We start from the raw sequence: 57,671 nt of genomic DNA on the forward strand, positions 1-57,671 counted from the left end.
AATAGAATGAAGACTAGGCTTCACTTCATTGTTCTCAATTCGTTGAATTGTTCTTAGCGTTAATCTTGTTTTTTCTGAAAGTTCTTTTTGTGAGATATTCAAACAGGTTCTAATCTCTTTTAATCTTGTACCAAATTCCATAATGCAAATATAATTCTCCTTATTTAAAATAAGTTTGACAACTTACCGACATTTAGACGTCATTTTAACACAAAAATAAAAAACAAATATGATAATTTGTTGAAAAGTCATTTCTTATTGAAAAAACAAAAAAACCCGACACTTTCGTATCGGGTTTTGTTTTGCTCCCTCTCTTGGGCTCGAACCAAGGACCCTCTGATTAACAGTCAGATGCTCTAACCAACTGAGCTAAGAAGGAAGTTGCTTCTTTATTTAAGCGATTGCAAATATAATTGAATTTTTATTTTAAAAAAATAATTTACTGTTTTTTTGAATTAAAAACCATCTTTAAAGTTAATAGGTACAAGCCGCATTATAAATTTACAAATGAAATAACAAGTCAGAAACCATTTCTGTTTCCAGGAAACTTATTTTTATTCAGAATAAATGAAACGCTGCTCATTGTTCGAGATTTTCTGTAAAATATAATGCTTTTCCAACTTTTTAGAAAATAATATGTAAACAAGATTATCCATACTTTATTGTATAAAAAAAGTCCAACATAAATGTTGGACTTTTGCTCCCTCTCTTGGGCTCGAACCAAGGACCCTCTGATTAACAGTCAGATGCTCTAACCAACTGAGCTAAGAAGGAAGTTGCTTGTATATTTAAGCGAGTGCAAATATAATTGAATTTTTATTTTATCAAAAATATTTAAACACTTTTTTATTTTAATTTGCTAATTTGTCTAAAATCAACTGATATATGTCTTTTCCAAACGTTAATGCCATTAAAGAAAGTAGGAAAATCATTCCTCCTGTTTGCACGTAACCTGCTGCTTTGTCTGATAATTTTTTACCTGTAACCATTTCTACAATCGTAAATAATGCGTGTCCGCCATCTAAACCTGGAATAGGTAATAAGTTCATAAAAGCCAAGCCAATTGAAAATAAGGCTGTGAAATTCCAAATAAATTCCCAATCCCAAGAATCAGGTAATTGACGTGCAATACCGATAGGGCTTTTTACTTGTTTGTATGCGCCAGTTGCTGGTTTTAGTATTAATTTAAACTGTTTAACGTTATAAACTAATAGTTGATACGATTCTTTTACTGCTGCAGAAACTGCCTCACCGAATGAAAGCTTATTTATAATTTGAAAATCAAATTTATCTTTGGTTTTTGGAATAAATCCTAATTTGCCTTCTGGGTTTACTTTGGCTCTTAGATTTACTAACTTAGAATTTCTTTCAACAACTATATTAATTGAGTCGTTTTTTAATTTTTTTAAGTCTTCAGCAAAAACATCAAAATAACTAAATTGATTGCCGTTTACTGATTTAATTATATCTCCTTTTACTAATTTCGCTTTCGCCGCTTCCGATTTTGGCGTTACCGAATCAATATAAATACTTGAAATTCTTGGTTGTATGAAGTTTTTTCCTTCACTTCCTAAAATTTCACCTTTTTGTTCATCTGTTAAATTTAATTTTACTTCGGTTCCGCTTCTATCAATAATCACTTCATTACTCAGTAAAACATCAATTACCGCCCAATTAAACTTAGGTTGCAAAGCGCCATCAATTGAAACAATTTTATCGCCATTTTTAAAACCTACACTTTGCCCAACTTCGCCAAATGCCAATCCGTTTTTTTGAATTTTTTCAGTAGAAATGTATTTTTGGCCTACAGTAGAAAACATCATTGTGTAAATAAACCAAGCTAATAAAATATTAACTATAATTCCGCCTAACATTACAATTAATCGTTGCCAAGCTGGTTTGGAACGAAATTCCCAAGGTTGTGGTTCTTGTTTCATTTGGTCTTCATCCATACTTTCGTCAATCATCCCTGAAATTTTCACATAACCACCTAATGGCAACCAGCCAATTCCCCATTCGGTTTCGCCGATTTTTTTCTTCAATAATGAAAAACCAACATCCATAAACAAGTAGAATTTTTCTACTCGCATTTTAAACATTTTTGCTGTTATATAGTGTCCAAATTCGTGAAGAATTACTAAAACCGATAATATAAAAAGTATTTGTGCAACTTGAATCATTGTAATTTTGATTTGTATTTAAAAAGCAAAAGTAAGGTTTTCACCTTACTTTTTAATATTATTTTATGGTTACCCTATTTTTTTATGAAATTTTTGTGAAATACCCCTTCTGAAGTTTCAATTTTTAAAAAATGAACACCACTTGAAAGTTCAGAAATATCAAGCATATTTTTGAAATCTGTTTTTAAAAGTTGCCCTAAATTATTATAAATTTCCACTTTGTATAAAGTTACATTACTCGGGAATTGGATAGTTAATTCGTTTTCTGAAGGAACTGGATAAACAGAAATCGCCGAATTCATATCAAAATTTTCAGTGCCTAATGTAGCTGTATTATTTTTAGAAATAATATGTTTATTTGGGTCAAAAGCAACTCCCGTTACCACAAAAGGAACCGAAACAATAAATTCCTGAGCGTTAGTTGTGTTGTTTACTACAACATCTAAAACTTGTGAGCCACTTCCTGTTAATCTTATTTCTAAAGGCATTTCAAAAAAAGAAACACTGGAGTGAGATTGCGTTTGATTTACACTAATTTTTGCTTGTCCAGCGCCCCAATTTTGAGCCGTAATAGTATAAGTAGGATATCCTTGATTGTACAACCAATCGTTGAAAAATTCCGTTAAACTGTTGCCGTTATCCGCAGCTTCTAAATGCGATTTCAAATTCGCAGAAACGGCGTATCCATAGGCTAAAGTAGGATCGGCTAAATAACTTTTTAACCCTTGAAAAAATTTCACATCTCCCAATTTCCAACGCAACATGTGCGTAATCATCGAGCCTTTATTATAGGTCAATCTTGAGCTAAAAATTGTATTTACATTTAATGCGCCAGCATCAGATAAATAAGTAGCGCCTCCAAGTTGTGAAGTAATATTATTAATTTTTCCGTTTTTCCAAATTACAAAATTACTTGCCCCATCTTGTTCATGAACTAAACCAGACATGTATTCTGTCAATCCTTCATTTAACCAAATATCTTTCCAAGTACCACAAGTGATTTTATTACCAAACCAATGGTGAGCTAACTCGTGCGAAATTAAATCTCTTCCAAAGCTTCCCATTGATGAAACTGTCGTATGTTCCATGCCACCACCCCAACCAAACTGCGCATGACCATATTTTTCATTTCTAAAAGGATAAGGTTCTAACAAACTTTCAAATAAATTCATAATCCCTGGAGTTACGCCCAACTGATTTTGAATGGTAGTTGTATTAGATTCTGGATATAAATAATTAATAATTGGGAAGAAAGGTGAAGCTAGCGTTCCTAGACCAGCTTGTTGATTATACACCACATAATTGGTTATGTTTAATACAATCAAATAGGCCGGAATTGGGTATAAATGTTTAAAATGTGTTGTGGCATTTGATCCTGTTACAACTCTACTTTGCTGTAACCCGTTCGATACGCTATTAAAAGTAGCAGGTGCCGTAATATACATATCAAAACTATTGATTTTGTCATTTAAATCTTGCTTACAAGGCCACCAATCTCTAGCGCCAAAAGGTTCAGAAAGGGTATATATTACAGGTGTTCCTGCGTGAGTTCCTCTTGTAAAAGCCCCTTCGGCAGTTGGAGGAATTCCAGCATATGTAATTATAACTGAAGTGCTTGTTCCAGTGGTAATTGTACTTGGAAAATTAATGTTTAACTCGTAATTACTTTGGGAATAAAATAAATTCACACTATTCATAGTAACGGAACTCACTACTAACTGAGTAGCCATGTCAAAAGTGATAGAATTCATATTTGCTAAAGCCGTAAAAGTGGTTTTTACAATACCGCTAATAGCAGCAGGTGTATTGTTCGGGTTTACTGTAAAACGTAACTCATGATAAGTAATATCATAATTTTGTGTGTTCGGATTTACTTGAACATTCATTGTGGATGCGGCCGATTTTGATTCGGATTCCACCATTTTTTCAAATTCTAATTCTGTAGTTTGAGAAAAACAAAAAGTAACAGATAAAACGAAAAAGAAATAAATAATTTTTTTCATTATTGTAAATTAAAACACGAAACTAAGTAAATATTTTCAATTTTTAAACATTCTACACATTTGTATGCGGACTTTTCTAAAAAATTTACAACAATTCCTTACATTTGCTTTCCAAAAATAAAGAAATATGTTACAAATCCAATTTATTAGAGAAAACAAAGAAGAAGTAATCACGCGATTGGCGAAAAAAAACTTCGATGCCACTGCCGTTGTTGAACTCGTTGTAGAATTAGACGAAAAACGTAGAAATACGCAAGTAGAATTAGACAATTTGTTAGCTGAATCTAATAAATTATCCAAAGATATTGGCGAAATGATGAAAAATGGTGAAAAAGCCAAAGCCGAAATCTTAAAGGAAAAAACCACTCAAATTAGAGAAAATTCTAAACTTTTAAACGAAAGTTTGAATGCAATTACGAATCAATTGCAAGACGAATTATATAAATTACCAAATTTACCAGCCGAAATTGTTCCTTTTGGAAAAACACCTGAAGAAAACATAAACGTTTTTGAAGAGGGAGACATTCCTAAATTACACGAGGGAGCTTTACCTCATTGGGAATTAGCTAAAAAATATGACATTATTGATTTTGAATTAGGTGTAAAAATCGCTGGTGCGGGTTTTCCTGTTTACATAGGGAAAGGCGCCAAATTACAACGAGCACTAATTTCATATTTCTTAGATAAAAATACCGATGCAGGTTATAAAGAATACCAAGTACCACATTTAGTAAACGAAGCATCCGCTTATGCAACGGGACAATTACCCGACAAAGACGGACAAATGTATCACGATGCTACAGATAATTTATACTTAATTCCAACTGCAGAAGTACCCGTAACAAATATTTTTAGAGACGATTTAGTTTCAGAAAACGATTTACCTATTTTGTGTACAGGTTACACGCCGTGTTTCCGAAGAGAAGCAGGTTCATATGGTGCGCACGTTCGTGGATTAAATCGTTTACATCAATTTGATAAAGTTGAGATTGTTCGTATAGAAAAACCTGAAAATTCTTATGCCGCTTTAGACGGAATGGTAGAACACGTAAAAGAAATATTACAAGAATTAAAATTACCTTACCGTATATTACGTTTATGTGGTGGTGATATGAGTTTTGCATCGGCGTTAACCTATGATTTTGAAGTGTTTTCAACTGCACAAGATCGTTGGTTAGAAATTTCTTCTGTTTCTAATTTTGAAACCTTTCAAGCAAACCGATTAAAATTAAGATACAAAGATGCGAATGGCAAAAACCAATTGGTACACACCTTAAACGGAAGTTCATTAGCCTTACCTCGTGTTTTAGCAGGGATTTTAGAAAATTATCAAACGCCGGAAGGCATCGTAATTCCTGAAGTTTTAAGAAAATATACTGGGTTTGATATTATAAACTAATCTTAAATCTTTATTAATAATGCACTGAGCTAACCATTTTTTGTTACTTTAGTGCATTCTTTTTATGAAAAAAATTTATACCATCATATTGTCTTTTTTCTCGCTGCTTGTAGTTTCTCAAAACGAACAATTGGCACAAAATTACTTTGACAAAGGTGAATTTGATAAAGCGGCTTCTTTGTATGAAGAAATGGAAAAAAAACAACCTAATAATTTCTATTTTACTCAAAAATTAGTGGCTTGTTTTCAAGGTTTAAAACAATTCGATAAAGCAGAAAAAGTACTATTAAACAAAAAAGAAGCAAACAATCAGCCAATTATTTTTGTTGAATTAGGATACAATGCGCAATTAGAAAAAGACCAAAACAAAGCCGATTTGTATTACAAAAAAGCCCTTGATGTTGTAGCAAAACAACCCAATTACGCCTATCAAATCGGGCAAGCTTATGAGCAAAAATCGTTATTACTTCAGGCATATTCCACGTACGAAATAGCTCAAAAAACAAATTCAAGTATGAATTTCGATTACCAAATGGCATTGCTTCAAGGTCAAATGGGAAATTTAGATGTGATGGTGGTGAAATTATTAGATTACTCATATGCCAACATAAATTCGACGTTAAGTGTACAAAATCAATTGGTGTTTTTTATGCAAGATGATGCTGAGAATGTGTTTGCCAATTCGCTAAAAAAAGAACTTTTACTTCGCACCCAAAAAACACAAGACATATATTGGAATCAGTTTTTAAGTTGGCTTTACATAAATCTGAAAGAATACAACAAGGCTTTTATTCAAGAAAAATCGATTTATAAACGAAATCCAGAATCGTTTGACGACATCATTCAACTGGCGCAAATTTGTGTAAACGAAAAAGAAAACGAAACCGCACAAGCTATTTTTCAATTTATTTTACAAAACACAACGGACGAATCAACCATCTTAAATGCGCAATATTTTCTGCTAAAAAACGAAATTGAAACTGCAAAACCAGAAACATATTCAATGATTCAAACAAAATTTGAGACGCTATTAAGCCAGTATGGAAATTCGCCTTATGCCATAGATTTACGAATTTTAGCAGCCCATTTCAAAGCCTTTTATTTGAATGATTTTGAAAAAGCAAAAGCACTTTTAGATGCAACTATGGAAATGCCAATAAATATTCGGCAGAAAGCAAAAGTAAAAATGGAATTGGCAGATGTTTTTGTATTTAACGAAAAGTTCAATCAAGCGATTATTTATTACGCGCAAATTCAAAACGATTTACCAAATGATGAATTTTCGCACGAAGCTAGTATGCGAATGGCAAAAACCAGCTTCTTTAAAAAAGATTTCAATTGGGCAAAAAAACAAGCAGGCGAATTGAAACAAGCTTCTACCCAGTTAATTGCGAATGACGCCGTAGAATTGTTTTTGTTAATTAGCGATAATTCTGCAGAAGATTCACTTCAAGTGGCGTTACAAGATTTTTCAAAAGCCGATTTATTAGAATATCAAAACAAACCAAAAGACGCATTAGAAGCATTTTTACAAATTTTAGAAAAACACAAAGGGCAATCAATTGAAGCCGGAACGTTATATAAAGTAGGAAAAAATTACGAAAAATTAGGTAATTTTGCCAAAGCAATTGGTTATTATCAAACCATTTTAGACAATCACAAAGACGGAATTTATATTGATGAAGCCTTATTTTATTCAGCTGAAATTTATAAAAACCAGCTGAACGATTTAGAAAAATCTAAAAATTTATACGAAAAAGTAGTTCTCGAACATCCCGATAGTATTTATTTTACCGAAGCCAGAAAACAATATAGGGCTTTGCGGGGCGACAAACAACAAGGAATATAATAGTTAAAAAATATAAAAATGAAATTCAACACCAAAGTAATTCACGGCAATCAACATCACGATCCAAGTACTGGAGCGGTGATGCCACCAGTATATCAAACCTCAACATTTGTACAAACAAGTCCAGGTGTGCCTTTAGCAGAAGGATACGAATATAGTAGATTTGCCAATCCCACTCGTACCGCTTTAGAACAAGCGTTAGCCAGTATTGAAAATGGGGTGAGAGGTTTAGCTTTCGCTTCTGGTTTAGCAGCAACAGATTCTGTAATGAAATTATTAAAACCTGGCGATGAAGTCATTGCGATGGACGATTTATATGGTGGAACGTACCGAATGTTTGCGCGCATCTATCAAGAATTTGGGATAAAATTTCATTTTATTGATATGACGAATTTTGAAAAATTTCAGTCGTTAATTAATGAAAATACGAAATTGGTTTGGGTAGAAACGCCAACCAATCCATTAATGAAATTAGCGGATATTGCCGAAATTGCGAAAATTACTAAAAAACACAACTTGCTTTTTGCAGTAGATAATACCTTTGCCACGCCTTATTTACAAAAACCTTTAGATTTAGGTGCAGATATCGTAATGCATTCCGCAACTAAATATTTAGGAGGTCATAGTGATGTAATTGCTGGTGCCTTAATCGTAAAAGATGAAGCATTAGGCGAAAAACTTCACTTTGCTCAATTTGCAACAGGTGGAACTTTAGGTCCAATGGATAGTTATTTAGTATTACGAGGCATCAAAACATTACACTTACGCGTGCAAAGACATTGTGAAAACGGAGCAAAAGTGGCGGAATATTTAGTAAATCATCCAAAAGTAGCTACTGTTTATTATCCAGGATTAGAAAGTCATCCAAATCACGAAATTGCCAAGAAACAAATGATTGGTGGTTTTGGCGGTATGGTTTCTTTTACCTTTAAATCGGGTGCGAAAGCCGATGCGATTAAAATGTTAGAAAAAGTAAAAGTATTCACGTTAGCCGAATCTTTAGGTGGTGTGGAATCGTTAGCAAATCATCCTGCATTAATGACACACGCATCAATTCCTGAGGAAAAAAGAAAAGAAATTGGTATTACAGACGATTTAGTTCGTTTAAGCGTAGGTGTAGAAGATATTTCAGACTTACTTGCCGATTTGGAACAGGCATTTCAATAAATAAAATAAAAAAGCGAGAAATACTTCTCGCTTTTTTTATTGTTCTGGTGCTATTTCTATTTCCAAGCCCTCTAAGTCTTCCGAAATATGTATTTGACACCCTAATCGACTATTATCTTTCACGTGATAGGCGTCAGCTAACATTGCTTCTTCATCGTCGTTTCTTTCAGTTTTTAAAACATCGTTAAGTAAATAACATTGACACGAAGCACACATAGCCATTCCGCCACAAATTCCAACAGTTCCTTCTTCTGCTAATTCATAAGAACGGATGAGTTCCATCACATTCATATTCATATCCGTTGGGGCCAACACTTCGTGTTTCACTCCGTTTCTATCCGTAATAAATAAGGTTACGTCTTGACTCATATTAATCTATTGCTTTTACAACCGCTTTTTCTGCTTCTTTTCTTGTTCCGTCAAATCCGTCTACGCCAGAAACAGTGGTATATTTTAGTACATAACGCTTCCCCGGATGAATTCGATTATACACGCTTTGACACATTAGTGTGGCTTCGTGAAATCCGCATAAAATTAGCTTCAACTTTCCAGGATAGGTGTTTACATCGCCAATAGCATAAATTCCATCAATATTGGTTTGATAATCTAAGGCATTGTTTACTTTGATGGCGTTTTTTTCAATCTCTAATCCCCAATTAGCAATAGCACCTAATTTTGGTGTTAAACCAAAAAGCGGTATAAAATAATCGGTAGGTACATTCATTTGCTCGCCATTTGTGTCAATGGTAATCGATTCAATTCTTTCCGTACCGTTTAAACTCGAAACTTCTGCTGGAGTGATTAATTTTATTTTACCTGAAGATTTTAATTCCTGAACTTTTTCTACTGAATCCAATGCCCCACGAAACTCATTTCTTCGATGAATTAACGTAACCGAAGCTGCTACGTTTGCTAAAAAAATACTCCAATCTAACGCAGAATCGCCACCGCCTGCAATTACAATATTTTTGTTTCGATATTTTTCTGGATCTTTTACAAAATAATCGACACCTCGGTCTTCATTTTCGTAAAATTCTATGTCTTTTAAAACAGGTTTTCTGGGTTCAAAAGTTCCTAAACCGCCCGCAATTGCAATCGCTTTTGCTTTGTGTTTTGTACCTTTATTAGTAGTAACAATAAATGTACCGTCTTCTAATTTTTCTATAGTTTCAGCCGTTTCAGCTAAAGTAAAACCCGGTTGAAATTGCTTAATTTGTTCCATTAAATTGGTAACCAAATCGCCAGCTAAAACTTCTGGATAACCTGGAATATCAAAAATGGGTTTTTTTGGATATAATTCTGCTAACTGCCCTCCTGGTTGAGGAAGTGCATCTATAATATGACATTTTAATTGTAATAAACCGGCTTCAAAAACAGTAAAAAGTCCTGTAGGACCTGCTCCAATTATTAATATATCTGTTTCAATCATTTTATTTAAGTCTTAATGTAAAAAGTCTAATGTCCAAAGTCTAATGTCCGAAGTCTACTATTTTATATTTTCTACTGTTTCTATTTGCGGAACAAACTTTTTGATGGTAGTTTCTACACCCGCTTTCATTGTGCTGATGCTTAAACTGCAACTCGTACAAGCGCCTTGTAATCTAACTTTTACGTGTTTGCCATCAAGAACTTCTACTAATTCAATATCGCCTCCGTCTGAATTTAAAAACGGACGAATTTCAGCTAAAGCTTTCTCAATGTTTTCGGTTATTTCAATTTCTGTCATTTATTTAGACTTTTAGATGATTAGAATCTTTAGATTTTTAGACTGAAATGTCTAAGAAATTTAAAATATCTATTTTTTCACAGCAGAACATCCTGCCATTGTTGTAATTTTAATCGCTTCTGTAGCAGGTAAATTTTCGTTTCTTTTTACGGTTTCTGCTACTACACTTCTGGCTAATTCTTCAAAAACAGTTTCTAAAATCGTTCCTGTTTGCATTGCCGCTGGTCTTCCGTAATCTCCTGCCTCTCTGATACTTTGTACTAAAGGTACTTCGCCTAAAAACGGCACTTCTAAATCTGCTGCTAAGTTTTTAGCGCCTTCTTTTCCAAAAATATAATATTTATTTTCTGGAAGTTCTTCTGGTGTAAAATAGGCCATATTCTCGATAATTCCCAATACTGGAACCTGAATCGCATCGGACATAAACATAGAAACTCCTTTTTTGGCATCTGCTAAAGCAACCGCTTGTGGTGTACTAACTACAACAGCTCCTGTTATTGGTAACGATTGCATAATTGACAAGTGAATATCGCCTGTTCCAGGAGGTAAATCGATTAACATAAAATCTAATTCGCCCCAATTGGCATCAAAAATCATTTGGTTTAAGGCTTTTGAAGCCATCGGACCACGCCAAATAACCGCTTGGTCTGGCTTAGTGAAAAATCCAATGGATAATAGTTCTACCCCGTAACTTTGTACCGGTTGCATTTTTGATTTACCGTCAATTTCAACTGAAATGGGTTTAGCCGATTCTACATCGAACATAATTGGCATAGAAGGCCCGTAAATATCGGCATCTAAAATACCTACTTTGAATCCCATTTTAGATAAAGCAACGGCTAAATTTGCTGTAATAGTAGATTTTCCAACACCTCCTTTTCCTGAAGAAACTGCAATAATATTGCTTATTCCAGGAATTTGTTTTCCTTTAATGGTATTGGCTTCTTCTTTTGTTGGAGCTTCTACTTTAATATTTACCTTAACTTTTGCGTTAGCATTTATTTTTTCGGCAATTACCTTTTTAATATCGGCTTCTGCACGGTTTTTTATATGTAAAGCCGGAGTGGTTAAAATTACATCTACAACTACCTCATCTCCAAAAGTTACTACGTTTTGAACCGCACCACTTTCTACCATATTTTTTCCTTCTCCAGCAATTGAAATGGTTTCTAATGCGGTAAGTATTTCTTTTCTATCTAATTTCATTTTATTGGGTGAACTTTTTTACTTTTATTTAAACTGAATCTGAATTGCAAAGATAGTTTGAAAATGACAAATGACAAATGACAAACGATAAAAGTTTGTTAATGAATGTATAGGATTTGTTTATGTGATTAAAACATAGGAAAATCATCTAAAAATCAGGTTCCCAAAAGTGTTTTTTGAAATCTATTATTTGATTATCAATTACTTGAATGCCTTCGCTTTCTAATAATTGTTGCATTAAATTAGTCCCTTCAAAATGGTGTTTCCCAGTTAAAAGTCCTATACGATTAACCACGCGATGTGCCGGAATATCATCTTGTCCGTGACACGCATTCATAGCCCAACCGACCATTCTTGCAGAACGACCCGCGCCCAACGCTTTGGCAATAGCTCCATATGAAGTTACTTTCCCGTAAGGAATTTTTCGAGCAACTTCGTAAACACGTTCAAAAAAATTGTCTTCTTTTATTTTCATATGCAGATAATTATTGTTTTTTTATTTGTCATATGGTATCGCTTTTCTTATTTGATGTTTGTAATCACAAACTTGCCTTTATTGCGATATCAAGATAATGGGTCTAATAAATTTGAATTAAATGTTTTGCCACGAATTTTCGAATTAATTATCAATTCGTTGTATTCGAATTCATCTTTAGATGAACTAATTTCACAAACTACTGAAAAAAAATTCGTGAATTCGTGGCAAAAAAAGTTTATTTATTCAAGTTATAAATGGTGAAAATGGCAATTAATCCGGTAATGATAGCAATTATAAAATTAATATTTTTAATAAAAAACGCTACTTTATGTTTGATTTTTCGAAACAAAAAAGCATACCCCATAAACACTGTAAATGTGCCTAAGGTTGTACCTAAAACAAATGCTAAACCAACTAAATTAGTAAAAAAATCTTCAATAAAAGCTGATAAATACAAACTTACAAACGCATAATATGGAATTGGGAAAATGTTTAATCCCGAAATAAAAATACCGTGTAAAAAGGGTTTTAGTTTGCTTTTTGCTGACTTCTTCTTAATGGCATCTTTAGTATGAATGGCATTTTGAATTCCCTTACCTAAAAAAAATAAGGTTAATAATATAAAAACTAAACTTCCTACAAATTTTAAATTTTGCATTACTTGCGGATGGCTCTCTAAAAATGTAGCAAAATAAAACGCTAAAACGCTTTGAATAGAAACCACTAAAATAGCGCCATTGATAAACTTTTTAGCTTTGAATAATGTTTTTTTAACGCTATAATTAGCCACAGTCATATTTACAATTCCTGGAGGCAAAACCCCCACAAACGAAAACAAAACTGCAAATGCAAAAGCTAAAAATATCGACATTATTTTATTTTAAATTGAATGTACGTAATGCTTTTATTTATTTTTAAATACTGACTTTCGTAAAACGTTTGAATGCTTGTTACTTCTTCTGGTGCACCTGCGTTGTTGTAAACGTTATGATTGGCGTATAAAACTTCGTGTCCTTCACCGTGCAATAATCCCAATGTGTAGCCGTGCATAAACTCGCTATCCGTTTTTAAATGCATCAACCCGTTAGGTTTTAGTATTTTTTTATAATTCTGAAGAAATTCAGAATTGGTCATACGGTGTTTTGTGCGTTTGTATTTTATTTGTGGATCTGGAAAGGTAATCCAAATTTCATCTACTTCATTTTCATCAAAACAATGTTTAATTAATTCAATTTGAGTACGAAGAAACGCCACATTATTTAATCCGTTTTCTACAGCGGTTTTAGCACCGCGCCAAAATCGGGCACCTTTAATATCAATTCCAATAAAGTTTTTGTTTGGAAATTTTTCTGCTAAACCTACAGAATATTCGCCTTTTCCACAGCCTAATTCAAGAACAATTGGGTTATTGTTTTTAAAGAAATCTGAATTCCATTTTCCTTTTAATGCTAAACTATCGCTAACTACTTCTTCACGAGTTGGTTGAAAAACATTTGAAAACGTAGCATTTTCATTGAATCTTTTTAATTTATTTTTACTTCCCACAACAATTAATTTTATGTTGCAAAAGTATAAAAATTAAAGTTTTGGTAACGCAATTATTTACTCGTTTTCAAGGTAAACGAAAACTCAGAGCCTTTTTGATACGTACTTTGCACAAATATTTTTTCGTTATGTGCTTCAATAATGTGTTTTACAATGGCTAAGCCCAAGCCCGAACCGCCTTCTTCTCTTGAACCACTTTTATTAATTCTGTAAAAACGTTCAAAGATTCTTGACATATGTTGTTGCTCAATTCCTTGTCCGTTGTCGTAAATACGTACTAAAATTTTGGTTTTACTTATTTTTTCAACCGCAATTTCTGTAGTGCCGTTTTCTTTTCCGTATTTGATTGAATTCATCACTAAGTTGGTTAAAACTTGCTGAATTTTATCTTTATCGGCATACACAAATATGGGAGAAATGTACTTTTCATCGAACATTAAAATGATGTTTTTGGCATCGGCTTTCATTTCTAAAAGATCAAAAACGTTTTGAATTTCGTTAATAATATCAAATCCTTCGATGTCGATGTTTAAATCACCGACTTCAAATTTAGAAATCATATCTAAATCTTGTACAATATTAATTAGCCTTTCAACGCCTTTTGAAGCGCGTTCGATATATTTTACGCGTAAGGTTTTATCTTTAATAGCACCCCCTTCAATAAGCGTATCTAAGTAGCCTTGAACTGTAAAAAGTGGTGTTTTTAATTCGTGAGAAATGTTACCTAAAAATTCTCTTCTGTATTCTTCTCGAATATTTAACGATTCAATTTCGATTTTTTTCTCCTTTGCAAAATTTCTAATGTCATTTGTTAAAGTAGAAACATCAGTGGTAACGGTTTTGTTTTGTAAAGAAGTAGCGTCTAATAAAGATACCTCATCATATAATTTTTTTATGCGTTTGTAGATAAAAACTTCTACACGATATTGCATTAGAAAAAAACTAAAGAAAAATAGCGTTACTGGAAAAACTATCAGAATAAAATAGTTAATTGGCTGAATGAAATTATGATAAACCAACAAACTTAAAACTACAAAAAACGAAATATAAAGTGATGATTTAAAGGCAAATTTGTATGATTTTTTAAAACTAATCGCCATTTAATTCAATTTTATAACCCACGCCTTTGATGGTTTTAAAAACATCTTCGTCAATTTTTTCTCTAAGTTTTCTAATGTGAACATCTATGGTTCTTCCGCCTACAATGACTTCATTGCCCCAAACTTTATCTAAAATTTCGGCTCTGGTGAATACTTTGCCTGGTTTTGAAGCTAATAAATATAAAAGTTCAAATTCTTTTCTTGGTAAAACGATGGTTACGCCGTCTTTAATAATTTTATATTCTTCGCGATTAATTTGCAAATTCCCAACCGTTAATGTTTCAGAATTTTCTAATTCTTCGTCTTTAAGTCTGCGTAATAATCCTTTTACTTTGCTAACTAATAACTTTGGTTTTATTGGTTTGGCAATATAATCGTCCGCCCCGACTTCAAAACCAGCTACTTGCGAGTAATCTTCACTTCTAGCGGTAAGAAAGGTAATAATTGTATCTTTTAATTCTGGGATTTCTCTAATTTTTTCACACGCTTCCATCCCGTCCATTTCTGGCATCATTACGTCCATAATAATTAGATGTGGTTTAACTTTTATCGCAAGTTTAACCGCCTCTTTACCATTTTCTGCTTTGGTAACGTGGTAGCCTGCTTGCTCTAAATTATAACCAACAATCTCTAAAATATCCGGTTCATCATCAACCAATAATATTTTTATGTCTTTCTTTTTCATATTAAATATAAAAGTAATTAAAATAATTTAACTTGTGTAAAATTATATATAAAAATGACATTACATACTTATTTACTATTATTTAATCTGTTAACATTATCTTAACACTATCTAAACTAATAAATAACTTCTAAGTAACATTTACATAATTAAGGTGGTTCTATTTTTGCAACAAAAATAAACACAAACTCATGAAATTAAAATTTCTATTTATTGGATTATTCGTTACGGTAATCTCATTCGCTCAAAACACAGCTAAAGTTACTGGGTTAATTACAGACAAAGACAGCAAACAACCTGTAAGTTTTGTTTCGGTATCTTTAAAAGGAACCATGATAAATGCGGAATCTGACATTAATGGTACTTATGAAATTGCTATGAAGCCTGGAAAATATACAATAGTGTATGCTTTCATTGGTTATAAAACTTTTGAAAAAGCTATTACTGTTGCTGCAGATGAAACGATTACTGAAAACGTAGCGTTACAAGAAAATTCGAATAGTATTGAAGGAATTGTAATTAAAGGTTCTACAAATAAAACCAAAGAAACGGCTTTGTTGAAAGAACAACAAAAAGCAGTTGAAATGAAACAAAGCATCGGTGCCCAAGAAATGGAAAGAAAAGGGATTAGCGATGTAGAAGAAGGATTAACGAAAGTAACCGGTATTACTAAAGCAGAATCTAAAGGGCTTTTTGTAAGAGGTTTAGAAAATAGATACAACAACTTATTAATTAACGATTTACAAGTTCCATCTAATAGCCCGTTTAAAAAAATTATTCCATTAGATTTATTTCCTACGGATATTGTTGGTGTTTTAAGTGTGTACAAAACATTTAATCCTAATATTCCTGGAGATTTTGCTGGAGCAACAATTAATGTAGAAACTTCTGAGCCACAAAGCGCTCAAACTAAACTTAGCTTAGGTTTTGGTTATGTTACAGGTAATAATGGAATTGATTTCTTATTAGCTGAAACGGCTAATAATAGCGAAGGTTTTTTCGGAATTCAAAAGAAATTTAGAACTATACCAACACCTTATGGAAACGTAGGAAATGTGTCATTAACTTCTACAGAATATAAAAACGGCTATGCAAACAATTCTTGGAATGTAGATAAAGTTAGTGCGCCAATTAATAATAGTATAAGTTTTAGTCATTCTGACAAATTTAAATTTGACAAAAATCGTTCATTTTCTTATTTAATGTCATTAAACTGGGATAATAAATACCAATTTAGACAGGGAGTAGAAAGAACATTTATTGAAGGTGGAAATGAATATTATAATGATTTCGTTAATACCTCATACAATTATATTACAAGTACATCTGCATTGTTAGGTTTGAAATATAAATCTGATAGATTTCAAATTGCAACCAATTCGATGTTTTTAAGAACTACAGAAAGTTTAATTCAAGATCAATTTGGAGTTTCTGCAACACAAAAAAGTATTCCAAATAGATTAATTAGATTGAATCAATTTGAACAATCTGATTATTTTAACAATCAATTATCGACAAGTTACAAATTAACTTCAGATAATAAGCACAGTGTAAAAGCTGCGGTTTCTTATGTGAAAACTATTTTTGAATTGCCTGATAGAAAATTCTTAGTTGGTTTGCGTAATAACGATTCGTTTTCAAATACTTATGGTGGAAATACACTTAACCGTCAAAACTTTAGAATTAAAGGGAACTATTTTATGAGTGGATTAGTAGAATACAACTTTAATTTTGGAAAAGAAATTGATGGAAAAACAAATAAATTATCTGTAGGATATAATTCTTTCAGAAACAATTTAAGTGCTACCTATCGATTATTTGCTTCTATTCCTATTAATTCTGGTTTACAAAGCACTACTGATATAAATGATATTAATAGCCAAATTATGTCTGATGCGGAAAATGGTTTAATTTTCGAAAGAGAAGAATCAAATGTATCGTACAAACAAAAATTAGATCAATTTGTAAATGCGGGATATGCAAACCTTTTATTTAATATAAATGAAAAATTAGAAATTAATGGAGGTTTACGATTAGAAGCATCAAATAGAATTATTAAATATAGAGATTTAAATACATCTACAAGTTTTGATGACACGTACATTAAAAACCAAGTTAAGAAAAACTATTTCTTGCCAGCCATTAATTCAAAATATAAATTAAATGACAAATCTAATTTACGTTTTGCAGCATCTCAAACCATAACAAGACCTGTTTTAATGGAATTGTTACCGGTACAAATTGTAAATCCTGATGGGACTGTAACATTAGGAAATAAAGATTTAGTAGATACTCAAAATTTAAATGCAGATTTCAAATACGAATTCTTCTCAGACAAAAAAGATATGTTTGCGGTTGGAGTTTATGCTAAAAACATTAAAGACCCAATTGAAAGAATTTATGAAGCGAGTGCTTCTTTATTAACAACATACAAAAATTCAAAAGTGGCTAACTTATATGGTGCTGAGTTTGAGTTTATCTTAAACATGTCAAATATATCTTCAAATTTAGAAAATGTGTCTTTAGGTTTTAATACGTCATTAATGAAAACACAAGTAGAAATTGCTGATAACAACAAATTAGAAAATACTAGAACAAGAGAATTACAAGGTGCTTCAAATTGGGTAATTAATGCTGATGCAAAATATGAATTCAACATCAATCAAAAAATTAAAAACACCGTTACTTTAGTATATGGAGTAAAAGGGAAGAATATTTATTCTGTTGGAACTGCAGGATTAGATCATATTTACGAATTACCATTTCACAAGTTAGACTTAGTGTTGTCAAGTAAATTAACTAAAAACTTAAATGCAAAATTTTCAGCGGACAATATTTTAAATCCAGTTCAAAAATTCGAGTTAGGTTCGAATAATAGAACTGCTATTTTAGAGGATTCATTAATTGTAAGAGATTATAAAAGAGGTGTAGGACTAAGCCTAAACTTAAGCTACACATTCTAAAATTAAAATCCTACTTCGGTAGGATTTTTTATTTACAGAAAATTTACATTGCCAGAAATTCTTAAAATTTTAATAATATATGCTTAACTATAACATTAAGCAGTCATAATAAATTTGTATAACAAAACTAAAATTAAATAACATGAAAAAATTAGTCTTAAGCTTATCGGTATTAAGTTTATTATTCGCAGGTTGTTCTGAAGATAATGATGAAACAGTAGCAACACCAAAAACACCAGTAGTTGGAGAAATTACAGGTGACATTACAGCAAACAGAAATTATGTGTTTGGTAACTATACCTTAAAAGGTATTGTAAAAATTAAATCTGGCGCAACTGTAACTATTGAAGCTGGTTCTAAAATTACTGCTACCCTTTCTGATGGGTCGGTAGATGCTTTAGTAGTAGAAAACGGTGGAAAATTAATTATTAATGGTACAGCTGCAGAACCTGTAGTTTTAACCGAATCTTCTCAAACTCCAGGATCTTGGGGTGGAATTATTATGTATGGAGACGCACCTATTGTAGCAGTTGGTGGATTAACTACTGCAACTTCAGAAGACGGTTTAGCAAATCCTTACGGTGGTACCAATGCTACACACAATGGTGGTACTTTAAGATATGTACGTGTTGAATACGCAGGAAAGAAAATTACTGATGGAACTTCTGAAATGAACGGGTTCTCATTTTACTCTGTAGGATCAGGAACAGTTTTAGAAAACTTAGTAGCTTATAAAGGAGCTGATGATGGTTTCGAATTTTACGGAGGAACAGTTAATTTAATTAACGCTATCTCTTACGGAAATTTTGATGATTCATTTGACTGGCAAGATGGATGGAAAGGTCAATTAAGTACAAACTGGTATGCATACCAAACAGGAACAGGGAACTTTGCAATGGAAATTGAATGTAAAAACAACAACAATGCCTTCTGGCCTAAAGTTTCTAACATTACTTTAAAAAGAGCGGCTGCTACATTAACAGAAAACAATTCTGCTGAATACGATGCGATCCAATTTAAAAATCAAGGAAACGGAGAATATTCAAACGTATTAATTGATGGATATTCTAATCCAAGTGCAGTAGCTGTTAGAATTCAAGATGCAAACACAAATAACAATCAAGTAAATGCAAGTAAAATTAAATTAACGAATGTTAAAATTAATGGTACTACGCCTCAATTTGGTGGAACATCTACAGTTACTTCAATTGTTTTCCCTGCTGGACAATACACTACTTCAACTACTTCAACAGGAGCAAGTTTAACAAATGGTGCTTGGTCAACAGTAAATGGAGCTACATTATTACAATAAGAATTACCCAAAATAAATATCAAAAGCGGTCTAAATTAGATCGCTTTTTTTATGCTCTTTTTTCCAATGTTACGAAATTGTTAAGTTTTTGTTTGGTTAATGTAAAAATATGTTGTAGGTTTACATCATTATTAATCATAACACCTATAATTATGAAAAATTTAGCCCTTATTTTTGGTTTAATTTTGTTTACTTCATTCGGTTTTGCTCAAGAAACTGAGGCAGTTGGAGAACAAATTTCTGAAAACACAGTAAAAGTAACGTATTATCATTCTAACGGTAAAGTAATGCACCAAGGAAATTATATTGATGGAAAAGCAGATGGTTTATGGAAATCGTTTGATGAAACAGGTAATTTAGTTTCGGAAGGTTCTTTCGAACAAGGGAAAAAAACAGGTCTTTGGAATTTTTATACTACAAAAGCATTAAGCGCAGTAGTATATTCTGATAACGCAGTTGCTGATGTTAAAAAATTTAGTACCAATGCTTTAGCAGGAAACTAAAAAAACAATTTGAAATAAAAAAACCACGTAAGTTATTACGTGGTTTTTTTATGTCTTATACTTTCAAAATCTCATCAGAAGTTAATAATTTTTGTAATCGCAACTTTAATATAATTTGCGCTACAGCAATTACATCTTTTTCGCAATACGTAGCAATTCGGTCAATGTCTTTATCCTTGTAGAAAACGTTTGCTACTTCACTTCCATCAATATCATCTTTAGGAGAAGGCACACCCAATACTTTCGTTAATAATTTTAAAGAGGTGAAGTGTTTATAATCGCCAAATTTCCATAATTCTAACGTGTCTAAATGGGGCACTTCCCAAGGTTTTTTACCCATTAAATTCAATTTAGCAGGAATTTTAATCCCGTGAATTAACATACGTCGGGCGATATATGGAAAATCAAATTCTTTTACATTATGTCCGCACATCACGTGTTGTGGCAAATTAAAATGATTGTTTATCAAATTAGAAAAATCCGATAACAAACGTTCTTCATCTCCTTGAAACGTGGTGACTCTAAACTGTCGTTCGCCGCTTTTTTGCGTAAAATAACCTACAGAAATACAAACAATTTTACCAAACTCGGCCCAAATACCGGCTCTTTCGTAAAATTCTTCTGGAGAAACCTCATCTTTTCTTTGATATTGCGTTTTATGTGCAAAAAGTTCTTGAAAATCCGTATCTAATTCCGAAAAATATTCCATTTCTGGAACCGTTTCAATATCTAAAAATAAAATATTGTCTAATTGAATGGTGTCTAACATATTTATTTCTTTTTATTAATCATTTTTAAAGCTTCTTCTACATACACGTACAAATCGTTACTATGAGGATCAGTTGTCGTTTGTTTGCCTTTTAAATGCCCTAATCGGACAATTATAACATCATCTTCTGGCAAGACAATCACAAACTGTCCCAAATGCCCTCGCATATAAAATACTCTTTTTCCATTTATTTGATGCAACCACCAACCATAACCATATTCTGGGCTATCCGAAAAACGCGGTTGCAATGATTTTTCAACAAACGAGCGTGGTAAAATTTGCTTGCCATTCCAAACCCCATTTTGTTTGTATAATTTTCCAAAACGAGCAAAATCTCGAGCCGTACTGGCAATACAACAATACGCCTTTTCAATTCCGGTGTTAGCTTCATCTAATTGCCAAAGCGCCTCGTTTTCTGCACCCATAGGTTTCCAAAAATGCTCAGACACATAATTAGAAAGGTATTCACCAGTGGCTTTTTCAATACACATAGCTAATAATTGTGTGGCACCGCTTAAATAACGAAACTCTTGACCTGGTTTGTCTTTGATGCTCAAACCTAAAATAACTTCTTTTAACTGGTCGTCAAAATACGCCCGAGTTACAATAGAAAACGGACTGTAGTATTTTTCGTCCCAACTTAACCCAGATGCCATAGATGATAAATCACCTACGGTAACTTCTTTGGCAAATTTGCCTTTTAATTTTGGGAAAAAATCGGTAACTTTTTGATCTAAACTTTTTATTTTTCCTTGCATTATGGCTTTACCCAAAGCTGCCGAAACAATACTTTTTGCTATGGAAAAAGAATTGCTTTTAGAGGTGTTTGTGTACCCGTCAAAATAACTTTCATGCCAAATACTATCGTTTTTTATGATTAAAAACGCTACGGTTTGTAAGTTTTTATGAGTCGTAGTTAATTTGTCCGTAGCTGGAACGCTATTGTATGCTTTAGAAACCGCCCAAGGCTGAGCTGTTCCTTTTTGAATGGTACGATTTGGAAACTCTTTATAATCTTCTAAAAAAGCGGTGGTATGTCCTTTTAAATAAATGGTTTTTACGGCACGAAGCAAATAATCTACATCAAAAATATATAAGATCAGAATAAAGCCAACGCTGCTTATAAGAAACCATTTAAAGAAGGCAAGTAACCGTTTCATAGGGCAAAAGATTTGATAAGCAATATAATAAAAATTATAATGTTATTGTTTCTTTCTAATAAAATTATATTTGAAAGCATTTATTTTTGTTTTAGGATTGGATTATGATGGCAGCATTTAATGCATTATTTTTGATAAATTGTTTTGAAAATTAAAAAAATTGTAATTACTTTGTAATAACAAAAAATAGTTATGGAACTTTCAATAATAAACATCGGAAACTCAAAAGGAATTAGACTATCTAAAACAATCCTTGAAAAATATAGCATGCATGATAAAATAGAACTCATTCTTGAAAAAGGGTATATCGTTTTAAAACCAAAAACTGAACCAAGAGTAGGCTGGGAAAAAGCATTCCAAAAAATGCACGAAAACGGAGACGACCAACTTTTAATCAATGACATATTTGAAGACGAAACTTTTGAAGAATGGAAATAAATCAATATGACATCGTATTGGTTAACCTTGATCCTACGATGGGAAGCGAAATGAAAAAGACAAGACCTTGTGTGGTTTTGTCTCCAAATGAAATGAATAAATACTTACAAACCATAGTTGTTGCTCCAATGACAACGAGTTCTAAACCCTATCCAACAAGAGTTGAAATAAAACACAATCAAACAAAGGGTTGGATTGCTATTGACCAAATACGAACAATAGACAGGGCTAGAATAGTAAAACGTTATGAAACTTTAACTACAAAAGAAGTTGTGAAAGTAAAAAAGGTTATTAAAGAAACATTTGTTGAATAAATAAAAACAAAACCCACTCAGAATTTTACTTTGAGTGGGTTCGTTTTTATCCTGCAAGGTTTTCGAAAATACCCCAAAAATATTATAAATACTCCCAAAAATTATCTTTATTTACCACTAAAGTTTCTTTTGGATGGTATTTTTCTGTAAATGATTTAGTAAAATTTACTTTTTTATTTGGATTGTATTTAATTTCAAAAGCCGAAATCTCTCCTTCATTTATTTCGATAAAATCTATTTCCGCCTGTTGCATATTTCTCCAATAGTGTGTTTTACCATAAAATCCTTTATACTTAAGTTGTTTCATTTTTTCACTGATAAAGAAATTTTCAAATAAAGCGCCTACATCCTGTCTGCTCTGCAACGGATTAAATTGTCCAATAATAGCATTTCGTATTCCGTTATCATAAAAATAGATTTTCGGTTTTGCTGTAATTTCATTTCTTTGATTCGTTGAAAAAGGATGCAGTCTAAAAATAACATATACTTTTTCAAGCAAATCGATATAATTGATTACGGTCATTCTGTCAACACCTAATATCTTCGCCAATTCATTATAAGAAACTTCGCCCCCTAATTGTAATGCCAAGGCGTTTAATAATTTCATTAATAAATCTGGTTTTTTGATATTTACTAATTCTAAAATATCTTGGTATAAATAACTTCCAGAAAGTTGTAAAAGTCTTTTCTGTTTATTAGTCTCAGTTACCACTTCCGGATACATGCCGTAGATTAGAAACTCTTCTAAACGAGCATAGGCATTAGCAAACGAGTAATGATTTTTAATTTCACTCCATGACAAGGGAAATAATTGATGTTCCCATTTTCTGCCCGTTAACGGTTCATTAATTTGATTGCCTAAGTCAAGAGAAGAAGAACCCGTTAAAATAAATTGTTTATTTAATTTTGCATCGATTAACATTTTTACTGCTACACCTATGTTTTCTATTCGTTGGGCTTCGTCAATCACAATGGTGTCATAATCCGTGACTAGCTGTAATAGAAATTGGAAATTAGCTGTAGCTAATTGTAATCTAGTTTGTGGGTCATCTCCATTTAGGAACAACGTTTTTTTACCTTCTCCTATTTTTTGAATCAATGTAGTTTTGCCTACTTGTCTAGGTCCAATAACAACAATAGCTTTTTTATTGTCGCAATCGGCAACTAAATTCTGGGTTATAGTTCTTGTTATCATATTGCAAATATAATAAATTCTGTTTAAAACCACAAAATAGTATGTTTTTTTATGGTTTAAACCCTAATATATTATAAAAATTCGCTAGAATTATAAAAGAAGCTATTAAAAAAGGAATATTTCTGTCCTTCCGAACTTATTTCGGAATCTGAAAATTTATTGAATAACTAAAAACCCTCTAAGAGTTTAAAACTCCAAGAGGGTTAGTTGTTTTTAGAAACCTTGCAGGATAACAACCTAGTTTTTAATAATGGTATAACCTTTTGCCACATCATTAACTTTTACAATATATGTACCTTGAGCTAAATCAGATATATTTATTGATCCTTCTAAAGCATTTATATTTTCTTGTTGTACTAATTGTCCTAGCATGTTGTAAATTACTACTTTAGAAATATTTGTTTCTGATTTAAAATTTAAAATACCTGTTGTAGGGTTTGGATATAAATTAAAAACATTACTCATAATATTTTCCTCTAAACCAAGCAATGAAGTAGCATATTTCGCCCAAAAACGATCAGTCCAGAATGGATTTGCAGAAGTTAGTGTTTGAACCCCTGAAGACAAATCAAAATTAGCAGTATCTCTAAATTGACCTGATATCAACAAGTCTTGATTGTTATTCATGCTAACAGAATTTAAAAACAAATTAGTAGCATTTGAATCTATTTTATTCGCCCAAGTAAAGTCTCCATTATTCTTGTTGTATTTGGCCACAAAAATACCCTGAAGAAAAACACCATTTACATTAGGAGAAGCTACTATAAAATCATTGGTTGAAGGGTCAAAATCATTACTTCCTATACCCATCCCGCACAAAATTAATTCATTATTCGTATTTATAAATGAACGAAGTGTATTAATATAAACTACACTACTTGAATTCAGTGCATTTATTTGTTTGGCCCATAATAATGTCCCATTTGATGAATACTTACACATAGCGGTACTCCGCAAGTAACCCGCTGTGCCGTCAGGTAAAGATGTCAAATTATTAACAGAAGTAGGTGATAAATCAAAATCTATTGAACCACTAAAAAAGGTAGTCAAATAGTAATTATCATCATTGTCAAATGTAATTGAAGTGCATGTACTTTCACTATAAACAGATGGATCATTACCTAAAAATATTCCTGAATTTTGATAGTTCCCGCTTAAATCATATTGTGCGGCAAATCCATTGTCACTTACATTTAAATAAGAAACTGTAGGTGAAAAATTTATTACGTTTCCAAATATGTTACCAACAACATATAAGCTATTGTTTCTTATTTGAAAATCATATAAATATTCATAAGAATCTGACCCACTTTGGGTTAAGGTTTTTGCCCACAGATGCTCCCCTTGAGGACTGTATTTTGCAATGTATATTACTTGGCGATTGTTTGGGTTTAGAAGATTGGTGCCAAAAGGAGAAGGATCAAAATCTATTGCAGTGGCTCCAGTGATAGTACCAGAAACATAAAAATTACCTAGGGCATCAAACACAATTCTACGAGTAGCATTAATAGTGCCGTTAATTTGCTTTGTCCATACATTGTTCCCGTTCGAGTCGTATTTAAGCATAAACGAACTTAAAACGCCGTTTGCGTCAGCACTTCCCGCTATATAGGTATTGCCATTTGTGTCCGTATTCATAATAGCAATACTCAATGAAGTGCCGATAGAACCAGGCATTGTATTTCCCAAAATGAAACTTCCAGAAGGCGAATATTTAGAAATGAAAATTCCCGTTCCTAATGGACTAGAGACGTTGTACGTATTTGAGGAGGGATCCAAATCAGTAGTTGCGCTTAATGTACCGACTCTGTATATGTTTCCAGTACCATCAGTTGAAATTAAATTGGTGACCAGGTTAGCGGGTTTAAAACCACCTATTGGCTTAACATAAACATAAGCCCCTACAGTATCGTATTTTGCTATAAAACCATTTGATAAAACCGAAAACTGTATTGCAACCCCTGTTGAAGGATCAAAATCATTTGTTCCACTAAAATTACCCGTTAGGTATATCCCTTGACTATCATTATTTATTACATTAGTGATAGTTGGTTTAATATTCTTGGCATAAACAAAATTTCCACTTGAATCATAGTTTGCAAAATAATTAGTTCCATTAGTTATGTCTAAATTATAAACCGGCGTTCCTGGATCAAAATCTGATGTTGTTGATGATAAAAACGTTCCAAAAATGGTTATATTGGTATTTGAATTATTGAGTATTAACCCTTTGTTTCTAATATTATTTAATGTTTTTACCCATAAATAATTACCATTATTATCGTATTTTGCCAAAAATGTAGAAGTAGTACTTGCAGTAATATTTACTACTGCTGTAGAAGGATCAAAATCAGATGTTTGATTAAAAACCCCTGCAATCAGAATATTATTCATAGCGTCGCAAACAACATTTGGAATTGAAGTTAAAGTTGGTGAGGTTCCAAATGTTATTGGAAATACCTTAGCTCCTATATCTTTAGCCCATACAAATCCTCCCGAAGTGGAATACTTTGCAATATAAGTATTTTGAACAATTTGAGGGTTATTTGATTGAGTGTTTACTAATAAATTTGAACTAGCCGAAGGGTCAAAATCTACCGTGTTTAAATAACTTCCCGAAATTATTACTTCTCCAGTACTTGTTACAGTTTGTGAGTTACAAATATCATTTCCGACTCCACCAATGCTGTATGCCCATAACGGAGCAAGTAATGTGGAATATTTAGCAATAAAAATATCAATCCCACCATTAGAAGATAAATTTAGCGTACTTGCTGATGGATCAAAATCAACTGCGCCCGTGAAATTACCAGAAACTAAAAGTTGATTATTGTTGAAATTCAAACCATTAATTTTTAAATCCGTGTCGCCATCAATACTTCTACCAGATAAGTATGCTCCATTTAAATCGTATTTTGCCAAATAAGCGGCTTCATAAGTTCCATTTGCAGATGTTAAATTTGAGGTGCTTGCAGAAGGATCAAAATCTATAGTGCTGGTATATTTTCCAGCTAAATAAATGAAATTACCCCCTATAACAACTGCACTACAGTTTACATAGCCACTTCCTCCAATGTTCTTTGCCCATAAAAAATCGCCATTAGCGTTATATTTTGCAATAAACATGTCGCCATATTGACTATTAATTGCCGTTAAATTTGTTTCGGCAGTGGAAGGATCAAAATCAGCAATTGCATAAAACCTCCCCATTAAATAGTTGTTTCCATTGCTGTCTTTTATGCTTTTTTCAACAGTTACATTTCCTCCATATCCTACGTTGCTTTCTTTATTTGCAAAAATCAAATCAGGTGCATTTTGAGCAAATAAGCTCGTGGTGAATGCCAATAAAAGTATTAGTTTTTTCATAATTTTTTTTGTTAAAACATTAAACTTTTTCAAAGTTAAATTTTTTTTTTATTACTAAATTAAAAAATCTTATATTCGCGTCATTAAATGGCGTTAAAATGAAACAGATAGAACGTATTGCAAAGATTATAAACGTATTAAAAGAAAAAAGAGTTTCCGCTGAAGAGTTAAAAAAAATATGCTCAGAAAATCATGAGGCTGTTTCTATACGTCAAATTCAAAGAGATATTAATGATGTTCCTCTTTTTTTAAATCATGATGAGTTTCTAAATTTAGTTAAAGAAAAGAAAACAATATATTATTGTATTATAAAAAAAGGAAATAATCTTGAAGGTAATAAAATTGAAAACAAAGTTGTTCATAAAACAAAATTTTATAATCAAATTTATACTGAAAACATGCTCAAGAATTTAAGCATAATAGAACAAGCAATATTTAATAATAAAAATATTATTATTCAATCTATAAAAAATGACGAAACAGGTGATAATGCAAATTTTGTATCCGAAGCTTTTAGTTTTTACCCATTACAAATAATAAACCATCGTGAAACAAATTATATTGGCGGTTATAATCCTAAAAAAAAATTAGTTCAAATTTTTGGAATCAATCAATTAACTATTATTGTTCAAGGCGCAACTACTTTTTCTGCCAAGACGCTTAAAATTGTTTTTGAAAATGAAATTAAAAAACGTTTTGGGATTACAAAAAACATAAATGATGAAGTGTATGACATAAAAATAGAGATGACAGATGTTCTGGCAGGCTTTATTAAAAGTCATTACTGGCATGAAAGTCAAAAATTTACTAGAAAAAACAATCTTATGATTTTACATCTAAAGTGTGGTATTAATAGAGAATTAATTGGTTGGATATTTCAATGGTTATATAATATTAGAATTATAGAACCAAAAATTTTAAAAGAGTACTGTCAAAAAACTATAGATGAAATTCAAAAAAATAATACTTCAGATAAAATGTTATTTTATCGGAATATATTTGAAGACAGAAAAAATTAGAAGTAACTTAAAAGAGTCTTTTTATAAAGACCTTGCAGAATGACAAATCACCAGCTAACCACTTACAGCTTATAGCTAAAAGCTAATTGCTAAAAGCTGACAGCTAAAACTACTCCACAAACAACACCAATCCTTTTAAATAATGGCCTTCTGGGTGGTAAATATTGGTTGGGTGGTCTGGGCCTTGTTCTAATTTATGTAAAACTCTTATGTTTCTTCCGGTTTCTATGGCTGCTGCGGCAACGGTGTTGTAAAATAACACATCGTCAATTACTTGTGAGCACGAAAACGTAAATAATATGCCGTTAGGCGCTAAAGCTTTTAAACCGGCAATATTTAAACGTTTGTAGGCTTGCGTTGCCGTATGTTTACTTTTGATGCTTTTTGCAAATGCAGGAGGGTCTAACACAATAACATCATAGTGTTGCGTGTGTTCTTTCATAAAATTGAACACGTCGTCAGCTACGGCTGTATGGTTGGCTTTTGGAAAGTTCAATTCCATATTACTGGCGGCTAAATCCACTGCTTTTTGAGAAATATCTACCGAAGTTACTAATTCCGCTCCAGCGTTCATCGCATAAATAGAAAATCCGCCCGTGTAGCAAAAGGTGTTTAGTACTTTTTTGCCTTTGGAGAATTCGCCTAATAATTTACGGTTGTCGCGTTGGTCTAAAAAGAAACCTGTTTTTTGACCTTCAACCCAATTTACAGAAAACAAAATGCTATTTTCTTTGGCAACGGTTTCTGTGTTCGTTCCAAATAAGAAATAATCGGTTCCGGTATTAGGCAACGTGCCTGAACTTTTGCAATAAATGGTTTCGCAATGCTCGGAAAAATTAGCCTTTATCGCTTCAGCAATTTGCTCCATTTGAAGAAAAATTCCAGTTGAATGGGCTTGAATGACCCAATTTTTATCGTAATAATCAATAATTAATCCTGAAATGCCATCACCTTCTCCGTGAATGACACGGAATGCATTGGTAACTTCAAAATCTAATAATTGAGTACGTAAATACCAAGCCGATTGTAATTTGTCAGCCCAAAAGTTTTCAGAGAAAGTTTCGTCGCCAAACGTCAAAATACGAACCACAATACTTCCTTTATCGCTGAAATAGCCTGTGCCTAAATGAATGTTTTTTGAATCCACCACATCTACCATTTCGCCATCGTTAATTTCACGACTTACGCCATACACCGCACCACTGAAAATCCAAGGATGACGACGTTTAATAGATTTTTCTTTACCTGATTTTAGAATTACTTTTGCTCTCATATTACTTTGAAAAGACCTAACAGGTTTTAGAAACCTGTTAGGTCTGTATAAAATTTTTATAATTTAAAAATTAGTTACGCAACAACCAATTGGCACATTGACTAATTGACTAATTGACTAATTAAAATTTCATTTCCGGAATATCTCCTTCAATGATTAAATCAGCTTCTGTGGCTTTGATGATGTCGTCTACTGAAACACCTGGTGCGCGTTCTAATAATTTAAACCCATTTGAGGTAACTTCTAAAACCGCTAATTCGGTAACGACTTTTTTCACACAACCTACACCGGTTAATGGCAGTGTACATTTCTTTAATATTTTTGATTCGCCTGCTTTATTTACGTGCATCATCGCAACGATAATATTTTCAGCCGAAGCTACTAAATCCATAGCGCCTCCCATTCCTTTTACCATTTTTCCTGGAATTTTCCAGTTGGCAATGTCGCCGTTTTCAGAAACTTCCATTGCGCCTAAAATGGTTAAATCAACTTTTTGAGCACGAATCATTCCGAAACTAAAAGCGGAATCAAAGAAACTGGCTCCTGGCAAAGTAGTAATTGTTTGTTTTCCTGCGTTGATAATATCGGCATCTTCTTCTCCTTCAAAAGGGAACGGGCCCATACCTAAAACGCCGTTTTCTGATTGAAATTCCACCGAAATATCTGTACGAACATAATTCGCAACAAGCGTTGGAATTCCGATTCCTAAATTAACATAATACCCGTCTTTAACTTCTTGGGCGATTCGCTGTGCGATTTGATTTTTATCTAAAGCCATAATTTAATGTGTCAATGTGATAATGTGTCAATGTGCCAATTCTTGAAGCTACTTCAATTGGCTAATCGGCTAATTGCCGCATTGACTAATTATTTTTGTCTCACCGTTCTTTGCTCAATTCTTTTTTCAAATTTCTCTCCTTGAAAAATACGATTTACCATAATTCCTGGGATATGAATTTCGTTTGGATTCAACGTTCCGGCTGGTACTAATTCTTCTACCTCAGCGATAGTAATTCTTGCTGCTCCTGCCATACAAGCATTAAAATTTCGAGCAGTTCCTTTGAAAATTAAATTACCCGCTTCGTCACCTTTCCAAGCTTTTACGATAGAAAAATCGGCTTTATAGGCCAATTCCATTACATGCATTTTTCCATTGAATTCACGAGTTTCTTTTCCTTCTGCTACTTCTGTTCCGAAACCAGCAGGTGTAAAAAATGCAGGAATTCCAGCTTGTGCCGCGCGACATTTTTCAGCTAATGTTCCTTGTGGGGTAAGTTCTACATCTAATTCGCCCGAAAGCATTTGTCGTTCAAATTCTGCATTTTCGCCTACATAAGAAGAAATCATTTTCTTAATTTGATGCTTTTGTAATAATAATCCCAATCCGAAATCGTCTACACCGGCATTGTTTGAAATGCAAGTTAAATTGGTAATATTTTTTTCTACTAATTCAGCAATACTGTTTTCGGGAATACCACAAAGTCCAAATCCACCTAACATAATGGTTTGTCCATCTTGAATTCCTTCAAGTGCTTCTTGTACGTTGTTTACTTTTCTTGAAATCATAATATAATTTATAGTCCTAAATCATCTGTATCGGGTTGTGCGTCTATTGGGGCTGCTGTAGAATCTGTTGCTGTAGAATCTGATTCTGAACGACGAGATTCGGTAGCGCAATCTACTTTAATAGACATATTTGCTGGTCTTTTAAATGGTTCCTGAGAAATATTTAAGGTTTTATCTGCCAGACATTTTCGCATAAAAATCCCGTAAATAGGTAAAGCAGTTGTAGCGCCTTGCCCCATATTTGTACTTTCAAAATGTGCCGAACGATCTTCATTACCCACCCAAACGCCGGCGGCTAAATTAGGCACCATTCCAATAAACCAGCCATCAGAATTGTTTTGAGAAGTTCCTGTTTTTCCTGCAACAGGTCCCTTAATATTATAAGGCACACCCGTTAAAAAATTGGATGGTGCCGAAGCTGCCCAACGCAAACGAGAACCTGTACCAGATTCCGTAACACCTTCCATTAATTTAATAACCGAATATGCGACATCTTTATTTACCACATCGTGAGATTCTTCCACACCTTGGTAAATTACCACGCCGTTTTTATCTTCAATTTTAGTGATTAATTGCGGTTTAATATAAACCCCTTCATTGGCAAAAGTGCTGAAAGCGGCTACCATTTCTTGTACTGTAATTTCTACCGCACCCAAAGCAATTGCAGGGCGGTTTGGGATATTGGAAGTTACTCCTAAATTTTTTGCCATTTCCACAACAGCTGGCGCACCCACTTCATGAATTAATCGTGCCGAAACCGTGTTTATAGAGTTTGCCAACGCTTTTTTCATAGAAACCAATCCGCGATATTTTCCATCTGAATTGTTTGGTGTCCAATCTTTATCGTTATTATCTCCTTTTAAAATGGTAAATGGCGAATCCATTATCATGTCGCATGGCGATTTTTGTAACCTGTCAATAGCGGTAGCATATACAAATGGTTTAAATGTAGAACCTACTTGACGCGCACCTTGACCAACGTGGTCGTATTGAAAATATTTATAATTAATTCCGCCCACCCAAGCTTTTACATGACCCGTTTGTGGCTCCATTGCCATCATTCCGGTTTGCAAGAAATGTTTGTAATAAAGTATAGAATCTTTCGGCTTCATAATGGTATCTCTTTCGCCTTTCCAAGTAAAAATTTTCATTTTTGCAGGGACTTCAAAAGATTGTTTAATTTCGGCATCAGATTTTCCGTTGATACTCATAATACGCCATCTCTCCGAATTTTTCATGGCTTGATTCATTATTTTCTGAGTTTCCGCAGGCGTTATATCTAAAAATGGTGCCGTTGGATTGTCTTTTTGTCGGCGATTGAACTCGGGTTGTAAATTCGATAAATGCTCTTCTACTGCTTCTTCAGCATATTGTTGCATGCGCGAATCAACTGTAACATAGATTTTTAAACCAGCCGTATAAAGGTCAATTTCTTCTCCTTTTTCGTCTTCAATGGCTTTAATGATAGGCTTTAAGCTTTCACGTAAATATTCTCTAAAATAGGTTGCAGTTCCTTCTGCGTGGCTTTCTGGTTTGAAATTTATTTTTACTGGAACTCGCTTCAATTCTGCAGCCTTTGCTTCAGATAAATACTTGTTTTTTACCATTTGATCTAAAACGGTATTTCTACGTTTGAAAACTTTTTCCTTTCTTTTTTCTTTGGTAGGATTGAACAATGCTGGGTTTTTAAGCATCCCCACAAACAAAGCGCTTTCTGCTAATGTTAAATCTTTTGGTTCTTTGTTCATGTAAATTTTTGAAGCGGAACGAATGCCGACTGCACTGTTTACAAAATCTACTTTATTTAAATACAAGGCTATAATTTCTTGCTTGGTATATTGACGTTCTAATTTCGTAGCAATAATCCATTCTTTACATTTTTGGATGATACGAAATGGTAAAAATTTCGACCCTTCGCCGTGAAATAAATTTTTTGCTAATTGTTGCGTAATGGTACTTGCGCCCCCACTTCCTCCTAAACTCGAAATGGCTCTTAATGTTCCTCTAGCATCTACACCAGAATGCTCGTAAAAACGTTCGTCTTCTGTAGCTACTAATGCATCTACTAAATGCTTAGGTAAGTCTTGATATTTAACCGGTGTTCTATTTTCTTTATAAAATTTTCCTAACGTTACGCCGTCTGAAGAAATAATTTCAGTAGCGATATTGGTATCTGGATTTTCTAATTCGTCAAACGAAGGCATTTTTCCGAAAAATCCCCACGATGCCAAAAGAAAAAATAATAATACGCCACCAAATGTGTAGCCGAATAATTTCCAAAATTTTCTAACGTAATCTGAATAACTGACTTGGGTGTTGTTAGTTGCCATTTTTTTCTTTATTTTCTTTTTTCAATTCTAAATCCTAAATCTGTAATGCCGGTTAAGTCTTTTACACCTTGAACTTTTCCTGTTTGTCTTACAGCGTGTTCTACTTCTAACGTGTATTTTCCGGGTTTTTCAAAACTATAATTTTCTTTATACCATAGTTTGCTTTCTTTTACATCTGAAAAACCAGTTCCTAATAAAGTCCCATCTGGATTTGCCATTTGGTATTCTAAAGTATCTACTACCACTTTTCCGTTTGGCTGGTTTAACGATACTATTAAAAACAAATTGTTGTATGGGTAATCGTTGTTGTTTCTGACGTTTAAAAATAAATTATACACGCTTGTGGTGTCTTTTTGTTCAAAAGTAAACGTGGCTTTTTTATTTTTTTTCCAAGTACCATCAAACGCATAATATTCATCAAAAACTTGTTTTTTATCGCAAGAAATTACAATAAAAAGCAAGAAAAAACTAAGTATTTTAAAAAAATTATTGTTCATTTTTCTTAAACGGTTTCTTTTTTCTTTTATTATTATTGTTCGATTTTCTTTTAGGTTGATCAAATCGTGTTAAGCTATCTTGTCCTACAACATTTTCGAATTTTTTCTCCACATTTACTGTTGAAACTTCTTCTACAAAGTCTTCCAATTGTGCAATTTTTTTACCTTGTTTGTTAATCGCTACAATTTCTTTGGCTTTTTCAGCCGTTAGCGTGTGCCAATGTGCTGGTGCGTTTGCGTACGAAAACCACATTAAATTTTTGAAAATATCGATTTTCTGACAATACGCATCACCTTTATCGGTAAGCAATTTTGTATCCATATCTGGCAAGCCTTTTAGCGCGTCTAAATACGTATCTAATTCGTAATTTAAACAACATTTAAGCTTTCCGCATTGCCCAGCTAATTTTTGTGGATTTAAGGATAATTGTTGGTATCGAGCAGCAGAAGTATTTACGCTTCTGAAATCGGTTAACCAAGAAGAACAACATAATTCGCGTCCACAAGAACCAATTCCGCCTAAACGAGCGGCTTCTTGACGGAAACCTACTTGTTTCATTTCAACACGGATTTTAAATTCACTTGCGTATTCTTTAATCAATTGTCGGAAATCTACACGATCATTTGCGGTATAATAAAATGTCGCTTTTGAACCATCGCCTTGGAATTCGATATCCGAAATTTTCATTTCTAATTTAATCGCTATGGCGATTTCACGTGCACGAACTTGTATGGCGTCTTCTTTATTTCTTACGCCATGCCAAATATCGATGTCTTTTTGTGTGGCTTTTCGGTATACTTTAGGAATTTCGGCATTGTCTTTTACATTTTTCTTGTTCATTTGAACACGAACTAATTCGCCAGTTAAAGACACCAAACCCACATCGTGACCAGAAGAAGCTTCAGTTGCTACTACATCGCCGATGCTTAACGTAAGTTTTTCGGTATTTCTAAAAAATTCTTTTCTTCCGTTTTTAAAACGTATTTCAACACAATCAAACGGTGCTTGACCGCCTGGTAATGTCATATTGGCTAACCAATCGAAAACCGTTAATTTGTTGCAGCTATCGGTGCCGCAAGTCCCATTATTTTTACACCCCTTTGGTGCACCACCATCGGAAGTTGAACAACTTGTACATGCCATAATTTATATATTGATCGCCTCAAAAAAATTGAAACTACTTTTCAAATGTTATTTTGAGCGTAAAGATAGCATTTTTTTAACTGAATTTAAAGTTTTGGTTTTTCAAGTTTTTATAAACAAAAAAACCTGTTACATCTTTATAACGTAACAGGCGAATTTTTCTTATAAATTTATATTTATATTTTATATATTCTATCCGATTCTCTTATTTTAAATGGCACAACAAAAGTTACTTTATCACCCGGTTTTGCTACGGTTTTTTCGGTGCCGTTAATTAACATTGTACCTACTTGCATTTTCTCATTTCCAGTTGTAGGTCCTGTAATAAAAATGGTGTCTCCTGTTTTTAATTCTTGGTGTTCAATTAAAAATTGTCCTACTTGTGCCTTTGTGAAATAATGTTGTCCTTTGCCAATATATATTTTTCTTTCCGTCGTTAATTTTCGTTTTCTAATTTGGGTAACCGCCGAAACTTTTACGGGTTTTTGAGCGATTTCTTCAAATATATTTCTTTCCGAATTTTGCTTGAATTTTAACGCTGGTGATTTCCCTTTTTGAAAAATCATATTTCCGTTTTTTAACCCTTTTCTTCTTTTTTCTTGTTCTTCTAATGGCAAATAAATGGTTTCTACACAACTTGCGGAACAACAATTTTCCATTTTTTCAGCACAAGAATCGCACTGAATAAATAATAAATGGCACGCTTCATTAGCACAATTTACGTGGATATCACAAGGATCACCACATTGATGACATTTCGCAATAATATCGTCTGTAATTCGTTCGCCCAAACGGTGGTCAAATACAAAGTTTTTACCAATAAATTTACTTTCTAAACCTTCTTCTTTAATTTGTTTGGCATAATTTATAATACCGCCTTCTAACTGAAAAACGTTTTTAAAACCTTGGTGTTTGTAATAAGCAGAGGCTTTTTCGCAACGAATACCGCCCGTGCAATACATCACTAAGTTTTTATCTTCTTTAAAGTCTTTTAATTGCTCGTTGATAATTGGTAAACTCTCACGGAACGTTTCTACATCAGGCGTAATCGCGCCTGTAAAATGTCCGACTTCACTTTCGTAATGATTTCTGAAATCCACTACAATCGTATTTGGGTCTTCTAAAATTTTATTAAATTCTCGAGCGTTCAAATGCACGCCTTTGTTAGTTACATCAAACGTATCGTCGTTTAATCCATCGGCCACAATTTTGTGACGTACTTTTATCGTTAATTTTAAAAATGAATGATCATCGTGTTCTAAGGCAATATTCAATCGAATGCCTTTCATAAAATCGTAGGTTTCTAGTGTTTCTCTGAAAGCATCGATGTTTTCTGCCGGAACAGACATTTGCGCATTTATACCTTCTTTGGCGACATAAATTCGACCTAAAGCATCTAATTTGTTCCATTTTAAAAACAAATCATTTCTAAATTGTGTTGGATTTTCAATTTTGGCATACGCATAAAAAGAAAGCGTTAAACGTTGACCGGCTTGATCAATTAACTTGGCTCTTTCTTCTGCGCTTAAGGTGTTGTACAGTTGCATGCTATAAACATTTTAAGGTTAGAGACGTGATAATCACGACTTAAAGAAATAAATAAACAAATTCTAAATGGAAGAATTCGGTAGCAAAGATAAAAATATTTTTTAATTGAAAATGTGTCAAGAAACTTACAAACAAAATTTGTTGCAATAAAAAAATTCTGTATTTTTACGAAAAATTAATTATTATGAGCACAGAAAAAGAAGCAAAATTAAAAGCCTTACAACTAACATTAGACAAATTAGACAAAACGTACGGTAAAGGAGCTGTAATGAAAATGGGCGATTCTGCTGTAGAAGAAGTAGAAACCATTTCGTCAGGTTCTTTAGGCGTAGACATTGCATTGGGTGTAAATGGATATCCGAAAGGAAGAATTATCGAAATTTACGGACCAGAATCTTCTGGTAAAACCACCCTAACCTTACACGCCATAGCAGAAGCACAAAAAGCAGGCGGAATTGCAGCATTTATTGATGCAGAACACGCTTTTGACCGTTTTTATGCGGAAAAATTAGGAATTGATATTGATAATTTAATTATTTCACAACCTGATAACGGAGAACAAGCATTAGAAATTGCGGAGAGTTTAATTCGCTCAGGTGCTGTAGATATTGTTGTAATTGACTCGGTTGCCGCATTGACACCAAAAAGTGAAATTGAAGGCGATATGGGTGACAGCAAAATGGGATTACACGCCCGTTTGATGTCGCAAGCCTTAAGAAAATTAACAGGAACCATTCATAAAACAAAATGTACCGTATTTTTTATCAATCAATTGAGAGATAAAATTGGGGTAATGTTTGGAAGTCCTGAAACCACAACTGGAGGAAACGCATTGAAATTTTACGCTTCTATAAGAATTGACATCCGACGTTCTTCGCAAATTAAAGATGGCGACAATGTTATTGGTAACAGAACGAAAGTAAAAATTGTAAAAAACAAAGTAGCGCCGCCTTTTAGAACTGCAGAATTTGACATTATGTATGGCGAAGGGGTTTCTAAAGTTGGTGAAGTTTTAGACTTAGCCGTAGATTTTGAAATTATTAAAAAAAGTGGTTCTTGGTTTAGTTATGGTGAAACCAAATTAGGACAAGGAAGAGATTCTGTAAAACAATTAATAAAAGACAATCCAGAATTAATGGATGAGTTAGAAGTTAAAATTAAAGAATTACTAAAAGAACAAAACGCATAACACAAAAAATCATCCTTTTTAGGATGGTTTTTTGATTAAAACCAAATTGAAGATTCGGAATTTTAAAAAGTTGTATTATGAAAAAACTAATAGCACTTATCTTTATTTTTGTACTATCTATCTCTTGTACACAAGAACCTGATGGGCCAAGAGTTCGTTTAGAATTAGTACCTGTGGGAACGGTAGTTTTGCCTACAACCTTTACTGCAAATACCGTAAATGAAATAGAGGTTACCTATTCAAGACCTTCTAGTTGTCACGGTTTTGAAGGTTTTTATTACACCAAAGACGATTTAAATAGAACTATTGCCGTACTAAATTACGTGATAGAAGAACAAGGCTGTTTGCCATCGCTAAATCAATTACAAACGAAAATTTTAAGATTTAAGCCCGCTACAGCAGGTACGTACCTTTTAAAGTTTTGGAAAGGTAAAGATGCCGCCGGAGTTAATCTTTATGAAGAATTTTCAGTTGTAGTACAATAATAAAAACGCCTAATTATTAGGCGTTTTTTTATGCTTATTATTTTTGAAGTTCGGTTAAAATGATGTCTCTAACTTGTTGTTTTAAGTGAAGTTTATCGTCCATCGTTTTTCCAATTGTTTCTATGGGTGGATGAATTTTCGCTCTCATTTTTCCTGGTGAACCACTAAAAAACGTGTACGAAAATCGTTTTTTGTTATCATAAAAAGTTATCGGAATTATTGTGAGTTGGTGTTCAATCGCAATTCGAAAAGCGCCGTCTTTAAATTCATCTAAAAGCAAACGTTCATCGGGTACACCGCCTTCAGGAAAAATACAAATACTCAAACCTTGTTGAATTCTGTTTTGGGCTCGTTCAAAAACGGCAAATCGACTTTTACTGTTTTCTCGATCAACCAAAATACAAACACGTTTGTAAATAAATCCAAAAATGGGAATGTTAACCAATTCTTTTTTCCCTACAAATACAAACGGATGATTTTTTACAGCTAACAACATCAACATAATATCCGTCATTGAAGTATGATTGGCTACCAACATATAACTTTTACCCGTTTCAAAATTTTCAGTGCCTTTTATAGAATATCTAAAACCCATTCCAATTAAAATAACTCGAGACCAAAGTCGTGCTATTTTAAAAAACAAAGAATATGTTTTTTCGCTTAAAATAGTAATTAATATAAGGGGAAATAACACAATTATAGGCAGCAATACCAATAGGTAAAACCAAATACGGTAAAGCAACCAAAACGGATATTTTAATAATTTCATTTCTCAGATAATATTCGATTTTCAAAAGTAAACAATTTTAAAAAACTTATTCTTTTTACTTGCACCTTTTTACTTGGCTCTTTTTACTTAAAAACTTACATTTGCAAAAACAACTTTCAAAATGGCAAAAATATTAACAGGCGTTCAAAGCACTGGAACGCCACATTTAGGAAATTTATTAGGTGCGATTATTCCGGCTATTCAAATGGCAAATAATCCTGCGAATGAATCGTTTTTATTTATTGCCGATTTGCATTCGATTACGCAAATAAAAAACGGAACCGAACTCAAACAAAACACCTACAGCACTGCCGCCGCTTGGCTAGCGTGTGGGTTAGATACCGATAAAGTCGTGTTTTACAGACAATCAGATGTGCCACAAACCGCAGAATTATCTTGGTATTTGAGCTGTTTTTTTCCGTTTCAACGCTTAACACTAGCCCATTCGTTTAAAGACAAAGCCGACCGATTAGAAGATGTAAATGCAGGATTATTTACTTATCCGATGCTAATGGCTGCCGATATTTTATTATATGATGCCGAAATTGTGCCTGTTGGAAAAGATCAAATGCAACATTTAGAAATTACAAGAGATGTGGCTTCACGATTTAACCATCAAATGGGAGAAACATTTGTTTTACCAGAAGGAAAAACAAGCGAAGAAACTATGCTAATCCCTGGAACAGATGGGCAAAAAATGAGTAAATCTCGAAATAATTTTATCAATATTTTTCTGGATGATAAAGCCCTGTTAAAACAAATAAAAGGCATTGAAACAGATAGCACACCTTTAGAAGAGCCAAAAAATCCAGCTACTTGTAATGTATTTGGATTATATAAATTATTAGGCACAGAAGAACAAATTGCCCAATTAAAAGCAAATTATTTAGCTGGAAATTACGGTTTTGGACACGCCAAACAAGCGCTTTTTGATTTAATTACTGAAAAATTTAAACCCGAAAGAGAAAAATATAATTACTTCATAAACCACCCTGAAGAAGTAGATAAATTACTTTTTGAAGGAGCTAGAAAAGCAGGTAAAGTAGCAGATGGCGTATTAAAAAGAGTACGAGAAAAACTTGGCTTTATGTAGCGTTTTTTTACACAGATTTTCACAAATTTCACAGATTTCACACATTAGTTTCGTGCTAATCTGTGAAATCTGTGTTTTAAAAAATTAGGATAATAGTATAAATTAGTTACTGTTGTGTAATTATATGACTTTAAATTCCGTGACTGTTCTTTCAACTTTACGACTTTATGACTTTCGACTTAAACCTACAGCGCTTCAAACAACTTGCCCGGCAAAGGTCTAATAACGCCTTTTAACTCCATATTTAATAATAAAGAAGAAATTTTAAAAATAGGAAAATCGCAATCTAATGCAATGATATCCATCAATTCATTTTCTTTATTTACTAAATAGTCATAGATTTTTTGTTCTTCCTCCGTTAAAGAAACAAACAGTTGTTTTTGGATGGGTTTGCTTTCTTTTTTCGTATCAATATCCCAATTTAAAATATATACTAAATCGGCTACACTATTCAATAAATGGGCGCGTTGCGTTTTAATTAAATTGTTACACCCTTGGCTAAATTTATCGGTAATTCTTCCTGGAACAGCAAATACATCTCTGTTATAATCATTTGCTATATTAGCCGTAATTAGTGAGCCGCCTTTTTCGGCACTTTCAATTACAATAGTAGCTTCACACATTCCTGCCACGATTCTATTGCGTTTGATAAAGTTTTCTCTATCCGGATTTGAAGTACTCCAAAATTCGGTCATAAAACCGCCATTTTGCTCCATTTGAGAAATATACTTTTTATGTGATTTTGGATATATTTGATTCAAACCGTGAGCCAAAACTCCAATAGTTTGTAAATTATTTTGCATTGCCGCTTGATGTGCCACAATGTCAACTCCATAGGCAAAACCACTAACAATAATTGGGTTCAATGGTGCTAAATCTTCTAAAAGTGTATTGGTAAATGCGACTCCATAAGGGCTAATTTGACGGGTTCCTACGATATTAATTACTCTTTTATTTTGCAAATTAATAGCGCCTGATTGAAATAAAACAGTTGGGCCATCGGCACAATGCTTTAAGCGTTCTGGGTACGAATCGTCTTCAAATGTAGCATAAGAAATTTGTTCGTTTTCAATGAAACTAAGTTCGTTTTCCGCTAAATTAAAAATCTTTTTTTCTTGTAAATTTTTGTAAAGATAATCACCTATGCCGTCAATGGCAACAAATGCTTTTTTTGAGGTTTGGAATACCGCAGCGGCAGAACCGCATTGTTTAATTAGTTTTTTGGCAACAACATCACCAATTCCTTCCACTTTTAAGAGTGCGAGTGTGTGTAATAATTCGTTATGTAACATGGCGTATAATATATCCTACAAATATATTTATTTTTTTAGTAATTTTATAAAAAACCGCAAAACGAAGAAAATTTATTTTTAAATTGTTAATAAAAATTGTTAATAAAATTTTGTTTTTGGGCTTGAATACTTAATTTTGCATAGATGAAAATAGAAAAATACATTTCAGAATTGTTGTACAGATACCAATGCGTAGGCGTTCCGGGTTTTGGAGCGTTTTTATGCGAATGGCAATCTGCGCAAGTTATTGTGGCTCAAAATTCGTTTGTACCGCCGAAAAAAGTAATTTCTTTTAATTCTCATATAAAAAACAATGATGGTTTATTGGCCAATCATATCGCATTACAAGAAAAAATTAGTTACGAAAACGCCGTAAGAAAAATTCAAACTCAAGTTGTTTTTTGGTTGGAAAAATTAGAAAACAAAGAAAGCTTGGTATTAGAAAATATTGGTGAAATTTTTTCAAATTCAGAACATAATTTTGTTTTCAAACCGAATACAGCAATTAATTATTTGACAGATTCTTTTGGTTTGGCTGGTTTTAATTCGCCAGAAATAGCAAGAGAAAATCAAATTACTTCAGAAGTCACTTCAGAAGTAGAACCTGTTGTTGAAACGCCTATTTCAATTGATAACACAGTTGAAGATGAAACGCCAGTTATTCCGTTAAACGGAAAAAATCGTACAAAAAACTGGATGAAATATGCTGCAGCTGTGGCTATTTTTGCCTCTGCAGGAACGTATGGTTACAAAATGTATTTTGACTACACGATTGAACAACAAACAAGTATCGTAGAAAAAACGGTGCAAGAAAAAATAAATCAAAAACTTCAAGAGGCTACGTTTGTGATTCCAAATCCAATTAACGCTGTTGATTTAACTTTAGAAGAAACGCATACTGAAAAATACCACGTAGTGGCAGGTGCATTTAGAAGCAAACAAAACGCAATTAAAGCTATGAATGATTTAATATCAAAAGGTTTTGAAGCGCATTTGTTAACTGAAAACAAATACGGTTTAATTCCTGTTGCTTTTGGAAGTTTTTCTAATTTAACTGAAGCTCAAAATTTAAAAACTGAAATAAAAGCAAAAGATAGCGTAGAAGCTTGGTTGCTTATAGACTAATCCCAATTTTGGGATTTTTTTATACCCTATTTTTAAATCAGAGTTAGTATCTTTGTAAAAAAAATAATGCAAAACAAATATCCTTCAGATTCCGTTACAACATTAACCGATTTAGTGTTGCCTGGCGAAACCAACCCTTTAAACAATTTATTTGGTGGCGAATTATTAGCGCGAATGGATAGAGCCGCAAGTATTACTGCGCGTCGTCATTCGAGAAGAATTTGCGTTACAGCTTCGGTAAATCACGTGGCGTTTAACAGAGCCATTCCTTTAGGAAGTGTGGTAACAGTAGAATCTAAAGTATCGAGAACTTTCAATACTTCTATGGAAATTTTTATTGATGTTTGGATTGAAGATAGAGAATCTGGCATTAAAAACAAAGCCAACGAAGCCATTTATACGTTTGTTGCCGTTGACGAAACTGGAAGTCCTGTTCCTGTGCCACCCATTGAACCTCAAACCGAATTAGAAATACAACGTTACGACGCTGCACTAAGAAGAAAACAGTTAAGCTTGGTATTAGCTGGAAAAATGAAACCAAGTGAAGCAACTGAATTAAAAGCATTGTTTACCAACTAATACATCATATGGATTTTTATAAATTAGCAATAAAAGAAATCAAACGAGAAACAAAAAATGCAGTTTCAATCGTTTTTAATATTCCTCAAGAATTAAAATCAGCTTACCAATTTATAGCTGGGCAATATGTAACTTTAAAACTAACTTTAGACGGGAAAGAACTTCGTAGAGCGTATTCTATTTGTTCTTCGCCAAAAAGTGGTGAAATGCGAATTTCTGTAAAAGAAGTAAAAAGCGGGACATTTTCAAGATTTGCCAACACAAAATTAGCTGTTGGCGATTTGTTAGAAGTCAGTATTCCAGAAGGAAAATTTATTTTTGAAGCCAAACTAGAACACCAAAGAAGCTATGCCGCTTTTGCTGCTGGTAGTGGAATTACGCCTGTTTTATCGATTGCAAAAAGTGTCTTAGAAGAAGAACCAAATAGTACTTTTGTTTTAATTTATGGAAACAAAGACGAATCGGAAACTATATTTCACGAGGAATTAAAGGCGCTTCAATTAAAAAATTTAGGTCGCTTTTTTGTGCATTTTGTATATAGTCAAGCCAATATTGCTGGCGAATTATCTGGTAGAATTGACAAAAATGTTGTAAATACTGTTTTAAAAACCAAACATTCCGATAAAACCTTTTCTAAGTTTTATTTGTGCGGACCAGAAGCCATGATACAAGTAGTTACGGCGACTTTAAAAGAAAATAATGTAGCTGAAAAAGATATTAAATTTGAATTATTTGGGACTTCAACTGCCTCAGAAAACAAAGTTGCAACTGGAAATGAAGGTCACACAGCTATTTCAATTACAGTAGATGCTGATGAAGTTTCTTTTGAAATGAGTCAGCAACAAACCATTTTAGAAGCAGCTTTAAAACAAGGTTTAGACGTGCCATACTCTTGCCAAGGCGGTATTTGTAGCAGCTGTATTTGTCGTGTGACAGAAGGAAGCGCTACTATGAAGAAAAACCAAATTTTAACAGATAACGAAGTAGCTGAAGGATTGGTTTTAGCGTGTCAAGCCGTGCCAACATCCTCTGAAATTAAAATTGATTTTGATAATATTTAATATTTGAAGTTCCAAATAGTAAACTCCAAATTCCAATTTTGCTTAGGTAAGATTGGAATTTATTTTTTCAATAACCTGTGAAGGTAAAATCGTTCGCATTGCGTTTTCATAGCCTGCTACTTTTTTATTTCCGTACACCGAAGTAGGTAAAAATGGATATTGTTTTCTATCTGAAGTCAGACAAAAATCATCTGGTTGATGAAACGGTTGAAATCCTGCAAAAGGATGTGTAGCGCCCCAAAGTGTAAGTACTTTTACGCCCAACATAGCGGCAATATGCGCATTTCCAGAATCCATAGAAAGCATTATATTTAAATTAGAAATAATGGCTAATTCTTCTTTTAAATTGGTTTTTCCAGCTAAAACAAGTACGTTTTCATACTTGCTTTTAAGCTGATTCAACTTCTTCATTTCTTCATTTCCACCACCAAATAATAAAATTTTATTTGAAGTGTTTTTTGCTAAGTCATCTATTACTTGTTGCATCAAATCTATTGGATAGACCTTACTTTCGTATTGTGCAAAAGGCGCGATTCCAATCCAATTTTCTTCTTTTTTACCAGTAATATTTATTATTTCTTCAGATAAAATAGCTTTTTTTGGAAATGTAGGGTTGTATAAATTTATTTGAAAGCCTAATTTTTCAAACGTTTCGCAATGTCTATCAAACATTGCTTTTGTTGGAGAAATGGTTTTGATAGCTAATTTTGTAAGAGCTTTTTTGTCTTGTCTGCCTTTATCTGTAGCGGCAACTTTTTTGCCATTCAAAGCAAAAAGTGTTCTTATAATTTTTGATCGTAATACATTGTGTAAATCGGCAACGGCGTCAATATTTAGTTTTCGTAAATCGGAAAATAAACGCAAAAGTCCTAAAAAACCTTTATGCCTTTCTTTTAAATCAATTGGAAAAAAAGTTATGTTTTCAATATCATCAAAAAACGGTTTGAAAAACGGACGAGAAACTACTGTGATTTTTGAGTTGGGATATTGCAAAGAAAAAGCTCTCAGTACAGGAACTGTCATAGCAACATCGCCCATAGCTGAAAGCCGAATAACTAAAATGTGTGAAGACATTTATTTTTTATTTTGATACAAAACTGGATTCAAATCTGCATCGTTGTACATTTTCATTTGTTTGTATACTTTCATGAATTTGTCGCCGTTTTCGATATCTTCCACTAATTGGCTTATGGAAATAAACATATCGTTTTTTTGGTCTAACAATACATTTAATTTTTCTTGACATTTTGCTCGGTGTTCAGTAGTGGCTTCTTCGCGAGTTGCTTCTTCATTCATGTGGTAAATCTTCAAGGCTAAAATTGATAATCTATCCATTGCCCAAGCTGGACTTTCGGTGTTTATTCTTGCATTTGGTTTCACTTGAACGTGTGCGTATTTTTGTAAAAAATAACCGTCAATATATTCTACCATATCGGTTCTGACTTGGTTAGAGGCATCAATTTTTCTTTTTAAATCTAACGCTGCAACGGGATCAATATTTGGGTCGCGCACAATATCTTCATAATGCCATTGCACCGTATCTACCCAGTTTTTAGCATACAATAAATGTTCAACTGAACCTTTTTCGTACGGATTTAATACCGGTTGATATACGTCATCGATAACATGGTAGTCAATTATAGATTTTTCAAAAATAGGAAAAGCAAATTCTGCAAACATAGTTTCTAATTTAATTTACAAAAATAAGGATTTTTTGTACTTTTAACCATAAATTACAAAATATCTCACATGAACATTCATAATATTTCCGAAGAAAACAGTGTTTTAAATCATTTTTTAAGTCAAATTAGAGAGGTAACCATTCAGAAAGATAGCATGCGTTTCAGAAGAAATATGGAACGTATTGGTGAAATTATGGCTTATGAAATTAGTAAAAAACTAACATATACTAACATTGCTATTACTACTCCGTTAGGCATTAAAAACACTACAAAAATTGCAGAAGAAATAGTGTTATGCTCCATTTTAAGGGCTGGTTTAACACTTCATCAAGGGTTTTTAAATTATTTTGATGCTGCCGAAAATGGTTTTATTTCAGCTTACAGAAATCATTATAATTCGGATGAAAATTTCGATATTTTAGTAGAATATCAGGCTGTGCCAAACATGAATGATAAAACATTAATTTTGTTAGATCCGATGTTAGCTACAGGGCAGTCATTAGTGGCGGTTTTAAATAAAATTTTAGGCACACATCAGCCAAAAGAAATTCATATTGCTGTTGTTATTGCTGCACCTGAAGGCATAAAATATGTGTCAGAAAATCTTCCGAAAAACTGCCATTTATGGGTAGCTTCATTAGATGAAAAATTAAATGAAAAAAACTATATTGTCCCTGGTTTAGGTGATGCCGGCGATTTGGCTTATGGAACTAAATTATAATTGAACAAAAAAGAAAAACAAACCTACGCCTAACAATAAATATAAAGAGACTTCCTTATAAATAGAATTTTCCATTTTTTCGAACATATTTGCCCCTAAGATAGACAACGGTGCAAAAGAATAAAGTAGCAAATCATTTGATTTATTAGCTGAAAAAACATAAATCCCAATAGATAAAATAAATGCAAAATATATTTGCTTGTACGACGATTGCATGTTTAATGGTTTGTTTTGATAATCTATAGTTTGAGAAGCAAAAAACAAAACAGAAATAGAGACAAATGCAGCTAAAGTCATATTTTCATAACTATTTTTAAAATCGAAAAAATTAAAACTGACTTCAAAAACCTCTTTATTTATGGAATAATTGTCATACAAAATTAAACTTGTAGCGATGTATAAAATCCAAACACAAAAAAAGGAAACAAAAGGCAATATCCAGTTTTTATAATCCTTTCCAGAGTGGAACACAATAGAAATAAAAACTAAAACAATATACAAAATACTCCAAAAGTGAAAAATAGCGGATAAAAATATCCAAAAAGAAGCGTCAAATATTTTTTCTTTTGATGAACTTAATGTTTTTAAAGAAATTAACCTTCGTAACGCTAACAACAAAAACACATTTGATACTACAATTTTACTGTCGTTTAATACCGAAGGAAATAATAATATGAATACTAAATAAAGCAGAATAGCATAATTATCATTTTGAGTTAGTGCATTTTTAAGTGAAATAAAGTTTACTAAAAAGAAAGAAAAGAAAACCAATAATAAAACGCCAATTTTTGAAAACAGCGTATTTGTATTAAAACTTTCGTTTGGAACCTGTATTTGATACAAAAAAAAGCAAAAAAACAGCATTATAAAGATAAATGCGTAATTAATTGGTCGAGTTTTACTAAAAAGACTTGCAATCATAAAGATATTTTATATTTTTGTAGTGTAAATTTAATAATAAAAAAATGAAAGCATTTTTCGAAGCAATACAATTTTTATTTGTTGAAGTACTTTTTGTACCAATGGATTTTTTAAGAAGTTTAGAATTAACAAATTGGTGGGGAGCAAATATTATCAATTGGGTATTTATATGTATTTGTTGTTATTGGACCTATTATTGGACAAAACAGTTACAGATTTTCAAAAAAACTGGTGCTGACGAACAAGATACTACCGCACATTCTTTCTTAACAAAATAATAAAAAGAATAGGTTCGATTATAAATCGAACCCTATGTCTTTTCTATAATTCATCTTATCAAACTTAAGATTTTCTATGGTTTGATAAGATTTTTTTGTTGCTGTTGAAAAAGTATCTCCAAAAGATGTAACAGCTAAAACACGCCCTCCGTTTGATACAATTTTTCCGTTTTCTTCTTTGGTTCCTGCATGAAAAATTAAAGATTCAGTTTTAGTATCTAATCCGAAAATTTGTTTTCCTTTTTCAAACTCTTCCGGATATCCTCCAGAAACTACTACAATTGTAGCGGCTGTTTTTGAGTCAATATCTAAATTAAAATCAATAAGTTTTTCAGATGCTACTGCTTCAAAAAGCGCTACTAAATCGCTTTTTATTCTTGGGATAACCACTTCTGTCTCTGGATCGCCCATTCTTACGTTATACTCAATTACAAAAGGATTGTCGCCCACTTTTATCAAACCAATAAACACAAAACCTTTATATTCAATATTGTCGTTTTTTAAACCCTGAATAGTAGGAATTACAATTTGCGATTCGATTTTTTGCATTAGCGCGGTATCTGCAAATGGAACTGGAGAAATAGCGCCCATTCCGCCTGTGTTCAGTCCAGTGTCTCCTTCACCAATTCTTTTGTAATCTTTTGCGGTAGGTAAAATTTTATAATTTTTTCCGTCAGTTAACACAAAACAACTTAACTCAATTCCGTCTAAAAACTCTTCAATTACCACTTTTGCACTTGCTGAACCAAATTTTGCATCGACAAGCATGGCTTTTAATTCATTTTTAGCCTCTTGTAAATTATTTAGGATTACAACACCTTTTCCAGCAGCTAAACCATCTGCTTTTAAAACATATGGCGGAGATAATGTTTCTAAAAAAGCGTATCCTTTTCCAACTGTTTCAGAAGTAAAACTTTCATACTTTGCCGTTGGAATGTTGTTTTTAACTAAAAATTCTTTGGCAAATTCTTTACTTCCTTCTAATTGCGCACCTAATTTAGAAGGCCCAATTACTGGAATATGTGAAATTTGAGTGTCGTTTTTAAAGAAATCATAAATACCATTTACTAATGGGTCTTCTGGTCCTACAACAACCATCTTTATAGTGTTTTCCAAAACAAATTGTTTGATTGTTTCAAAATCGTTTGGATTTACAGCAATATTTGTAGCGATTTTTGCTGTTCCTGCATTTCCTGGCGCAACAAATAGTTGAGTACATAATGCGCTTTGCGTCATTTTCCATGCAAAAGCGTGTTCTCTTCCGCCAGATCCTAAAAGTAAAATATTCATGATTGTGTGTGTTGTTTTTATTGGTGCAAAAATAGTCGCTTTTAATTAAAAAATAAGGAGGTTTTTTATAAGAAATTTATTTTTGCTCCTGCAATTTTATGGAATTGAAAAGAAGCGTTTATATTAATAGGCTTTTTCTTCTCCTTTAATGGCGTTAATGACTGTTTTGTTTATGATTTTTAAATCTAATAAAATAGACCAATTTTCTATATAAAAAATGTCGAATTTTACTCTGTTTACAATGTCCTTTTCGGATTCTACTTCTCCTCTGCAGCCATTTATTTGTGCTAAACCAGTAATTCCAGGTTTAATAAAGTGTCTAACCATAAACTTATCAACGCTTTTGGCATACATTTCAGTATGACTAACCATATGAGGTCTTGGCCCTACAACCGACATATCTCCTAATACTACGTTGAAAAATTGAGGCAACTCGTCAAGACTAAACTTTCGTAATATTTTTCCGAATTTAGTTACTCTTGGGTCGTTTTTTTGAACTTGTTCTAAATCAGCTTTTGAATTTAATCGCATAGATCTAAATTTATAACAATAAAACTCTTTATAATTTAATCCGTTTCTTTTTTGTTTAAAGAAAACAGGGCCTTTGGATTCTATCTTTATTAGTAAAGCTATTAAAGGAGTTAACCAAGACATTAAAAATAAAATTACTAGTAATGAAAACACAACATCGAAAAAATGTTTACTCCTTTTATTAATTAATTTATCCAAGGGAATTGTTCTTAAAGAAATAATAGGTAAATAGCCATAATATTCTACAGCTAGGTTTCGCAGCATTTTGTTTTTACTGTCTGGGAGAAGTTTAATGGTTTTAAGATTATTATCTGCAAAATGTATTAAGCTGTCTAAATCTGTGCTATTCAGTGTGTTTAATGAGCCGTAAATTTCATCTACATTATTATTGGTTACAAAATCGTAACACGCTTTAATTTCTTCTTTTTTATTTATTTTTAGACTAAAAACATGCATTAAATTATATCCATAATTTGGATTAGTGGAAAAAAATGTTTTCAATTCTTCTACATCTTTCCCGTTCCCTAAAATGATAACATTTCTTATGTTTCCACCATATAATAATCGGTATTTTCTTAGCAGAAAAAATATTGAAAACTTAATAAAACCAACAGAAATGAAGGAAAAAATAATATAATTCCATACTTCGTCTGGTGTTACATATTTATATTTATAACCAACGTATGCAAACGTAATTAAGCTTATAAAAATAAATTGCTTAAGAAGTTTTCCTAAAATTCTAATTTCTTTTGTAAACCTATACACTTCATAATAGCCTGAATAGTATGATACAACAATCCAAGATACTGACAAAATGGTATGATAGCCAAAATTACTCATGGCGGAACGTAGACAAACTAAAATCAAAAGATTTATTAATAATAAATCTATAAAAGTAATTAGAGGTCTAATAAATCCTGAATATCTTCCTGTTTTTGGCTTCAAACTAATAAATGTATTTTGAGAAATCTTTGTGTTCTTCTTTTGCTAATTCTTCAGGTGAAAGTGATTTGAAATACTCATAAGTTAATTTCATACCTTCTTCTCTTTTTACTTTAGCTGTCCATCCTAAAATTTCTTTGGCCTTAGTAATGTCTGGTTGGCGTTGCATTGGGTCGTTTACGGGTAAGTCTTTATAAATGACCTTTTGTTTGGTTCCTGTTAATTTAATTATTTCTTCAGCAAAATTAGAAATAGTAATTTCATCTGGATTTCCAATGTTTACAGGTAAATGATAATCGGAAAGTAATAATCTATAAATGCCTTCTACTTGATCCGAAACGTAACAAAAAGAACGTGTTTGACTTCCGTCACCAAAAACCGTTAAATCTTCGCCTCGAAGCGCTTGACCAATAAATGCGGGAATAACTCGTCCGTCATTTAATCGCATTCTTGGTCCGTAAGTATTAAAAATTCGGACAATTCGGGTTTCCACACCATGAAACGTGTGATAGGCCATTGTAATTGATTCTTGAAAACGTTTGGCTTCATCATATACACCGCGTGGACCAATTGTATTTACGTTTCCGTAATATTCTTCTGTTTGTGGATGTATTAATGGATCACCATATATTTCAGAAGTGGAAGCAATTAATATTCTGGCTTTTTTAACTCTAGCTAAACCTAATAAATTATGAGTTCCTAATGAGCCTACTTTTAAGGTTTGAATTGGAATTTTTAAATAATCAATTGGACTTGCTGGAGAAGCGAAGTGCAAAATATAATCTAAATTACCAGGAACATGAACAAATTTAGTAATATCATGATGATAAAACTCAAAGTTTTTTTCTTTAAATAAGTGCTCTATATTTTTTAAATCACCCGTAATTAAATTATCCATTCCTATAACAAAATAGCGTTCAGCTAAAAAGCGATCGCACAAATGAGAACCTAAAAATCCTGCAGCTCCTGTAATTAATATTCTTTTCATTTTCTTTATTTTTCTAATTGTAGGTTTGCTTTCGTGTTAAATAAACAATAAAAAAAGGCAAAAAACAAAACGCCTCTTTGTCTCCATAAAAAAGATTCTGTCAAAAATAAGCTTATGATTAGAATAGCAAAAGAAATATGTATAAAATTTTTATGTTTAAATGCATTTTTTATATTAACAGCTAAAATTGTAATCAAAACTAAAAAACCTATGAAACCAAGTTCGGCAAAATTTTGAACATATTGATTATGAAAATTAAACAATCCGTATCCTGGATTAAGCTCGTATTTTTTCTCTTTTTCTAAAAGTTTTGGTTGTGAAGCATTTAAACCTAATCCTTTCCAAAACAAAGGTTCTTCACTAAAAATTTCTAAAAACATTCTGAATTGATACACCCTGAAAGCAGTACCTGGAAAATAATCACAATGTGAAAATTTCTCGTTGTTCCATGCTTCATATATGCTTACATAATTAACGCCTTCATCTGCCTCATTGTAAACACTATGACTTACGCTAGTTTTGGAATTGGATTGAAATTCGACTAAAAATCTATTTTTTATTTTACCAAAACTGAATATAGCTCCTAAAATTAGGGTTAAAATGGCTAGATTTCTCAAGCGCATTTTGTTAGACGATTTTGAAAAATAAAAAAAGTGGCTTGCTAGTAGAAATACAAACACAATTATTATGTTTTTGGAAGATAATAAAAAAATAAATCCAAATAGAATACAGGAACAAATGATATCAAATTTCTTTTTAATTTCTAGATTTAAAAAGTAAAAAAAAGCGAGAGCCATATAAACAGATACATGTATTGCATTTAATAATTTAGGTACCAAACCAAAATCATTATCATATTCGCCATGATAGAAAAACGACCTTTGATCTCCTGAAATCATATATCTAATCAATGCTCTTAAAAGAAAAAAACCGGCATAAAACACCATAGCATAGCTATAATATTTTATTAATTTATAAATTTGACTTTTATAAAAGGGGCGCATAATTAAAAATGCTGCCGGAATAAATAACAAAAAGATTTCTTTGTAAATAGCTGGTATTGTTGCCGCTTTATCAATTGACCAAAAATAGGAACTTGCCATCCAAATAAATAGTACTATTGGAAATAATAAAGTAAGGTTAAATGAAATTTTGTTTGTTCTGTTAAAAAACAAAACAGAAAAAATAAAAATCGCGATAGTAACATTATTAATTGCTATAATGGTTGGCAATGTAATGAGGACAAATAAAAAAGGTAAAAAAGATTTATTTAACTTTTGCTCCTTTAGAATTTCTTGCCAGGCAGCTGCTAAAAAACTGTAAATATTGTTCATTTATTTTGTTCCAATTAAACTCATTAACTATTGTTTCGTAATTGTTTTTAATAAATGGCAAGTTATTACTTTTTTTAATTTTATTAATTGTTTTTTTTAACCTTATTATAAATATTTTCTAATTGAAATATGTTCTTTTCAATATTAAAATCAGATTCAAAGAAATTGTATGATTCTTGCTCAAAAATTTCTCTTTTTTCATGTGTTTTCAATAAATCAATAATTTTTTCTGCAAATAAACTTACATCTTCATTTTTAATAATGTAACCATTTTGATTGTCTTTAACTAAATCTCTATTTCCGTCGCAATCTGAAACAACCAGTGCTTTTTTCAACGCCATTGCTTCAATTATTGAAAAAGGAAGACCTTCATATCTTGCTGTTGAAATATATAATTTAGATTCACTTAAAACATTTAAAGCTTTGTTTCTGTCAATCCAATCTATTAATGTGATTTTATTGTTTAGTTTTTTATCACGTATCTTATTCTCTACATTTTTTAAATGGTCAGAATGCAGACCAACACCCATTATTACTAAATGACAATCAGTATGTGTTGTTACTTCAGCAAAAACATCGATCATTAATTCGATGTTTTTTTGATAACATGGTCTCCCAATTGTACAAATAAAATCCTTCGGTAAATTATATTTATTATCGCCGTTTAAATCAAGTTGAATAGGGTTAATACAATTATTAAATAAAAAAGTGTTTGAATTGGGATACTTCACTTCATTTATGGCTCTGTTCAATTCAGAATTTGATGAAGCAACGATATAATTGTTTTTCGTTTTTAATGCTTTTTCAATTAATAAATATATTCTCTTTTTAAGTTTATTTTGTGTTGAAAGATAAGAAAAAGCTTGGGGGGTATACAACACTGGTGTATTAAACAAAAACCCCAAAACCCTGCCTAATACTCCGCCTTTAGCGCTATGAGCATGAATTAAATCTGGTTTTTCGTTTTTTAAAACTTTATAACTTTGGTATAGTGCAGTTAAATCTTTTAAAAGATTTATATTTCTAACAATATTTAATTTAAAAGATTTTATTTTATCGTTTTCTTTATTTTCAAACGTAATTGATGTGTCGCTTTTTCCATGAATAACAATGTTTTCAAATTTTTTTGAATCGATATTCTTAAGAATTAATCTTAATGAAATATCTACACCACCAACGGAATTAAGAATGTGTACTATTTTCGTTTTTTTCATTATTCTTTTGAGTTAAAAATAAAATAATAATTGCTATCAGATAGCAACCAAATTGTCTGTAAAAGATGTTTTCTAAAATTAGAAAAAGCACAAAACTAAGCCAAATTGAAAACAAATATATGTTTTTATATGATGTTTGAAATAATTGATACAATAGGTAAAAAAAGATTAGTAAACCAATTACTCCTCCAACTAATAAAAATCCCAAAAACTGATTATGTGTATTGAATTTTCTTTCTAAATACCAATCTCTTTTGTCCTCTTTATCAATACTCTTTTCATAACAATTACAAAGTTCTTGTTGTGTTTCTGTAAAACCACCTGAACCAACAATAAAGTTTGTTGCGTTTTCTGCCAATAAATTTGTTGCGCATGGCCAAATGACAAATCTTGGTTCATAATCTATAAATGAGGTTACCCCCTGATTAATAACCAATCTATTTATAAAGTTTTTGTTTAAAATCAAACTTGTAAAAAAAACGATACTTAATGTAACTAGTACAATCATTTTTTTGAAAATACTTATTTGAATTTTTTTGAAAACGAAAATAAAAAGTAAAATAAAAGTTGTTATTATTGTAAGACGAGCAGCAATAATATAAATTAATATAATTGAAATTATTGTTAATGCGTATATTAAATATTTATGTTTTTTATGTTGTATCAGATCCTTTAAATTCAAAATTATTCCAATTAATGAAACAAATCCAAAATAGGGTCTATCAATAAACAATAAAGTATGAAATTCTTTAACCGTACTAAAGTTTAAATCACCATAGTTAACATAATATATTATAATTTTAGTCATTACTAAAAAGGTTAGCGCTACATAAGATAACTTAAAGGCTTTTAAAATATTTTCTATATTACCTTGAAGTAGTAAAACTAAAAAAGAAGGAATTATTAGCAATCTCGCAAGCATTGATATGTTGCTTGATAATTGTCCTTTTAATGTGAAATTAAGCGTCAAATACACTATTAAAAAAACTATTATTTTAAGAGATTTATTAAACTCAAATTCTTGTTTCTTCAATGCTTTTATTATAAAAATCAAAACACTCAAACCTAAAAGAATATTAGGAAGTCCCATAGAAAAAGGAAGAGAAAAAATCGTTAAATACAATAAGTACTCAGCGATATTATTTAGAGTGAAATGGGATTTCATTATTTATGATTTTTTATCCAGTTAATGATTTTTTGTGAAATTAAATATCTTAAAGCATAATTTCTTAATAATCCATATATTGGCCAATACCCAAAATAAAAATTGTCTTTTATTATTTGAATTCTACTTGATACTTGTTGGTTTCTCATAGATAAAGAAATTCCATTGGGATTTATTTCATATTTTAATAAGCATTTCTGAATATTATGTGTCTGATATTTTTGTACTATTTTAAAAAAAAAAGCATAATCTTCAGCTGCTTTATATTCTGTTGGATAAAATCCAATTTCATTAATTAATGAAGAACAAAACATAACGGTTGGATGCAAAAACATAGCGTTTACAAACATTTTGTTTTTAATTTTACTAGAAAACTCTGGAAGTATAGTTTTATAAAGCTCTTTCCCGTTTAAATCAATTGCAATTGCGTTACTTCCAACTAATTTACAAGTAGGATTCTTTTCTAAATATTCCTCTTGTAAAGAAAATCTATTTTCTAAACACAAATCTCCGCAGTCTAATCGGGCGATATACTCGTATGTGTTTTCGGAATTTATGTGTTGTAACCCTTGGTTTAATACATGCTCAATTCCTAAATTTTCTTTGTTATAAATAAATGAAATTGTTCCATTAAATTTTTTAAATTTTAAAAGTTCACTTTCCTTTATTATGCTTGTAGTGCTCCCGTCGTCTACAATTAACACATCAACCTTTTCCTCTTTTGCAATTGAAAAAATAGAATTAGACAACCCTGTGAAATTGTTAAAATGTGGTATTAAAATAATTACATTATTCATGTTTATATGCTGATGTTTTTATAAGAATTGCTAAAGAAATCCATACCCCGTAAATTCTAAAGGTGTCAATTTGCATCCAATTAATAAATAATCCTATTGTGGTAACAAACAAAATAATTCCTAAAATTTGAAAATCTTTATTTTGAAATTTTGATAGTCTTCGTGCTTCTTTTAACATTAAAAACTGAAAATATACAAAAATTGAAAAACCAACTATTCCTAATTCAGCTAAAAGTCTTATATATAAATTATAACCTGGAGGAAACGATTTTTCTCGCTGATTGTTATACCAAATTTCAAACTCGTAATTATCTCTTGTAACCCATCCTGGATAAAGTTTTCTGGCAACATAAGCTTGCTGACCAAATCCTACACCAAAAATTGGATTTTTCACAAATATTAGTAAAGAAGTATATTGAATTCCTAACCTAGATCTGTTTGAAACATTAGATTTAATATTACCTATAAAATCTAATGACTCTAACTTTTCTTCAATTACTTTGTTAAACTTAATACCTGCAAAAATTCCTAAACAGAAAACGATTAATGTAAAATATTTTAAAGAAGATAAAATTCGTTGCTTATACCCATAATACTTATATAAATAAACTAAGAAAATAATTAATTGTAATGTAATTACAATTAACGCAGTCCTAGAACCCGAAAAAAATGTAAGTATTAAAACTAATACAGTAGGTATGTATCTTAATTTAGAAGAACTTGTTAAGATATAACTAAACATCCAGCCTGCAATAGTGATTAAATAAATTGCTAAAAATGGTGGTTCATATGAAACACTGGAGATTCTTCCTTCTGCATGATAACTAACTTCTATAAAAGGCAAATAATCAAACAAATCCAAGATTGGATTTAAAAAAGCAAAACCAAAAAAGGAAATAAGCGTTTCAATAAATCCATAAAAAAAAACAAAACTAAAAGAAATGGAAAAAATTTTTCTTAATAATAAAGTAATTTCAACTACTGTTTTGTCTTTTAGTACAAACCAATAAATTTGAAAAAAAATAATAGTTGAAAGTATTGTAGAAAAATATTGTCTTATAAACCTAAATATACCAGGGGTTTGTTTAAATTTATATCCAAAAACTTGATAAAAATTTATTAGAATGCTAATAAAACATACAAATAAAAATAGAAAAAGTGCATAATAAATTTTATTTGTATAAGGCAAATAAATTTTATTTGTATAAACCGAATAAAAACAAATTAAAATAAAAGCTAATACAAAAAACAAGGCTGCGGCCTCTGACTTGTATTCTCCCAAGAAAGGAATACCTTCGTACTCATTAAAGGGTAAAAAAAATATCCCTATAGTAAATAATACTTCAATTGCTTTTTTTAATCTCATTGCTTTTTTAGAAATATAGTTTAGAAAAGAAAAATTTATCCCCAAATATACAAATTAAAAACACATTATTTTTGTTGAAACTTGTAAAAAAGTAAGTGTTATTTTTCTTTTAAA

The 57,671-nt window shown here is 31.9% G+C and carries 54 protein-coding genes and 2 tRNA genes (1 of these 56 running past the window's edge); 17 read left to right on the forward strand and 39 right to left on the reverse strand.

The features are described from left to right. From ACIQ16_RS04805 to ACIQ16_RS04825, 5 genes are all read right to left on the reverse strand, one after another. Positions 1-141: helix-turn-helix domain-containing protein (locus ACIQ16_RS04805; protein ID WP_396149287.1), on the reverse strand; the 141-nt coding region annotated here is incomplete at its 3' end. A 164-nt stretch (positions 142-305) separates the two neighbouring features. Beyond that, a tRNA-Asn gene (locus tag ACIQ16_RS04810) sits at positions 306-379 on the reverse strand. 321 nt (positions 380-700) lie between these two features. Beyond that, positions 701-774: transfer RNA gene (locus ACIQ16_RS04815), tRNA-Asn, on the reverse strand. 77 nt (positions 775-851) lie between these two features. Then, positions 852-2,180, reverse strand: coding sequence for an RIP metalloprotease RseP (gene rseP, locus ACIQ16_RS04820; protein ID WP_396149159.1), 1,329 nt, complete (start codon positions 2,178-2,180; stop codon positions 852-854). 74 nt (positions 2,181-2,254) lie between these two features. Further along, positions 2,255-4,183 carry a M1 family aminopeptidase gene (locus tag ACIQ16_RS04825; protein ID WP_396149161.1) on the reverse strand — a complete coding sequence of 643 codons (1,929 nt, stop codon included), beginning with the start codon at positions 4,181-4,183 and terminating at the stop codon, positions 2,255-2,257. A 127-nt stretch (positions 4,184-4,310) separates the two neighbouring features. Here ACIQ16_RS04825 and serS point away from each other — a divergent pair, with 127 nt between their 5' ends. The 3 genes from serS (at position 4,311) to ACIQ16_RS04840 (ending at position 8,598) form a co-directional block, all read left to right on the forward strand. After that, the gene (serS, locus tag ACIQ16_RS04830; RefSeq protein ID WP_396149163.1) at positions 4,311-5,582 is read left to right on the forward strand and encodes a serine--tRNA ligase; all 1,272 of its coding nucleotides are present in this window, start codon (positions 4,311-4,313) and stop codon (positions 5,580-5,582) included. 64 nt (positions 5,583-5,646) lie between these two features. Then, the gene (locus ACIQ16_RS04835) at positions 5,647-7,431 is read left to right on the forward strand and encodes a tetratricopeptide repeat protein (protein WP_396149165.1); all 1,785 of its coding nucleotides are present in this window, start codon (positions 5,647-5,649) and stop codon (positions 7,429-7,431) included. A gap of 18 nt (positions 7,432-7,449) precedes the next feature. Beyond that, complete coding sequence (locus tag ACIQ16_RS04840; RefSeq protein ID WP_396149167.1) at positions 7,450-8,598, forward strand: cystathionine gamma-synthase; 1,149 nt, start codon at positions 7,450-7,452, stop codon at positions 8,596-8,598. A gap of 36 nt (positions 8,599-8,634) precedes the next feature. On the opposite strand, the gene ACIQ16_RS04845 is transcribed toward ACIQ16_RS04840, so the two are convergent. From ACIQ16_RS04845 to ACIQ16_RS04885, 9 genes are all read right to left on the reverse strand, one after another. Then, positions 8,635-8,967: a 2Fe-2S iron-sulfur cluster-binding protein gene (locus ACIQ16_RS04845; RefSeq protein WP_291242256.1), complete on the reverse strand. Its 333-nt coding sequence runs from the start codon at positions 8,965-8,967 to the stop codon at positions 8,635-8,637. Position 8,968: 1 nt separating this feature from the next. Beyond that, the gene (locus ACIQ16_RS04850; RefSeq protein ID WP_396149169.1) at positions 8,969-10,027 is read right to left on the reverse strand and encodes an NAD(P)/FAD-dependent oxidoreductase; all 1,059 of its coding nucleotides are present in this window, start codon (positions 10,025-10,027) and stop codon (positions 8,969-8,971) included. 57 nt (positions 10,028-10,084) lie between these two features. Then, positions 10,085-10,324: a NifU family protein gene (locus ACIQ16_RS04855; RefSeq protein WP_353079544.1), complete on the reverse strand. Its 240-nt coding sequence runs from the start codon at positions 10,322-10,324 to the stop codon at positions 10,085-10,087. 69 nt (positions 10,325-10,393) lie between these two features. After that, positions 10,394-11,530, reverse strand: coding sequence for a P-loop NTPase (locus tag ACIQ16_RS04860; protein WP_396149173.1), 1,137 nt, complete (start codon positions 11,528-11,530; stop codon positions 10,394-10,396). A 148-nt stretch (positions 11,531-11,678) separates the two neighbouring features. Further along, on the reverse strand, positions 11,679-11,999 hold the full coding sequence (locus tag ACIQ16_RS04865) for an MGMT family protein (RefSeq protein WP_396149289.1): 321 nt from the start codon (positions 11,997-11,999) through the stop codon (positions 11,679-11,681). Between the two features lie 244 nt (positions 12,000-12,243). Continuing rightward, positions 12,244-12,879, reverse strand: a complete 636-nt coding sequence (locus ACIQ16_RS04870) for a LysE family transporter (RefSeq protein ID WP_396149176.1) — start codon at positions 12,877-12,879, stop codon at positions 12,244-12,246. Next, positions 12,879-13,553 carry a tRNA (guanosine(46)-N7)-methyltransferase TrmB gene (trmB, locus tag ACIQ16_RS04875; RefSeq protein WP_353079541.1) on the reverse strand — a complete coding sequence of 225 codons (675 nt, stop codon included), beginning with the start codon at positions 13,551-13,553 and terminating at the stop codon, positions 12,879-12,881. Before trmB ends, ACIQ16_RS04870 begins: the two co-directional genes overlap by 1 nt. 53 nt (positions 13,554-13,606) lie before the next feature. After that, the gene (locus ACIQ16_RS04880; protein ID WP_396149178.1) at positions 13,607-14,653 is read right to left on the reverse strand and encodes a sensor histidine kinase; all 1,047 of its coding nucleotides are present in this window, start codon (positions 14,651-14,653) and stop codon (positions 13,607-13,609) included. Next, a complete protein-coding gene (locus ACIQ16_RS04885) occupies positions 14,643-15,338 on the reverse strand; it encodes a response regulator transcription factor (protein WP_396149180.1) in 696 nt (231 codons plus the stop codon). Before ACIQ16_RS04885 ends, ACIQ16_RS04880 begins: the two co-directional genes overlap by 11 nt. 191 nt (positions 15,339-15,529) lie before the next feature. Between ACIQ16_RS04885 and ACIQ16_RS04890 the strand changes: the two genes are divergently transcribed. From ACIQ16_RS04890 to ACIQ16_RS04900, 3 genes are all read left to right on the forward strand, one after another. After that, positions 15,530-18,301: a carboxypeptidase-like regulatory domain-containing protein gene (locus ACIQ16_RS04890; protein WP_396149182.1), complete on the forward strand. Its 2,772-nt coding sequence runs from the start codon at positions 15,530-15,532 to the stop codon at positions 18,299-18,301. A 142-nt stretch (positions 18,302-18,443) separates the two neighbouring features. Beyond that, positions 18,444-19,613 (forward strand): hypothetical protein, encoded by a 1,170-nt coding sequence (locus ACIQ16_RS04895; protein WP_396149184.1) that lies wholly within the window; start codon positions 18,444-18,446, stop codon positions 19,611-19,613. Between the two features lie 152 nt (positions 19,614-19,765). After that, a complete protein-coding gene (locus ACIQ16_RS04900) occupies positions 19,766-20,116 on the forward strand; it encodes a toxin-antitoxin system YwqK family antitoxin (protein ID WP_396149186.1) in 351 nt (116 codons plus the stop codon). A gap of 55 nt (positions 20,117-20,171) precedes the next feature. Here the strand turns inward: ACIQ16_RS04900 and ACIQ16_RS04905 are convergent, their stop codons facing one another. Both ACIQ16_RS04905 and ACIQ16_RS04910 read right to left on the reverse strand, forming a co-directional pair. Further along, complete coding sequence (locus ACIQ16_RS04905) at positions 20,172-20,885, reverse strand: 3'-5' exonuclease (RefSeq protein WP_396149188.1); 714 nt, start codon at positions 20,883-20,885, stop codon at positions 20,172-20,174. A 2-nt stretch (positions 20,886-20,887) separates the two neighbouring features. Further along, positions 20,888-22,045 (reverse strand): serine hydrolase domain-containing protein, encoded by a 1,158-nt coding sequence (locus ACIQ16_RS04910; RefSeq protein ID WP_396149190.1) that lies wholly within the window; start codon positions 22,043-22,045, stop codon positions 20,888-20,890. A gap of 192 nt (positions 22,046-22,237) precedes the next feature. Here ACIQ16_RS04910 and ACIQ16_RS04915 point away from each other — a divergent pair, with 192 nt between their 5' ends. After that, positions 22,238-22,483: an AbrB/MazE/SpoVT family DNA-binding domain-containing protein gene (locus tag ACIQ16_RS04915; protein ID WP_396149192.1), complete on the forward strand. Its 246-nt coding sequence runs from the start codon at positions 22,238-22,240 to the stop codon at positions 22,481-22,483. Continuing rightward, positions 22,474-22,797, forward strand: coding sequence for a type II toxin-antitoxin system PemK/MazF family toxin (locus tag ACIQ16_RS04920; RefSeq protein ID WP_396149194.1), 324 nt, complete (start codon positions 22,474-22,476; stop codon positions 22,795-22,797). The genes ACIQ16_RS04915 and ACIQ16_RS04920 overlap by 10 nt, the downstream gene beginning before the upstream one ends. 82 nt (positions 22,798-22,879) lie before the next feature. On the opposite strand, the gene ACIQ16_RS04925 is transcribed toward ACIQ16_RS04920, so the two are convergent. Next, positions 22,880-23,992 carry an ATP-binding protein gene (locus ACIQ16_RS04925; RefSeq protein WP_396149196.1) on the reverse strand — a complete coding sequence of 371 codons (1,113 nt, stop codon included), beginning with the start codon at positions 23,990-23,992 and terminating at the stop codon, positions 22,880-22,882. Between the two features lie 237 nt (positions 23,993-24,229). After that, on the reverse strand, positions 24,230-27,358 hold the full coding sequence (locus ACIQ16_RS04930; protein WP_396149198.1) for a T9SS type A sorting domain-containing protein: 3,129 nt from the start codon (positions 27,356-27,358) through the stop codon (positions 24,230-24,232). A gap of 98 nt (positions 27,359-27,456) precedes the next feature. Here ACIQ16_RS04930 and ACIQ16_RS04935 point away from each other — a divergent pair, with 98 nt between their 5' ends. After that, on the forward strand, positions 27,457-28,377 hold the full coding sequence (locus ACIQ16_RS04935; protein ID WP_396149200.1) for a WYL domain-containing protein: 921 nt from the start codon (positions 27,457-27,459) through the stop codon (positions 28,375-28,377). Positions 28,378-28,486: 109 nt separating this feature from the next. Here the strand turns inward: ACIQ16_RS04935 and ACIQ16_RS04940 are convergent, their stop codons facing one another. The 7 genes from ACIQ16_RS04940 to ACIQ16_RS04970 form a co-directional block, all read right to left on the reverse strand. Next, complete coding sequence (locus tag ACIQ16_RS04940) at positions 28,487-29,650, reverse strand: class I SAM-dependent rRNA methyltransferase (RefSeq protein ID WP_396149202.1); 1,164 nt, start codon at positions 29,648-29,650, stop codon at positions 28,487-28,489. Between the two features lie 121 nt (positions 29,651-29,771). Further along, a complete protein-coding gene (locus ACIQ16_RS04945) occupies positions 29,772-30,428 on the reverse strand; it encodes a CoA transferase subunit B (protein ID WP_396149203.1) in 657 nt (218 codons plus the stop codon). Between the two features lie 89 nt (positions 30,429-30,517). After that, entirely contained in the window at positions 30,518-31,216 is a 699-nt protein-coding gene (locus ACIQ16_RS04950) for a CoA transferase subunit A (protein ID WP_396149205.1), read from the reverse strand. An 8-nt stretch (positions 31,217-31,224) separates the two neighbouring features. Then, positions 31,225-33,546 (reverse strand): penicillin-binding protein 1A, encoded by a 2,322-nt coding sequence (locus tag ACIQ16_RS04955; RefSeq protein ID WP_396149207.1) that lies wholly within the window; start codon positions 33,544-33,546, stop codon positions 31,225-31,227. A gap of 8 nt (positions 33,547-33,554) precedes the next feature. Then, positions 33,555-34,043, reverse strand: a complete 489-nt coding sequence (locus ACIQ16_RS04960) for a gliding motility lipoprotein GldH (protein WP_396149209.1) — start codon at positions 34,041-34,043, stop codon at positions 33,555-33,557. Continuing rightward, complete coding sequence (locus tag ACIQ16_RS04965; protein ID WP_396149211.1) at positions 34,033-35,187, reverse strand: stage 0 sporulation family protein; 1,155 nt, start codon at positions 35,185-35,187, stop codon at positions 34,033-34,035. The genes ACIQ16_RS04960 and ACIQ16_RS04965 overlap by 11 nt, the downstream gene beginning before the upstream one ends. A 176-nt stretch (positions 35,188-35,363) precedes the next feature. Further along, complete coding sequence (locus tag ACIQ16_RS04970; RefSeq protein ID WP_396149213.1) at positions 35,364-36,734, reverse strand: rhodanese-related sulfurtransferase; 1,371 nt, start codon at positions 36,732-36,734, stop codon at positions 35,364-35,366. A 185-nt stretch (positions 36,735-36,919) separates the two neighbouring features. Here ACIQ16_RS04970 and recA point away from each other — a divergent pair, with 185 nt between their 5' ends. Both recA and ACIQ16_RS04980 read left to right on the forward strand, forming a co-directional pair. Then, the gene (recA, locus tag ACIQ16_RS04975; protein WP_291242689.1) at positions 36,920-37,924 is read left to right on the forward strand and encodes a recombinase RecA; all 1,005 of its coding nucleotides are present in this window, start codon (positions 36,920-36,922) and stop codon (positions 37,922-37,924) included. Between the two features lie 77 nt (positions 37,925-38,001). Next, positions 38,002-38,409: a hypothetical protein gene (locus tag ACIQ16_RS04980; protein WP_396149215.1), complete on the forward strand. Its 408-nt coding sequence runs from the start codon at positions 38,002-38,004 to the stop codon at positions 38,407-38,409. A gap of 37 nt (positions 38,410-38,446) precedes the next feature. On the opposite strand, the gene ACIQ16_RS04985 is transcribed toward ACIQ16_RS04980, so the two are convergent. Beyond that, on the reverse strand, positions 38,447-39,178 hold the full coding sequence (locus ACIQ16_RS04985) for a lysophospholipid acyltransferase family protein (RefSeq protein WP_396149217.1): 732 nt from the start codon (positions 39,176-39,178) through the stop codon (positions 38,447-38,449). A 121-nt stretch (positions 39,179-39,299) separates the two neighbouring features. On the opposite strand from ACIQ16_RS04985, the gene trpS reads away from it, so the two are divergent. Continuing rightward, the gene (gene trpS, locus ACIQ16_RS04990; RefSeq protein ID WP_396149219.1) at positions 39,300-40,271 is read left to right on the forward strand and encodes a tryptophan--tRNA ligase; all 972 of its coding nucleotides are present in this window, start codon (positions 39,300-39,302) and stop codon (positions 40,269-40,271) included. Positions 40,272-40,456: 185 nt separating this feature from the next. Here trpS and dprA read toward each other — a convergent pair whose 3' ends face one another. Continuing rightward, on the reverse strand, positions 40,457-41,563 hold the full coding sequence (gene dprA / locus ACIQ16_RS04995; RefSeq protein ID WP_396149221.1) for a DNA-processing protein DprA: 1,107 nt from the start codon (positions 41,561-41,563) through the stop codon (positions 40,457-40,459). A 144-nt stretch (positions 41,564-41,707) separates the two neighbouring features. On the opposite strand from dprA, the gene ACIQ16_RS05000 reads away from it, so the two are divergent. The 3 genes from ACIQ16_RS05000 to ACIQ16_RS05010 all read left to right on the forward strand — a co-directional run bounded on the left by ACIQ16_RS05000 (position 41,708) and on the right by ACIQ16_RS05010 (position 44,328). After that, entirely contained in the window at positions 41,708-42,688 is a 981-nt protein-coding gene (locus ACIQ16_RS05000) for an SPOR domain-containing protein (protein ID WP_396149223.1), read from the forward strand. Positions 42,689-42,754: 66 nt separating this feature from the next. Further along, entirely contained in the window at positions 42,755-43,267 is a 513-nt protein-coding gene (locus ACIQ16_RS05005; RefSeq protein ID WP_396149225.1) for an acyl-CoA thioesterase, read from the forward strand. Between the two features lie 8 nt (positions 43,268-43,275). Further along, the gene (locus ACIQ16_RS05010) at positions 43,276-44,328 is read left to right on the forward strand and encodes a 2Fe-2S iron-sulfur cluster-binding protein (protein WP_396149227.1); all 1,053 of its coding nucleotides are present in this window, start codon (positions 43,276-43,278) and stop codon (positions 44,326-44,328) included. A 42-nt stretch (positions 44,329-44,370) separates the two neighbouring features. Here ACIQ16_RS05010 and ACIQ16_RS05015 read toward each other — a convergent pair whose 3' ends face one another. Together ACIQ16_RS05015 and ACIQ16_RS05020 are read right to left on the reverse strand one after the other, a co-directional pair. Further along, positions 44,371-45,402: a glycosyltransferase family 9 protein gene (locus ACIQ16_RS05015; protein ID WP_396149229.1), complete on the reverse strand. Its 1,032-nt coding sequence runs from the start codon at positions 45,400-45,402 to the stop codon at positions 44,371-44,373. Next, entirely contained in the window at positions 45,403-46,008 is a 606-nt protein-coding gene (locus ACIQ16_RS05020; RefSeq protein WP_396149231.1) for a DUF4254 domain-containing protein, read from the reverse strand. Positions 46,009-46,077: 69 nt separating this feature from the next. Between ACIQ16_RS05020 and upp the strand changes: the two genes are divergently transcribed. Beyond that, positions 46,078-46,731, forward strand: a complete 654-nt coding sequence (gene upp, locus ACIQ16_RS05025; protein ID WP_396149233.1) for a uracil phosphoribosyltransferase — start codon at positions 46,078-46,080, stop codon at positions 46,729-46,731. On the opposite strand, the gene ACIQ16_RS05030 is transcribed toward upp, so the two are convergent. Continuing rightward, positions 46,726-47,652 carry a DUF6427 family protein gene (locus ACIQ16_RS05030; protein WP_396149235.1) on the reverse strand — a complete coding sequence of 309 codons (927 nt, stop codon included), beginning with the start codon at positions 47,650-47,652 and terminating at the stop codon, positions 46,726-46,728. The two genes, upp and ACIQ16_RS05030, sit on opposite strands and share 6 nt — an antisense overlap. Before the next feature lie 44 nt (positions 47,653-47,696). Here ACIQ16_RS05030 and ACIQ16_RS05035 point away from each other — a divergent pair, with 44 nt between their 5' ends. Further along, positions 47,697-47,930 (forward strand): uracil phosphoribosyltransferase, encoded by a 234-nt coding sequence (locus tag ACIQ16_RS05035; protein WP_396149237.1) that lies wholly within the window; start codon positions 47,697-47,699, stop codon positions 47,928-47,930. An 18-nt stretch (positions 47,931-47,948) separates the two neighbouring features. Here ACIQ16_RS05035 and purD read toward each other — a convergent pair whose 3' ends face one another. The 9 genes from purD to ACIQ16_RS05080 form a co-directional block, all read right to left on the reverse strand. Next, positions 47,949-49,220 carry a phosphoribosylamine--glycine ligase gene (gene purD, locus ACIQ16_RS05040; RefSeq protein WP_396149239.1) on the reverse strand — a complete coding sequence of 424 codons (1,272 nt, stop codon included), beginning with the start codon at positions 49,218-49,220 and terminating at the stop codon, positions 47,949-47,951. 123 nt (positions 49,221-49,343) lie between these two features. Then, positions 49,344-50,696, reverse strand: a complete 1,353-nt coding sequence (locus ACIQ16_RS05045; RefSeq protein WP_396149241.1) for an undecaprenyl-phosphate glucose phosphotransferase — start codon at positions 50,694-50,696, stop codon at positions 49,344-49,346. Between the two features lies 1 nt (position 50,697). Continuing rightward, the gene (locus ACIQ16_RS05050; RefSeq protein WP_396149243.1) at positions 50,698-51,681 is read right to left on the reverse strand and encodes a UDP-glucuronic acid decarboxylase family protein; all 984 of its coding nucleotides are present in this window, start codon (positions 51,679-51,681) and stop codon (positions 50,698-50,700) included. 5 nt (positions 51,682-51,686) lie between these two features. Beyond that, on the reverse strand, positions 51,687-53,015 hold the full coding sequence (locus ACIQ16_RS05055) for an O-antigen ligase family protein (protein ID WP_396149245.1): 1,329 nt from the start codon (positions 53,013-53,015) through the stop codon (positions 51,687-51,689). Positions 53,016-53,098: 83 nt separating this feature from the next. Then, on the reverse strand, positions 53,099-54,229 hold the full coding sequence (locus tag ACIQ16_RS05060) for a glycosyltransferase (RefSeq protein WP_396149247.1): 1,131 nt from the start codon (positions 54,227-54,229) through the stop codon (positions 53,099-53,101). Next, complete coding sequence (locus ACIQ16_RS05065) at positions 54,198-55,394, reverse strand: O-antigen ligase family protein (protein WP_396149249.1); 1,197 nt, start codon at positions 55,392-55,394, stop codon at positions 54,198-54,200. Before ACIQ16_RS05065 ends, ACIQ16_RS05060 begins: the two co-directional genes overlap by 32 nt. Beyond that, positions 55,394-56,191, reverse strand: a complete 798-nt coding sequence (locus ACIQ16_RS05070; protein WP_396149251.1) for a glycosyltransferase — start codon at positions 56,189-56,191, stop codon at positions 55,394-55,396. The genes ACIQ16_RS05065 and ACIQ16_RS05070 overlap by 1 nt, the downstream gene beginning before the upstream one ends. Beyond that, positions 56,184-57,053, reverse strand: coding sequence for an O-antigen ligase family protein (locus ACIQ16_RS05075; RefSeq protein WP_396149253.1), 870 nt, complete (start codon positions 57,051-57,053; stop codon positions 56,184-56,186). Before ACIQ16_RS05075 ends, ACIQ16_RS05070 begins: the two co-directional genes overlap by 8 nt. A gap of 602 nt (positions 57,054-57,655) precedes the next feature. Next, on the reverse strand, positions 57,656-57,671 hold the 3' end of the coding sequence (locus ACIQ16_RS05080; RefSeq protein ID WP_396149255.1) for an oligosaccharide flippase family protein. Its footprint extends 1,256 nt past the window's final position; the window shows 16 of its 1,272 coding nt (coding positions 1,257-1,272); its start codon lies beyond the right edge, outside the window — the gene reads right to left on this strand; it ends in the stop codon at positions 57,656-57,658.

Source organism: Flavobacterium sp. (genome assembly GCF_044360715.1).
Lineage (GTDB): Bacteria > Bacteroidota > Bacteroidia > Flavobacteriales > Flavobacteriaceae > Flavobacterium.

Excerpts from the sequence above, each read along its gene's own strand:
- ACIQ16_RS04915 (WP_396149192.1), top strand. The coding sequence starts at position 22,238 with ATGGAACTTTCAATAATAAACATCGGAAACTCAAAAGGAATTAGACTA.
- ACIQ16_RS04980 (WP_396149215.1), top strand. The coding sequence starts at position 38,002 with ATGAAAAAACTAATAGCACTTATCTTTATTTTTGTACTATCTATCTCT.
- trpS (WP_396149219.1), top strand. The coding sequence starts at position 39,300 with ATGGCAAAAATATTAACAGGCGTTCAAAGCACTGGAACGCCACATTTA.
- ACIQ16_RS04850 (WP_396149169.1), bottom strand. The coding sequence starts at position 10,027 with ATGATTGAAACAGATATATTAATAATTGGAGCAGGTCCTACAGGACTT.
- ACIQ16_RS04965 (WP_396149211.1), bottom strand. The coding sequence starts at position 35,187 with ATGGCATGTACAAGTTGTTCAACTTCCGATGGTGGTGCACCAAAGGGG.
- ACIQ16_RS05060 (WP_396149247.1), bottom strand. The coding sequence starts at position 54,229 with ATGAAAAAAACGAAAATAGTACACATTCTTAATTCCGTTGGTGGTGTA.
- ACIQ16_RS05030 (WP_396149235.1), bottom strand. The coding sequence starts at position 47,652 with ATGATTGCAAGTCTTTTTAGTAAAACTCGACCAATTAATTACGCATTT.
- ACIQ16_RS04880 (WP_396149178.1), bottom strand. The coding sequence starts at position 14,653 with ATGGCGATTAGTTTTAAAAAATCATACAAATTTGCCTTTAAATCATCA.
- ACIQ16_RS04860 (WP_396149173.1), bottom strand. The coding sequence starts at position 11,530 with ATGAAATTAGATAGAAAAGAAATACTTACCGCATTAGAAACCATTTCA.
- ACIQ16_RS04825 (WP_396149161.1), bottom strand. The coding sequence starts at position 4,183 with ATGAAAAAAATTATTTATTTCTTTTTCGTTTTATCTGTTACTTTTTGT.
- ACIQ16_RS05005 (WP_396149225.1), top strand. The coding sequence starts at position 42,755 with ATGCAAAACAAATATCCTTCAGATTCCGTTACAACATTAACCGATTTA.
- ACIQ16_RS05065 (WP_396149249.1), bottom strand. The coding sequence starts at position 55,394 with ATGAAATCCCATTTCACTCTAAATAATATCGCTGAGTACTTATTGTAT.
- rseP (WP_396149159.1), bottom strand. The coding sequence starts at position 2,180 with ATGATTCAAGTTGCACAAATACTTTTTATATTATCGGTTTTAGTAATT.
- serS (WP_396149163.1), top strand. The coding sequence starts at position 4,311 with ATGTTACAAATCCAATTTATTAGAGAAAACAAAGAAGAAGTAATCACG.
- ACIQ16_RS04870 (WP_396149176.1), bottom strand. The coding sequence starts at position 12,879 with ATGTCGATATTTTTAGCTTTTGCATTTGCAGTTTTGTTTTCGTTTGTG.
- ACIQ16_RS04845 (WP_291242256.1), bottom strand. The coding sequence starts at position 8,967 with ATGAGTCAAGACGTAACCTTATTTATTACGGATAGAAACGGAGTGAAA.
- ACIQ16_RS04960 (WP_396149209.1), bottom strand. The coding sequence starts at position 34,043 with ATGAACAATAATTTTTTTAAAATACTTAGTTTTTTCTTGCTTTTTATT.
- ACIQ16_RS04900 (WP_396149186.1), top strand. The coding sequence starts at position 19,766 with ATGAAAAATTTAGCCCTTATTTTTGGTTTAATTTTGTTTACTTCATTC.
- ACIQ16_RS04925 (WP_396149196.1), bottom strand. The coding sequence starts at position 23,992 with ATGATAACAAGAACTATAACCCAGAATTTAGTTGCCGATTGCGACAAT.
- ACIQ16_RS04890 (WP_396149182.1), top strand. The coding sequence starts at position 15,530 with ATGAAATTAAAATTTCTATTTATTGGATTATTCGTTACGGTAATCTCA.
- ACIQ16_RS05055 (WP_396149245.1), bottom strand. The coding sequence starts at position 53,015 with ATGAACAATATTTACAGTTTTTTAGCAGCTGCCTGGCAAGAAATTCTA.
- ACIQ16_RS05035 (WP_396149237.1), top strand. The coding sequence starts at position 47,697 with ATGAAAGCATTTTTCGAAGCAATACAATTTTTATTTGTTGAAGTACTT.
- ACIQ16_RS04920 (WP_396149194.1), top strand. The coding sequence starts at position 22,474 with ATGGAAATAAATCAATATGACATCGTATTGGTTAACCTTGATCCTACG.
- ACIQ16_RS04985 (WP_396149217.1), bottom strand. The coding sequence starts at position 39,178 with ATGAAATTATTAAAATATCCGTTTTGGTTGCTTTACCGTATTTGGTTT.
- ACIQ16_RS04930 (WP_396149198.1), bottom strand. The coding sequence starts at position 27,358 with ATGAAAAAACTAATACTTTTATTGGCATTCACCACGAGCTTATTTGCT.
- ACIQ16_RS05020 (WP_396149231.1), bottom strand. The coding sequence starts at position 46,008 with ATGTTTGCAGAATTTGCTTTTCCTATTTTTGAAAAATCTATAATTGAC.
- ACIQ16_RS04910 (WP_396149190.1), bottom strand. The coding sequence starts at position 22,045 with ATGAAACGGTTACTTGCCTTCTTTAAATGGTTTCTTATAAGCAGCGTT.
- ACIQ16_RS05015 (WP_396149229.1), bottom strand. The coding sequence starts at position 45,402 with ATGTCTTCACACATTTTAGTTATTCGGCTTTCAGCTATGGGCGATGTT.
- ACIQ16_RS04855 (WP_353079544.1), bottom strand. The coding sequence starts at position 10,324 with ATGACAGAAATTGAAATAACCGAAAACATTGAGAAAGCTTTAGCTGAA.
- ACIQ16_RS04955 (WP_396149207.1), bottom strand. The coding sequence starts at position 33,546 with ATGGCAACTAACAACACCCAAGTCAGTTATTCAGATTACGTTAGAAAA.
- ACIQ16_RS04950 (WP_396149205.1), bottom strand. The coding sequence starts at position 31,216 with ATGATTTCAAGAAAAGTAAACAACGTACAAGAAGCACTTGAAGGAATT.
- ACIQ16_RS04905 (WP_396149188.1), bottom strand. The coding sequence starts at position 20,885 with ATGTTAGACACCATTCAATTAGACAATATTTTATTTTTAGATATTGAA.
- ACIQ16_RS05070 (WP_396149251.1), bottom strand. The coding sequence starts at position 56,191 with ATGAATAATGTAATTATTTTAATACCACATTTTAACAATTTCACAGGG.
- upp (WP_396149233.1), top strand. The coding sequence starts at position 46,078 with ATGAACATTCATAATATTTCCGAAGAAAACAGTGTTTTAAATCATTTT.
- ACIQ16_RS04945 (WP_396149203.1), bottom strand. The coding sequence starts at position 30,428 with ATGGCTTTAGATAAAAATCAAATCGCACAGCGAATCGCCCAAGAAGTT.
- ACIQ16_RS04885 (WP_396149180.1), bottom strand. The coding sequence starts at position 15,338 with ATGAAAAAGAAAGACATAAAAATATTATTGGTTGATGATGAACCGGAT.
- ACIQ16_RS04835 (WP_396149165.1), top strand. The coding sequence starts at position 5,647 with ATGAAAAAAATTTATACCATCATATTGTCTTTTTTCTCGCTGCTTGTA.
- ACIQ16_RS04895 (WP_396149184.1), top strand. The coding sequence starts at position 18,444 with ATGAAAAAATTAGTCTTAAGCTTATCGGTATTAAGTTTATTATTCGCA.
- ACIQ16_RS05000 (WP_396149223.1), top strand. The coding sequence starts at position 41,708 with ATGAAAATAGAAAAATACATTTCAGAATTGTTGTACAGATACCAATGC.
- ACIQ16_RS05010 (WP_396149227.1), top strand. The coding sequence starts at position 43,276 with ATGGATTTTTATAAATTAGCAATAAAAGAAATCAAACGAGAAACAAAA.
- purD (WP_396149239.1), bottom strand. The coding sequence starts at position 49,220 with ATGAATATTTTACTTTTAGGATCTGGCGGAAGAGAACACGCTTTTGCA.
- recA (WP_291242689.1), top strand. The coding sequence starts at position 36,920 with ATGAGCACAGAAAAAGAAGCAAAATTAAAAGCCTTACAACTAACATTA.
- ACIQ16_RS04935 (WP_396149200.1), top strand. The coding sequence starts at position 27,457 with ATGAAACAGATAGAACGTATTGCAAAGATTATAAACGTATTAAAAGAA.
- ACIQ16_RS04970 (WP_396149213.1), bottom strand. The coding sequence starts at position 36,734 with ATGCAACTGTACAACACCTTAAGCGCAGAAGAAAGAGCCAAGTTAATT.
- ACIQ16_RS05050 (WP_396149243.1), bottom strand. The coding sequence starts at position 51,681 with ATGAAAAGAATATTAATTACAGGAGCTGCAGGATTTTTAGGTTCTCAT.
- ACIQ16_RS04940 (WP_396149202.1), bottom strand. The coding sequence starts at position 29,650 with ATGAGAGCAAAAGTAATTCTAAAATCAGGTAAAGAAAAATCTATTAAA.
- ACIQ16_RS04840 (WP_396149167.1), top strand. The coding sequence starts at position 7,450 with ATGAAATTCAACACCAAAGTAATTCACGGCAATCAACATCACGATCCA.
- dprA (WP_396149221.1), bottom strand. The coding sequence starts at position 41,563 with ATGTTACATAACGAATTATTACACACACTCGCACTCTTAAAAGTGGAA.